This is a genomic window from Azospirillum sp. CT11-132 (assembly GCF_047302835.1).
In the GTDB taxonomy this organism is placed as follows: Bacteria; Pseudomonadota; Alphaproteobacteria; order Azospirillales; family Azospirillaceae; genus Azospirillum.
Genome location: NZ_JBGLZA010000008.1, coordinates 431,675 through 488,228, shown reverse-complemented (window position 1 = coordinate 488,228; position 56,554 = coordinate 431,675). Strand labels below are relative to the sequence as shown.

Below are 56,554 nucleotides of genomic sequence, written 5' to 3'. Positions count from 1 at the left end.
GCCTGTTGGAACCCGCCTCGGCAGAAGGCGGGCATGCTGCAAGAACGGTAACGACACCGACGAAACAGGGGCCGGCGCCCCAAAGGGAACGCCGGCCGGGCAATCACCAAATCACGAAAGAGGGACGGCCGACATGAAACACCTCAAGATCGCCAAAAGCCTCGGCATCGCCGCTACGCTCCTCACGCTCGCCGCGCCGGCCTTCGCCGCCGACACGCTGGAAACCCTGCGCGAACAGGGCTTCGCCCGCATCGGCATCGCCAACGAACCGCCCTATACCGCCGTCAAGCCGGACGGCACCGTGTCGGGCGCCGCCCCCGACGTCGCTCGCGCGGTGATGAAGAAGCTGGGAGTCAACGACGTCGTCGCCTCGATCTCCGAATATGGCGCGATGATTCCCGGCCTGCAGGCCCGCCGCTTCGACGTCGTCACCGCCGGCCTGTTCATGAAGCCGGAGCGCTGCAAGGCCGTCGCCTATTCCGAACCGATCCTCTGCGATGCCGAATCCTTCGCCCTGAAGAAGGGCAACCCGCTGAAGCTGACCTCCTACGAGGACATCGCCAAGAACCCGAATGCCAAGATCGGCGCCCCCGGCGGCGGCACCGAGGAGAAGCTGGCGCTGCAAGCCGGCGTGCCGCGCGACCGCGTGATCGTGGTCCCCGACCCGCAGAGCGGCCTGAAGATGCTGCAGGACGGCCGCATCGACGTCTATTCGCTGCCGGTGCTGTCGATCCATGATCTGGTCGGCAAGGCCAACGACCCGAACATCGAGGTGGTCGCCCCGGTCAAGGGCGCCCCGGTCTATTGCGACGGCGCTGCCTTCCGCAAGCAGGACACCGCGCTGCGCGATGCCTTCGACAAGGTGCTGGCCGAGATGAAGGCGTCGGGCGAGTTCGCCAAGATCATCGAACCCTACGGCTTCTCCGCCGAAGCCGCGAAGCAGACCTCCCGCGAGAAGCTCTGCGCCGCATCCAACTGATCGGGCCGGCCGGCGTCCGGGAAATCTTCACATGGCCGGAGGAGGGTGGCGAGCCCGGCAGGCGCCGCGACGCCGGGCTTCGCCTCCACCGGTTCCGCTCCGCGCCGGCCGGCAGGCGCAACCGCTCCGGCAGATCGCAACCACCGGCAGTACCCTAGTTTAGACGTTAATGCTCTGGTAACGGCCCGACCTGCATTCTTCTGTCGAGCACGACTGCACGCCCACCTGGCTAGGGAGGCGATGATGCCAACGGTACTCGTGATCGACGACGAGGATATGGTCCGCTCGGTTCTCCGCCAGTTTCTGGAGCGCCAATCGATGACGGTCATCGAGGCGGAGGACGGCGAAGAGGGCTTGCGCCTGTTGCGTGCCAATGCGGTCGATCTGGTCATCTGCGACCTGATCATGCCGCGGGCGGACGGCATCGGCACGATCCTGAACATCCGCCGCTCGATGCCGGCCATGAAGATCATCGCCATTTCCGGTGGTGGACGCAGTCACGCCATGGAACTGCTGAAGGTCGCCGAGCAGATGGGGGCCGACCATGTCCTCAGCAAACCCTTCACCCGGGATCAACTGCTGACCGTGGTCTCCGCCTGCCTGCCCGGACACCCCATCGCCCGTTCCGCACGTCCCAGGTGACGGCGGCTCTGAGAGGATATGGTCATGCTTGGACTGTCGTTGGGGGAGAAGCTCCGCAATTGGTTCGTCGAGGAGGAGCCCGCCGCAACCGCCCCCTCGTCGCGGAGCGAAATGGCGAACGACACGGATGTCGAGCGGATGAGAGCGCTGGAGCGGCGGCTGAAGGTCCTGCTGGCCCAGCCGCAACTGCTTTCCGCCGGCCGCATCCATATGCTGAACCTCGACACCTTGCGTGCGAGCCTCGGCCCCGCCTGGGATGAATTGCGCGACCGCGTTCACAACTCTGCCGACCGCATCATCAACCGCCACATCGACGGCAAGGACGTCCAGTTCCGCAGCGGTGACGGCGAATACATCATCGTCTTCGCGACGCTGAGCAGGCAGGCCGCGTCGCTCGTCTGCGCCAAGATCGCCGAAGAACTGTACCGGCTTTTCCTGGGCGATCCCAAACTGGCCGAGATCACCGTTTCCACGGCCGTCGGCGCGGTGGATGGAAAGCTGCTGTTCGAACACGCCTCCGTCGCGGACCTCCTGTCGGCCGTCGAGCAGACGGTGGAGGCGAACGGTCCGGAGGAGCAGGCCGCCGCTTCGACGGCACCGCCCCCGCCGACCGCCGCGGCCGGTGCGGCGGAGCCGCGCAAGCTGAAGCTGTCACAATTGGAGATGGCGCAGATTGGCACCATGTACCGCCCGCTGTGGGATGTCGGCCGGCAGGTGATCTCCACCTACATGTGCACGCCGGTCCGCCGCTTTCCCGACGGGACCTCGGTCGAAGGGATGCTGGCGCTGTCCGGGGTCAGCGAACCGCAGCAGTTGGCCAAGGTCGACATCGACACGCTGGCCGACACGGTGGAAATCCTGGACGAGCTGTTCCGCAACAAGTTCCGGCTGATGGTGTCGGTTCCCGTCTGTTTCGAGACGCTGGCGGCGCGCCGGACCCGGCAGGATTATCTGGCGATCTGCCAATCGGTGCCGGATTATCTGCGCCCCTTTCTGATCTTCGAATTCCTGCGCTTTCCCGCCGGCGTGCCCAGCGGCCGGATGAGCGAGCTGGTCAACGAGGTGCGGCCGTTCTGCCGCTGGACCTTCCTGCGCGTGGAATGCCGGCAGCAGAGCTTTGCAAGCCTGTCGGGAACCGGCCTGACCGGCCTCACCACCATGATCTCGTCCGACCGCGGCACCGAGGCCAGGATCATGGAGGACATGAACAGCTTCGTCGCGGCGGCGGAGCGGGCGAATTTGAAGACCTGCATCGTCGGCATCACCTCGACCAGCCTCGCGGTCGCGGCACGGGCGGCCGGGACCACGCTGATCGCCGGCGACCGGATCGGCCGCGCCGGGGAAATCCCCCAGCATATGCTGCGCTTCGGCTGGCAGGACCTGTTCCTGCGGGAGGCCGTGCGCTGACAGGCGGCCGGCCGCGCTGACCGCCGGCCCGGCCGCAATCATTCCGTGGTGATCTCTCAGGACAGGAGGTTCCACCATGCCAGGTGCCATCGGACGTTCGAACAGGTTCATCAGAACCCTTGCCACCGATGCCGCCGATCTCTGCGACGTTCCGGGGCGGCTTGCCTTCGATGACGATCCGCCGGCTTTCGTCCTCGGCTTCGTCTCGCCGGCGCTGCCATTTGCGAATGTCGCGGAGGACCTGCGCTCGGTTCTTCCCCAGGAAAGCAGGCTGGTGCTGGTGTCGACGGCGGGGGAGCTGTGTTCGGGAGTGCCCGGCGGCCTCTACCATCCCGGCGAACGGCGGGACGGCATCGTTCTTCAGGCCTTCAGCAGCGACCTGTTCGCCGATGTCAGCATCCACAGCGTTCCCCTGCACAGCGAGGACATCCGCACCGGCAGCATACGCCTCTCCCATGAACAGCGCGTCGACGCGATCCGCCGGGAGTTGGAGGCCATCGAGCCAGCATTCCCGCTCGACTGTCACGACACGGTGGCGCTGCTGTTCATCGACGGGCTGTCCGCCAGCGAGAGCTGCCTGATGGAGGCGATCTATGCCTCCGGCCGTTTTCCCGTGCTGTTCGTCGGCGGTTCCGCCGGCGGCACCTTGGATTTCCTGAACACATGGGTTTATGACGGCCGACGGGTGTTGGACAATCACGCGGTCATCGCCTTCCTGCGGATGGCTCCAGGCAAGCGCTACGGGGTCTTCAAATCGCAGAATTTCCGCAAGACCGGGCTGTCCTTCACCATCCTGGACTGTGATCCGATCCGGCGCACGGTGACGAGCGTCATCGATCCCGAAAACCTGGAGGTCACCGGCTTCATCGATGCCCTGTGCCGGAGCCTCCAGTGCCAGCCCGACGAGCTTGAGCGCCTGCTGGTCTCCCACACCTTCGCCGTCGAGCTGGACAGCGGGCTTTTCGTGCGCTCGGTGGCGGGAATCAACCGCGCGAAGGGACGGGTCTCCTTTTTCTGCGACGTCAACGCCGGTGACGAGCTGTTTCTGGTCGAGGCCACCGATTTCATCGGGCAGACGAAAAGCGATTTCGCGGCTTTTCTCCGCGACAAGCCCGGACCGGTCGGAGGCATTCTCAACGACTGTGTCCTGCGGCGGATCAACAACGGTCCGAACCTGACGGGGATGACGGTTTTCGACGATCTTCCGGTGGCAGGCTTTTCAACCTTCGGCGAAATCCTGGGCATCAACGTCAACCAGACGCTTTCCGCGCTTTTCTTCTTCGCCGACGACGGCGAGGGAGATCCGGCGGGACATGGCGGCTTCCGTGACGATTACGTTGCCCGCTTTCCGATCCATTACGGGCACTTCCAGAATTATTTCCATCGCGCCCGCAATACCCGGTTGCGCATGCTGAACCGGCTGCGGCAGAGCCTGATCCGCGATCTGGTCGGTCGCGGCGACGCCCCCGGCACGCTCTATGGACGCGTCAAGCAGATCGGCGCCTATACCGAGCAGATCGCCACCCAAGCCGCCGATCCGCTGGGTTCCGCGGTCGACGATCTGCTGGATGCCGTCCGGCAGGCGACGGAGGAGCGGGAAGCGGTGGCCGAAGTGCTGAGCCTGCGGGAGGCGGAACTGCGCTTCGCCGAAGAGCGCCGCCGCACGGCCGAAACCCGCGCGGAGCTGGAGGGACAACTGCGGGAGGCCCAGAAGCTGGAGGCTTTGGGCTGTCTGGCGGGCGGTCTGGCGCATGAGATCAACAACATGCTGCAACCGATCATCGGCTTGACCGAATTGGTCATGGAGGATGTGCCGCCGGATTGCCAGGCACAGAAGAATCTCGGCAGGGTGATCGAAGCCGCGCAGCGCGCCCAGCGGATCACCCAGCAGGTGCTGACCTTCAGCCATTCCGATCCGGCTGCGACCGGTCCGCTGCAACTGGGATCCGCCTTGCGCAATGTGGCCGACATGGTCGACGTGCTGGTCCCCCGGAACGTCGAACTCGTCTGGCGGATCGCGACCACCCCTCTGATGGTCCGCGCCGACGAGACGCAGATGGCGCAGTTGCTGATAAACCTGATCCGTAACGCGGCCGATGCGATCGGGCCATCGGGGGGAACGATCGAGATCGCGGCAGACGCGGTCCAGCTCGATGGGGCGACGGACGGGGCATGGCCGCACCCGGCCGGCCGCTATGCCGCCCTGACCGTCCGCGACACCGGGTGCGGAATGGATGCGGCGACGCTGGCCCGGATTTTCGATCCCTTCTTCACCACCAAGACCGTGGGACATGGCACAGGGTTGGGTCTCCCCGTGGTGCATGGCATCGTCGCCGGCTGGGGCGGTCACATCCATGCAGACAGCGGCGTGGGGCAGGGGACCACGATACGCGTCCTGTTGCCGGTCATTCCGCCGGAACCGGCCGATCCGTGGTCGTGAACCGGGAACAGCGCCGTCTACAGCGCACTCTTGTGCCGGCCGGCCGCGGCCCCGGCGTCCGGCGCGTCCTCGTCCAGACTGTGCAGGACGGCGCCGGCGGCCAGGGTCCGGGCATCGTCCCCGGGCGGTGATCCGGCGGGGCCGTTCACCGTCGCCTCGCCGGCGAAGCGGACCGTCACCTCGCGATGGGCGAAGCGGATGCCCTCGCGGCGGAACAGGGCGTGGAGTTCCTGGAACACCCGCTTGCGGACGTCCCACTGGTCGCCGGGGCGGGTCATGAACTTGACGCGGAGGATCATCGCCGAATCCTCCATCTGGATGACGCCCTGCGATTTCAGCGGCTGCAGAAACTTCGGCCCCAGTTCCGGATCCTCCAGCAGGGCCTGCCCGAGCTGCTTGATGTGTTTGCGCACCTTTTCGACATCGGTGTCGTAGGTGATGCGCAGCGGCAGCTTCATGATCACCCAGTCGCGCGAATAGTTGGTCAACTGGTGGATTTCGCCGAAGGGCACGGTGTGCAGCGGGCCGCGATGGTGGCGAAGCTGCATCGACCGCACCGAGATCTTCTCCACCGTGCCGCGGATGGCCCCGATCTCGATGTACTCGCCCTTGCGGAAGGCGTCGTCGATCAGGAAGAAGGCGCCGGAGAAGATGTCGCGGATCAGCGTCTGCGCGCCGAAGCCGATGGCGATGCCGGCGATGCCCGCCCCGGCGAACAGCGGCGCGATGTTGACCCCGAGATCCATCAGCACGGTGACCAGCACCGCGCCGACGATCGAAAGCAGGACGAAGTTGCGCACCAGCGGCAGCAGCGTCGCCAGCCGGCTGGCCGAGCCGTGGCCGCCCCCCTCGTCGCCCGGAACGGTGCCGGCCACCGGCCCCTCCTCGGCGATCCGGCGGTCGATCCAGATGCGGATGCTCTGGTGGACGACGTAGCCGATCAGGGAGATCGCCATGATGCTGATGAGGTGCTCGGCCGCATCGCCCCGCATGCGCGGGATGTTCCACACCGACAGGGTCACGGTCACCCCGGCGGCGGCGGCCAGGATACCCGCGACCCGCCGGGCCAGCGCCTCGTAGCTGTCGAGCGCGGCGACCGGCGGGGGAGAGGAGGGCAGGGCGCGCCGCGGGTGGAACAGCCGATGGGTGGCGTAGGTGACGGTGGCATAGACAGCGAAAATAGCCCCGGCGACCGCATAGGCGCCGAGCAGCAGCGGCAGTTCGGTCGGCCAGCCCAGGATCAGGCGGTTGACCAGCGCTGCCCACGCGCAGCCCAAATAGGAAACCACCACGGGAAACCACAGGCGCAGGCCCAGCCGTTCGAGCGGCGCGAGCGTTTCGGCGCCGCGCCCGGCAAGGAGGACGCTGTCAACCGTCCGCCGGTGGACATAGAGTGCGCCGACCGTCGCCAGCACGGTCAGCAGCCCGAATAGCGCAACCAGCACCGCATGGGGATCGGCGGGCATCCCCAGCGCCTCCAGCCAGATGGTGCCGGTCATCAGGGCGACGCCGACGGCACCGCTGGCGGTCAGGTCGCGCCGCAGCCGATCAACGCCGGGAGGCAGCACCAGCCGCCAGAACAGGCTGATGGCCCAGACCAGCAGATATCCAACTCCGACGAGGATGACGGTCTTCTCGGTCATCGGCGTCGGATCCGGGATCAGCGCGGTGGCGAGCCCGAATGCGATCAGGCTGGCGAGGATCATGCCGACCGCCGTCATCAGCGCGCGGGCGACCAGCCCAGGAAAGCGCGCCGCCAAGTCCGAACCACCCGATTTCGGCCCGTCGCGGTGCGGCAGCAGGCGGCGGGCGACCGGCCGCTCATAGAAGACATGCTGCACCGTATGACCCACGGCCAGCAGGGCGATGATCAGGCCGATGACCCGCAGGAAGTGGCCGGGATGACCGGTCGGGCTCTGGGCCGTCAGGGTCGCCACGATGGCCGACGGAATGTCCGGCGTGGCGCGGAGCCGCTGGGCGAGCTTGCCGCGGAACCCGGCCATACGGTCCTGTCCCTCGCTCAGCATCTTCATCATCATGTCGTCGGTCCCGCCCGGCGCGGCGGTGGCGGCCGGCGCGGGAGAGGGGGCCACCGTCGAGATCGCCTGGGCCGAAGCCCCGGCCGCCGGCAGGAGCACCATCAGCAAAAGCAGCGCGCCGATCCTGAGCCGGAAGCGGGGGGCGCTCGTAATAAGCAAAACTGTATGCATGGCGTGGCTTCGCGATCCGTGGCGGGCGACGCCATCAGAATAGCTCAGCTCACGCGGCGGGGAAGCGTATCGCGGTCGGTTGGGGCAAGTTGCACTTCAGAATAGAACCTACCCCGCCTACACACTAAAAACGCATAACTGTTATTATGGAAATCTATCCCTTATGCGACATCGCATGACGGGTGGCTCCGGCGATCAGCACTCCGGCAGATTGACCGCCAGTCCGCCCAGGCTGGTTTCCTTGAATTTGCTGCTCATTTCCTCGCCGGTCTGCCGCATCGCCTGGATGCAGTTGTCCAGCGGCATGAAATGCTGGCCGTCGCCACGCAGCGCCAGGGATGCCGCGGCAACCGCCTTGGTGGCGCCGATGGCGTTGCGTTCGATGCACGGCACCTGCACCAGCCCGGCAACCGGGTCGCAGGTCATGCCGAGGTGATGCTCCAGCGCGATCTCCGCCGCATTTTCCACCTGCTCCGGCGTTCCGCCCAGAACGGCGCAAAGACCGGCGGCGGCCATGGCGGCGGCGGACCCGACCTCGCCCTGGCAACCGGCCTCGGCTCCGGAGATCGAAGCGTTGTGCTTGATCAGGCCGCCGATCGCCGCGGCGGTCAGCAGGAAATCGGCGACCTTGGCCGGTTCGGCGCCGGCGCAATGGTCGAGGTAATAGCGGATCACCGCCGGCACGACGCCGGCCGCCCCGTTGGTCGGCGCCGTCACCACCTTGCCGCCGGCCGCATTCTCCTCGTTGACCGCCATCGCATAGACGCTCAGCCAGTCGTAGGCGACATGCGGCTGGGTGGAATTGACGCCGCGCTCCCGCAGCAACTGCTGGTGGATGGCCTTGGCCCGCCGTTTCACCTTCAGGCTACCGGGCAGTTGGCCGTCCAGGCTCAATCCGCGTTCGATGCAGCCGTTCATCACCACCCAGATGCGGTTCAGGCCGTCGTCCAGCGCCGGCCCGGAGTGATGCACCAGCTCGTTGGCGCGCTTCATGGCGGCAATCGACAGGCCGCTTTCCCTGGCCATGCGCAGCATGGTTGAGGCACGCTCGAAGGGATAGGGCCAGTCGGTGCTCCCCCCGCGGGACGCGGTCGGGGCCGCTTCCCGCTCGGCCGCCGTGACGACGAAGCCGCCGCCGATGGAATAGAAGGTTTCGGACAGCAGAACCGTCCCCTGCCCGTCCAGCGCCTCGAAGACCAGCCCGTTGGCGTGGCCCGGCAGCGCCGGCCCGAAGTCGAACACCACGTCGGCCTCGGGATCGAACGCCAGGGCCGGCAGGCCGGGAGGAGTCAGCGTGCGCCCGTTCCGAAGCTCGGCGATGCGGCGGTCGGCCTCGTCGACGTCCAGACTGTCCGGCCGGTAGCCGAGCAGGCCGAGCACCACCGCCCGGTCGGTCGCGTGGCCCTTGCCGGTGAAGGCGAGCGAGCCGTGCAGCCGGACCCGGACGGCGGACGGCGCCGCCCCGCTCCACTCCCGCAGCATGTCGAGGAACCGCACCGCGGCGGTCATCGGCCCCATCGTGTGCGACGAGGATGGGCCGATGCCGATCTTGAACACATCGAATACGCTGAGGAACATGGCCCGGCCTGTCAGTCAGGGCGTCTATGGGAAAGGCGGCCGGCGAGCGGCCGCCTCCGGTGCAACGGCGGCATCAGCCGTAAATCGGGAAGCGCTCGCACAGTTCCCGGACCACGCCATGCACCCGCTTCTCGACCTCGGCGTTGCCGTCCGGGCCGGCTTCGGCCAGGGCGTCGACGACGGTCAGGATCAGTTCGCCGATGCGGGCGAACTCCGCCTCGCCGAAGCCGCGGGTGGTGCCCGCCGCGGTGCCCAGCCGGATGCCGGAGGTGACCGCCGGCTTTTCCGGGTCGAAGGGGATGGCGTTCTTGTTGCAGGTCAGCCCGGCACGCTCCAGCGCGCGCTCGGCGTCGCGGCCCTTGACGCCCTTCGGCCGCAGGTCGACCAGCACCATGTGGCAGTCGGTGCCGCCGGAGACGATGTCCAGCCCGCCCTTCACCAGCGTGTCGGACAGCACCCTGGCATTGGCCACCACCTGCCCGGCATAAGCCTTGAACTCCGGCGTCAGCGCCTCGCCGAAGGCGACCGCCTTGGCGGCGATGACATGCATCAGCGGACCGCCCTGGTTGCCCGGGAACACCGCCGAATTGAACTTCTTAGCCAGCGCTTCGTCATTGGTCAGGATCATGCCGCCGCGAGGGCCCCTCAGGGTCTTGTGCGTGGTGGTGGTCACCACATGGGCATGGGGCAGCGGGTCCGGATAATGGCCGGTGGCGACCAAACCGGCATAATGGGCCATGTCCACCATCAGATAGGCGCCGATCTCGTCGGCGATGCGGCGGAACTCGGCGAAGTCGATCACCCGCGGATAAGCCGAGGCGCCGGCGACGATCAGCTTCGGCTTGGTCTCCAGCGCCTTGGCCCGCAGCGCTTCGTAATCGATCCGCTGGTCGGTCTCGCGCACCTCATAGCTGACGATGTCGAACCATTTGCCCGACATCGTCACCGGCGAACCATGGGTCAGATGGCCGCCATGGGCCAGCGACATGCCCATCACCCGGTCGCCCGGCTGCAGCAGGGCCAGGAACACGGCCTGGTTGGCCTGGGCGCCCGAATGCGGCTGGACATTGACGAATCCGGCGCCGAACAGCGTCTTGGCGCGGTCGATGGCGATCGTCTCCACCTCGTCCACGAACTGGCAGCCACCGTAATAGCGGCGGCCCGGATAGCCTTCGGCGTACTTGTTGGTGAGGATCGACCCCTGCGCGGCCAGCACGTCCGCCGAGACGATGTTTTCCGAGGCGATCAGCTCGATCTCGTACTTCTGGCGGTTCAGTTCGCGATCGATGGCCGCCGCAATCGCCGTATCGGCAAGATCGGGCTTCGGCAGTGACTGGTGACGGTTCATGTGCGTTTCTCCCGATCAGATGCCGAGCGCGATTTCGCGGCTGACGGCTTGCAGCAGGCCCCAGACATGGTCGGCGAAGGAACGCCAGACCTCGATCCGGAAGCGGTTCTTGTCCTCGCGGATCAGGACGATCTGCGCCTTGTCGAAGATGGTGCGGCAGCCGCTGCCGACCGGCATCGCCTCGATGTCGAAGGCGATGGCCGAGCGCAGTGCGAGCGCCGCCGCCTCCCCTTCCACCAGGATGCCGACCTCGCGATGGCCGATGTCGACCAGGCTGTGCGGCTCCTGCAGGGCGGCGAAGGCCTCGGCGATGGCGTCGCTTTCGGCGACCGGCGCCAGCAGCACCCACTCGTCGGGGCCGAGTTGGAGCGCGCTCCGTCCGCCATTCTCCACCCTCCCGCCGATGCGGGTGGGAAGCGGCGTGCCGAAGGCGGCCCCGGCCGACTGCGCGGATGCCGGATCGATGCGCAGGCTGAAGCGGGCGACGTCCTCGGCCGCGCGGATGGTCAGCCTGCTGGTTCTGTCGCCGGCGATCGTCTTGCCCAGCAACGGGTGATTGGCCAGAAGCAAGGTAGGCCTCCTATGCGCTGAGACGCTTGTTCTCGGGATCGACGAACACCATGCCGGTGATGGTCGCGGAATGGACCTTGTCCGGCATCGGCACATGCACGGTCTGGCCCTGCAGGGACCGGCCGCCCTGGATCACCGCCAGGGCGATGGACCGCCCCAGCTCGGCGCTCCAGTAGGACGAGGTCACATGGCCGACCATCTCCATCGGCACCGGCTGGTTGGGGTCGAGGACGATCTGCGCCCCCTCCTCCAGCACGGTCTTCGGATCGGCGGTCAGCAGACCGACAAGCTGCTTGCGGTCTTTCGCCAGCATGTCCGGCCGCGACAGCGACCGCTTGCCGACGAAGTCCGGCTTGGTCTTGCCGACGGCCCAGGACAGGCCGGCATCGTCCGGCGTCAGCGTGCCGTCCGTGTCCTGCCCGACGATGATATAGCCCTTCTCGGCGCGCAGGACGTGCATCGTCTCGGTGCCGTAGGGGGTGATGCCGAAGCGCTGCCCGGCCTCGAACAGCCTCTCCCACACCGCGCGGCCATAGCGGGCCGGCACATTGATCTCGAAGCCGAGTTCGCCGGTGAAGGAGACGCGGAACAGCCGGGTCGGCACGCCGCAGATCCTGCCGGTCGCCACCGCCATGTGGGGGAAGGCGCCGTCCGACAGGTCGATGCCCTCGACGAACGGTTCGATCAGCTTGCGGGCGTTCGGACCTTGCAGCGCGATCACCGACCATTGCTCGGTGGTCGAGGTCAGCCAGACCTTCAGGTCCGGCCACTCGGTCTGCAGGTAATCCTCCATCATGTTCAGCACGCGCGCCGCACCGCCGGTGGTGGTGGTGACGTGGAAGCGGTCATGGGCCAGACGCCCGATCACGCCGTCGTCGCGGATGAAGCCGTCCTCGCCGAGCAGCAGGCCGTAGCGGCAGCGTCCGGGGGCCAGCTTGGTCCAGGCGTTGGTGTACATGCGGTTCATGAACTCGGCCGCATCGGGACCGACGATCTCGATCTTGCCGAGGGTGGAGGCGTCGAAGATGCCCAGCGACGAGCGCACCGCCTTGCATTCGCGCGCCACCGCCGCATGCATGTCCTCGCCGACCTGCGGGAAGTACCAGGCGCGGCGCCAGAGCGAGACCGGCTCGAACACCGCGCCGTTCTCCTCGGCCCAGCCGTCGATCGGTGTCTTGCGCGTCACCTCGAACAGCGCGCCCTTGTTGTAGCCGGCGAAGGTGCCGAAGCTGGTCGGCGTGTAGGGCGGACGGAAGGTGGTGAGGCCCACGGCCGGGATCGGCCGCTTCAGCGCATCCGACGCGACCGCCAGACCGTTGATGTTGGACGTCTTGCCCTGATCCGTCGCCATGCCGGTGGTGGTGTAGCGCTTGATGTGCTCGATCGACTTGAAGCCTTCGCGCACGGCCAGCCGGATGTCCTTGGCCATCACGTCGTTCTGGAAATCGACGAACGCCTTGGCATGGCCCGGATCGCGGTCGGTCGGCAGCTCGCGGCCGGTCACCCCGGTGAAGGACAGTTCGCCCTCGACATGGTAGGCGGCCGGTTCGGTGCCGAACCCGGCATCCACGGCGGCAGCGGCACCGGCGGCGGCGCCATCCTCGAAGGCGGCCTTCAGCCCGAAGCGGCCCTTGCCGGCACCGGCCAGACGGCACTCCTCCTTGCCACGGCCGGGCAGGAACATCTGGCCGTCCTCGTTCCAGGTCAGCGACCCCTGGGTGTGCGAGAACAGATGGACGCTGGGGGTCCAGCCGCCCGACATCAGCAGGGCGTCGCAGGCGATGGTCTCCGCACCGCCGACCTTGCCGTCGCCGGTGACGGGATTGACCCGCACCGACGAGACGCGCAGCCGGCCCTTGGTGCCAGTGACGGTCCAGCCGATCAGCGTCTTGATGCGCAGCGCATCGGCGGCGGCGGCGAGCTGGGTCGGGACGGTCCCACGCACATCGACGATGGCCGCGACTTCGACCCCCGCCTTGGCCAGATCGAAGGCGGCATGCCAGGCGCTGTCATGGCTGGTGACGACGACGACCCGGTTGCCGACCTTGACGCCGTAGCGGTTCAGGTAGGTGCGCGCGGCCCCGGCCAGCATCACGCCCGGCCGGTCGTTGCCGGCGAACACCAGCGGCTTTTCGATGGCGCCCTGGGCCAGCACGACCTGCTTGGCCCGTACCTTCCACATCCGTTCGCGCGGCGCGCCGTCCGGCACGATGCGCAGATGGTCGGTCAGACGCTGGCAAAGGCCGACGAAGTTCTGGTGGTAATAGCCGATGGCCGTGGTGCGCGGCAGCACGGTGACGTTCGGCATTGCCGCCAGCGCCGCGTTGGCGTCCTCCAGCCAGTCCCAGGCCAGTTGACCGTTGATCTCGGCAGCCGGCTCCGACAGCAGCGAACCGCCAAGCTCCGACTGCTCGTCGCACAGGATGACCGAGGCGCCGCTGCGCCCGGCTTCCAGCGCGGCGGCCAGACCGGCGGCGCCGCCACCGACGACCAGCACGTCGCAATGGGCGAAGCGGCTGGCGTAGGTGTCGGGATCGGGGGCGGTCGGCGCCTTGCCCAGGCCGGCGGCGCTGCGGATGAACGGCTCGTAGACCTTGTCCCAGAAGCTCTTCGGCCACATGAAGGTCTTGTAGTAGAAGCCGGCCGAGAACAGCATGTAGAGCCCGTCGTTCACCGCGCCGATGTCGCGGGTCAGCGATGGCCAGCGGTTCTGGCTTTCGGCCTTCAGCCCTTCGAAGACCTCCAGCACGGTCGCCCGCGTGTTCGGCTCGAACCGGCCGTTGCCGCGGTCGGTCCCGACCAGCGCGTTCGGCTCCTCCGACCCGGCGGTCAGGAAGCCGCGCGGCCGGTGGTACTTGAAGGACCGGCCGACGAGATGGACGCCGTTCGCCAGGAGCGCGGACGCCAGGGTGTCGCCCTCGCAGCCGGGATAGTCGACGCCGTCGAAGGTGAAGCGGACCTGACGGCTGCGGTTGACCCTGCCCTTGCCTGCAATGCGGAAATTGCTCATGGACGTGCTTCCTTGACGCTGGAGGCGGCAAGCGCGATCTCCTCGTCGCTCGGACGCGGAGCCCCCGCCTTGTAGGTCATGGCGAATTTGTCGGTCACGGTGTCGCGCACCGCGTTGAAGAAGCGGCCGCAGCCATGCATGTGGCGCCAGCGTTCGAAATGCCGGCCGCGCGGGTTGGTGCGGATGAACAGGAAGTCGCGCCATTCGTCGTCGGACAGGGCGGACGGGTCCGCCGGTCGCGCGATGTGCGCCTCGCCGGCATAGGTGAACTCCAGCTCCGGGCGCTCGGCTTCGCAATATGGGCAGCGGATGAGCAGCATGGTCGTTTCCTCAATGCGCGACGGCGGCGGCGGCGGCCTCGTCGATCAGCCGGCCGGTCTTGAAGCGTTCCAGCGTGAAGGGCGCGTTGATCGGGTGCGGCTCGTCACGGGCGATGGTGTGGGCGAAGACGTTCGCCGACCCCGGCGTCGCCTTGAAGCCGCCGGTCCCCCAGCCGCAATTGACGTACAGCCCCGGCACCGGCGTCTTGCCGATGATCGGCGAGCGGTCGGGCGTGACGTCGACGATGCCGCCCCATTTGCGCAGCATGCGCATGCGGTTGAAGATCGGGAACACCTCGCAGATCGCGGCGACCGTGTGCTCGATCAGCGGCAGACCGCCGCGCTGGCTGTAGGAGGTGTACTGGTCGGTGCCCGACCCGATCACCAGCTCGCCCTTGTCGGACTGGCTGATATAGGCGTGCACGGTGTTGGACATCACCACGCAGGGGAAGGCCGGCTTCACCGGCTCCGACACCAACGCCTGGAGCGGATAGCTTTCCAGCGGCAGCCGGACGCCGGCGGTGTCCATCACCACAGAGGTGTTGCCGGCGGCCGACACCGCGACCTTCTTGGCCTTGATGAAGCCGCGCGCCGTCTCCACGCCGGTGACTCGGCCGGAAGCGTCGCGGCGGATCGCCGTCACCGGGCAGTTCTGGATGATGTCGACCCCGCGCGCCGACGCTCCCCGCGCATAGCCCCAGGCGACCGCGTCATGGCGGGCGGTGCCGCCGCGCCGCTGCAGCGCCGCGCCCATCACCGGATAGCGGGCGTTCGCCGTGATGTTCAGCGGCGGGCAGTATTCCTTGGCCTGCTCCGGCGTCAGCCACTCGTTGTCGATGCCGTTCAGGCGGTTGGAATGGATGTGGCGCTTGAAGCTCTGGATGTCGTGCACCGTGTGCGCCAGCATCATCACGCCGCGCTGCGAGAACATGACGTTGTAGTTCAGCTCCTGGCTCAGCCCTTCCCACAGCTTCATCGCATGCTCGTAGAGCCGGGCGCTTTCGTCGTACAGGTAGTTGGAGCGGATGATGGTGGTGTTGCGGCCGGTGTTGCCGCCGCCGAGCCAGCCCTTCTCCACCACCGCGACATTGGTGATGCCGTGTTCCTTGGCGAGGTAATAGGCCGCACCCAGACCATGCCCGCCCGCGCCGACGATCACGACGTCATATTCGGATTTCGGCTCCGCGTCGGGCCATTGAGGCTGCCAGTTCTTGTTGCCGGTCAGCGCGTTCGTCAACAGCGAGGAGAATGAGAAGCGGGTCATGGCAGCACCGCGAAGTTCAACGTGCTGACAGTATCGGGAAGCGACCCTTTGTTGGACAGAACGGATGCGTCAGTTTAATGTCACCCGTGCGACGCTGTGTCCGCCGGAGGTCACATGACGAACACCATCGCGGCAGGCGGCATCAGGACGAATGCCTCCAGGGCCGGCCGGTTCCCGGACCGCCCGGCGGCACCGCGCCTGTCCGTCGGTTTCATCCTCGCCCACCGCTTCACGCTGTGCGCCTTCGCGAATTTCGTCGACGTGCTGAGGCTCGCCGCCGACGAGGGCGACCGCAGCCGGCCGATCCTGTGCGAGTGGGCCGTGCTGTCGGACCAGATGCGGCCGGTGGCGTCCAGTTGCGGCATGCTGGTTCAGCCGACCGAACGGCTGGGCGACCCGGCCAAGTTCGACTACATCGTCGTGGTCGGCGGACTGATCGACGAGATTTCCAACCTCAGCCCCGACTACATCCGCTATCTGCGCCAGGCGGCGGCAGCGAAGATCCCGCTGGTCGGCGTCTGCACCGGCGCCTTCATTTTGCAGCGGGCCCGGCTGATGGATGGATACCGCTGCTGCATCAGCTGGTTCCATCACGCCGATTTCCTGGAGCAGTTCGACGGCATCACGCCGGTGTCCGACCAGATCTTCATCGTCGACCGCGACCGGCTGACCTGCTCTGGCGGGACCAGCTCGGCTCATCTCGCAGCATATCTGGTCGAAAAGCATGTCGGCCGCGCCCAGGCGCGCAAAAGCCTGCACATCATGATCATCGACGACGCGCTGCGCGGGGAAAAGCCGCAGCCCGGCATCCCGCTCGACTTCTCCACCAATGACGAGGTGGTGCGAAAGGCGCTGCTGCTGATGCAGCAGAACATCGACGTGCCCTTGTCGGTGGCGGAGATGGCGCGCCGGCTGGGTGCGGCCCGGCGCCAGATGGAACGGCATTTCCAGAATGCGCTGGGCATGACTCCGACCGAGGCCTACCGGATCATGCGGCTGGAGCATGCGGAGTTCCTGCTGCGCAACACCGAACAGTCGGTGACGGAGATCGCCGCCGCCGTCGGATTCTGCGATTCCTCGCACTTCGTCCGCGCCTTCAAGGAACGCCGCGGTATGACCCCGTCCGTCTTCCGCAAGGGCTGAGGCTCTCCCCTCAGGCCAAGCCACTCGGCCGTTTCATGCAATGCCGGTGACGCATCCGTACAATCGGCGGGTGGATCCCTTTGCCATGCTGGGATCGACGCAACGCCCGTGAGCGCAGAACATCCGCCACGACCCCGACGCTCACTGCGGCAAGAACCGCGTTCCGGGTTTGCCGGACAGACAAGGATGGGCCAAATGCTTGACGACAGCGACACCATGCAACTGCACTGGCGTGAAGCCGGCATTCCCGAAGAGCTGTGCCGGGAACTCGCCCTCGCGTCGACGCCGATGCGCCTGCACGCCCATCCGCCGGTGCGGACCGTCGCCGACGCCGAGGAACACTGGCGCAGCGTCCCCGGCGTGCACACCAAGAACCTGCTTTTGAAGGATGCCAAGGGCGTTCTGTGGCTGGTCGTGCTGCCGCACGATCAGTCGGTGAACATGAAGGAACTGGCCCCGGTCATCGGCTCGGCCAAGCTGTCCTTCGCCTCCCCGGTCACGCTGGAGCAGGTGCTGTCGATCGAGCCGGGCGGCGTCAGCCCGCTGGCCCTGGTGGCGGACAAGGAGCGCCGCGTCCGTCTGGTGCTGGAGCGCCGCGTTCTCGCCGGCGACACCGTCAATTTCCACCCGATGACGAACCGCGCGACGCTGTCGATGCATCCCAACGACCTGTCGGCTTTCCTCGCCCGGCTCGGATACGAACCGACGCTCGTCGACCTCGCCTGAGCCCTCCGGCCTCAGCCCGGAAGCTTGGCGGCGGCTCCCGCGTCCCCGCCGCACTCGGCTTCGCATCCCAAGGCGACGACGGCATCGTCGAACTTTTCTTCGAAGCGTTCGATGCGGCCGTCCTTCACATGCAAATGGTGGTGGGTCACCGTCTCGATCCGCTTGCCGGTCTTGCGGTAGGTGGCGCCGACCAGATTCCTCACCCGGACATCGTCGCCTTCGACCGTGAAGTCCAACATGTCGTGACGATCGATGCTCCAATCCCGGGTCAGCCCGTCGAAATAGCGGCGAACGCCCGCCTCTCCCCGGAAGGTCCCGGAAATGGGAGCGAAGACGGGCGACACCCGGTTGGAAACCCATTCAACATCGGGCGAGAGGTAATCGAACACCGCCTGGACCTCGCCGGAGCTATAACGCTCGTAAAGGGTCCGCAGCCACGCCAGATCCGCTTGCGCCATGATGCCCTCCCTGCCCTGCCCTGCGCCCTTTGGCGCCCTGTTCAGGAGACCGGGAGCGGATCCTACGCCACCTTTTCTCCCGGACAAGCACGGCAGTCGGTGTGCCCCGAAGGATGCCCGCGCCCGTCCGTCCGTACACAACTGACGACCTGACGGCGACGACCTGACGGCGACGGCCGGACGGTTGCTCCGGAACCCCGAAATTCCACGCCGGTTTTTCAAAACCTTGTCGTTTTGAGTAGGCCGCCGGCTCTTTGGTATGGGTTTCCGCAAGCTTGATCCATGTCAAATCGTCCACATTTGCAGGGGTGCAGATTTCGGTTTCCAAGTGGATTGCCTTATCGCCCCCGTCACTCTGTGAAGCCACTCCGTGACAGTTCTGTGGAGACGACCATGTCGTCATCGCATGGCTTTTCGAACAACGACGCGCTCTACGCGGAGCTCTTGAAGTTTGCTGTCGCAGCACTTGCAACCGGTTCGCACAGCGATCACGCTCTCCTGCTGCTGCACGAACGCTACCGGGAATCCGAGGACGGGGAAACCGCCCGGCGGAAGTGGCTGCTGCGCTCGCTGATCAGCACCCCCGCCCAAACGCCCCTTGGCGTCGCCGTCAAGCTGACCGTGGCCTGTCGCCTCGACGGACACCTGGATGCGGCCCAGGAAGCGGCGGAAGGTCCCATCGGCAGCCACATCATCGTTTCAGCCCTGATCGACTCGCTGGCGCAGGCCGAACTGCTCCCCCAGCTGCGCCCGGCAAACCCGAGCGAGCCGAGACATTAGGCACATGCGAGAAAGGCGTCCCATGCGGCCCGAATGCCAATCCTGCCCGGTTCGACGCGACGGGCTATGCGCAAGCGCCTCCGACGCGCAACTCCAGGCGCTCGGCACCATCAAGCACCCGCTCTGGCATGTGCCTGCGGGCGGCTGTGTCTTCGCCGAAGGGGACGGCAGCGAGATGGTGTTCATCATTCGCCGCGGCTGGGCAGCGGTGTCCGTCTTCCACGAGAACGGGCGTCGCCAGGTGCTTCGCTTCGCCATGCCCGGAAGCATGGTCGGGTTCGAGACGACCGCCGACGGCTGCATGCCCTGCACGGTGGAGGCGCTGACCGACCTCACCGCCTGTCCGATCCCGCGCCAGTCGCTGATGCGGTTCTGCCAGACCGCACCGGAACTGACGTTGCGGATGTGGTCGCTTCTGGCGGCGGAGACGATTTCGGACTGGCGTCTGCTGGGCGGGCTCGGCACCTGCACCGCGACCGAGCGGGTCGCCCGCCTCCTCGTCGCGCTGTGCCAACGCCAGCGCCGGGAGTCCGGCGCCTGTGTGGATGACGACAGTGTGGATGAGTTCGCGCTCCCGATCAGCCAGACGGTGATCGCCGACGCGACCGGCCTGACCTCGGTTCATGTCTGCCGGACCTTGAAGGAGATGCGGGCCGCCGGACTGCTGTCGTTCACCAAGGGGCGCCTGCGCGTCATGGATTGGCCGCGGTTGGCCGATCTGGCGGAGATGACCGAGACGCCGGCGCCCTCCTCCGCAGTCCTCCCGTCTCCGACACTGCAGCCGGACCGCTGGCGCGAGGGCGTCTGGCGCAACGCCTCCACCCAGATTCAATGACACCCGATCCGACGGCCATCATCCATCGGACGGGCGCGACCAAGCCTCAATGCACCATCAGCACCGGTATGGTGGCGAGCCCCACCACATGCGACGTGGTGCTTCCCAACGTCCACTGCCGCAAGCGGGTGCGGCCGTGCCCGCCCATGACGAGCAGGTCGGCACCGAATTGGGCCGCCATGGCGAGCAGGACGCTGCCGGTCTCCCGCAGGCTCGCCGGCAGATGTTCGGCCTTGGCCTCGACCCCCTGCATCAGCAGATAGTCCTGCAACCGCTCCGTATCGGCCTGAATGTCGTTCCCCAACCCGAACGTTCCGATGAGAACCTCCTGCGCATGGCGCAGCAGGGGAAGCGCCGCCACCATGGCCCTGGTTGCCTGGGGGCTCCCGTTCCACGCGATCATGATTCTCGACCCGATGGGCCGCACGGCCGAGAAGGGAGTCAGGATCACCGGGCGGGCCGTTCCGAACAGGGCGGCGTCGAACATCGACCGCCAGACGCTGTCGGTCACGCCATCATGCTTTGGCTTGGCGAACAGGATGAGGTCCGCGAAGCGGCCTTCCATCGCGATCGTCTTATCGGCCGGTCCTTCGACCTCGCGCCAGACCATCTCCGGATCCCGGCCGGCCGCCGCGGCTTCATCCCGGGAGTGGCCGGCTTGGCGGAGATGCCCTTGCATCCGCTCATGTGCCGCCTCGCAATCCCGCGCGATCTTCGCCTGGACCTCCCGCAGCGCGTTCTCCAGCACCGTGCCGGCAAAGCCCCTTCCAAGCGCCAGGATCAGGTTTTCCGGGCTGGGGCGCGCGTAAAGCACCTCGACACGGGAACCGAAGATGCGGCCGATGAAGGTGGCGGCGTCGAGCGCGGCATCCATGCTGCCGGCCGCGTTGGACAGCGGAACAAGGATCTTGCGGTACATGGTCCATCCCTCCGGCTGACGGGACCGTGGCGTTCCAGACGGTCCCAAGGCCAGGATCGGACCTTCTCATCGGCCCGGCATTAATCCCGGTTAAGGTCCCACGCGCCGCCACCTGCCATTGTGTCCGGACACCAATGATGGAGGGCACCATGCACCCTACCCTGTCCGGCGGGCAGCTCTTCGCCCGGATCGTCGCGGCCGCGGGCATTGCTGCGCTGTGCTCGCCGGCCTTGGCGCAATCGCGCTCCGAAAAGACCATGGAAAAGGCCGACGAACCGATCGGCCAATCCTCCTACTTCGCCAACTGCGCGGTATGCCATGGCCGCTCCGGTCATGGCGACGGTCCCTATGCCGATTACCTCACCAGAAAGCCGGCGAACCTGACCACCATCCGCGAGCGCAACAAGGGCGTCTTCCCGCTCGAATATCTCTACGGGATGATCGACGGGCGCGAGGGGATCGGGGCGCATGGCCCGCGGGAGATGCCGGTCTGGGGGTCGGCGTTCAGGGCCGAATCGGTGCAGGACTTCTGGCCCTGGGGGTCGGAACAGGTCGTTCGCGGAAAGATCCTGGAGCTGGTCTATTACATCCAAACCATACAGGACAAATGACGGATTCGCCTTGTCGGCGCGGGTCCCGCGCCGGCCGGAAGGTGCGGCGATATCAGGCGGGGGCGCAGCGCATGTCTCGACAGGCCGGAAAACGGATCGTCGATCTGGTGCGACGCACGGCGATCGGATCGGCGGTGCTGGCGAGCGTCGGCGCCTGCGCCCTGAACGGGGCCGTCGAATCGCCGAATGCCATCCCGCAGAGCGCCATGCCCACGCTCGCCCCCATGCTGGAGCGGGTTCTGCCGGGGGTGGTCAGCATCGCGGCGAGCGGCCAGTTCTCCGCCGAGGAAATGGCCCTGATCCGCGACCCGGAATTCCGCGCCATGCTCGGCCTGCCGAAGCGCATGCGGCCGGAGGAGGGCCGGTTCCTCGTCCAAGGGTCCGGAATCGTCATCGACGCGCCCACGGGCACCATCCTCACCACCCACCACCTCGTCGATGGCGCTGACGAGATCGCGGTCACGCTGAAGGACGCGCGGAGCCTCCCCGGCCGCATCGTCGGCACCGACGCGGCCGGCGACATCGCGGTGATCCAGGTCGAGGCGCGCGACCTCGTGGCGGTGCCTCTGGGAAATTCCGACGATCTGCGCGTGGGCGATTTCGTGGTGGCGATCGGGAACCCGTTCGGTCTCGCCCAAACCGCGACGCTGGGGATCGTCAGCGGGCTGGGCGCGCGCAATCCGACCGAGCCCGACGGTTCCTTCATCCAGACCGACGCCTCGATCAATCCCGGCAATTCGGGCGGCGCCCTGGTGACTCTCCGGGGCGAGCTGGTCGGGGTCAACGACAGTCTGATCGGATCGGCCGTCGGCAACAGCGGCATCGGCTTCGCCATCCCGATCAGCCGGGCGAACCGCAGCGTCGACCGTCTTCTCCGGCGAAACGTCACCCGGCCTTGATCCGGACAAAGCCGGCTGTCGGCGCTGCAATTCCTCGCTGCCGACCCGACAGGAGTGGCCGTGCCCGCCCGGATTCCCCCGCGCGGCCCGGTCCGTCAGGGATTGACGGTGCGGGCCGCCACATGTTCCTGCAGGAAATGACATAGGACGAGTTTCAGCAGCACGGCCCGTTCATGCTGGCCGTGCGCCTTCGCCTCGGCGATGTCGTCCTCGATCATGCGGCGGATTTCGCCCTGCCCCGCTTCGGTCGCGACGAGATAGCTGCCCAGTTCGGAGGCGACGATCTCCGGCAGATGCTCGTGCGTGGCGATCGCGTCGATCTCCTCCTTCGTCAGTCCGCTCATGCCGACACAGTCTTCGAAGGTGATGACCATGGCCCGTCTCCCCATTTTATCGGTTTTGAAGTTCGTCAATGGCGGTTTGCACTCCATTGCCGGCCTCCCCGAACGGCATCCGTACAACCGTATCGGGAGTATGGCGCCATTCAGCCATGGCTTTCCGATGCCGGCCTTAACCGACGTTAAGGCCGGGCTCTGCCTGTGCTGCTGGGATGGGTGAGACCGTTGCAAAGACGGTAGCCAAGACGGTTGCCAAGAAGGAGAAGAGCCATGCCGATGGCCCAGCTGAAAGCCGGACGATTTGTCGCCCCCGGCCCCTCCGCCCCCAGCCCGTCCGACGCCGCGGCCGTTCCGACGGAACTTCCGGCCCTCCAATCCGGAACGACAATGCCCGGAACGGCGATGCCCGGACCATCGATGCGCAGCCCGGCCTATGGATTTCCCTATCTGCCCTTCAGCGGCGAGATCATCGACCGGCTGGTGCATGCGTGGCAGGGGCGGTTCACCCTGTCGATCTCGCCATCGGCGGTAACGCTGGCCTTTGCCGACTGGGCGATGCATCTGGGCAATGCGCCGGGCAAGCAGGCCGTCCTGGCCGACAAGGCCGTGCGCAAGCTGGTGCGGCTGATGGTCTATGCCGGGGCTGCGGCGATCGACCGCGACACCCCGCCCTGCATCGAACCGCTGCCGGGCGACCGCCGCTTCGCCCATCCCGACTGGCGGCAGTTTCCCTACTCGCTCTATGCCCAGTCCTTCCTTCTGGCGCAGCAGTGGCTGCACAACGCGACCACCGGCGTTCCCGGCCTGTCGCAGGCCAACGCCCGCATCGTGCCGTTCGTCGCCCGTCAGCTTCTCGACGTCGCCGCGCCGTCCAACAACCCCTTCACCAATCCCGAAACCCTGCGCACGGTCGTCACAACCGGCGGAATGAACTTCGCCTTCGGCATGGCGAACTGGATGGAAGACGCCCTGCGCCTGATGACCGGACAGCAGGCGAAGGGCTTCGATGCGTTCCAGGTCGGCCGGGACGTGGCGGTGACGCCGGGCAGCGTCGTCTTCCGGAACGAACTGATCGAACTGATCCAGTACGCGCCATCGACCGCATCGGTCCATGCCGAACCGGTGCTGATCGTGCCGGCCTGGATCATGAAATACTATATCCTCGATCTGTCGCCCGAAAACTCTCTGATCCGGTATCTGGTCGGCCGCGGGTTCACGGTGTTCGCCATCTCCTGGCGCAATCCGGGGCCGGAGATGCGCGACTGCGGCCTCGACGAATACCGCCGGCTGGGGGTGATGGCGGCGCTCGACGCCATCGGCGCGATCTGCGGCACCGAAGACGGCCCGCCGCCGCCCGTGCATGCCTGCGGCTATTGCCTGGGCGGCACGCTGCTGACGATCGCGGCGGCGGCGATGGCCCGCGACGGGGACCGGCGGCTGAAGTCGATCACCCTGCTGGCGGCCCAGACCGACTTCACCGAGGCCGGCGAACTGATGCTCTTCATCAATGAAAGCCAGGTCGCCTATCTGGAGGACATCATGTGGGAGTCGGGATATCTCGACACCACGCAGATGTCCGGCGCCTTCCAGATGCTGCGCTCGAACGACCTGATCTGGTCGCAAATGGTCCAGCAATATCTGCGCGGCCGGCGGCCCGAGGTGACCGACCTGATGGCCTGGAATGCCGATGGAACGCGGCTGCCCTACCGGATGCATTCGGAATACATGCACCAGCTGCTGCTGGGCAACGACCTGTCGGAAGGGCGCTACAAGGTGGAGGGCCGCCCGGTCGCCCTGTCCGACATCCGGGCGCCGATCTTCGCCGTCGGGACGCGGCGCGACCATGTGGCACCCTGGCGGTCGGTCTACAAGATCAACCTGCAGAGCGACACGACCATCACCTTCCTGCTGACCGACGGCGGCCACAATGCCGGCATCGTCGCCGGCCCCGACCGTTCCGACCGCCAGTACCGCATGAGCGAGCGCGGACCCGACGACCGCTATGTCGACCCCGACCTGTGGCTGGAATCGACCCCTGCCGCCACCGGATCGTGGTGGCGCCCCTGGGCCGACTGGCTGGACCGGCAATCGGACGCGGAGCCGGTGGCGGCGCGCGCGATCGGGTCGGCGAAGCGTGGCCTCGGGCCGCTCTGCCCGGCGCCGGGACAGTATGTCCTGGAACGGTGAGGCGGGTTCACCCGGCCGGCAGCCGCTTCTCCAGCTCCATCAGCACGAACAGCCCGGCGCCGACGGCGATCATCGCCACCCAGGCGGTGACGCCGACGGCGGCGGTGCCGAACAGGGCCTGCAGGGGCGGCGCATAGGTGAAGGCCAGCTGCAGCACGGTCATCAGGGCGATGGACAGCCAGACCGGCCGGCTGCCGGCCAGCCCGGACAGCAGCCCCAGCCGGCCCCCCGCATCGCCACGCAGCCCGCGGGCGCTGAGCAGGAAGAAGATCTCCCCCACCACCAGGGCGTTGACGGCGATCGTCCGCGCCATCTCCACCCCGTCGCCCTGCATCCGGTGGTAATGGAAGAAGCCAAAGCTGGCGGCCACCAGCAGCATCAGCACCACCACCATCCGCCACACCAGCCGGCCGACCAGGATCGGTTCGTCGCGCGGGCGCGGCGGACGGGCCATGACGCCGGACTCCGGCGCCTCGAAGGCCAGCGCCAGACCCAGCGTCACGGCGGTCACCATGTTGACCCACAGGATCTGCACCGGTGTGATCGGCAGGATGCTGCCCGACAGCACCGCCAGCAGGATCACCACCGCCTGCGCGCCGTTGGTCGGCAGCATGAACAGGATCGTCTTGCGCAGATTGTCGTAGACGGTCCGCCCCTCCTCCACCGCATGGACGATGGAGGCGAAATTGTCGTCGGCCAGCACCATCGCCGCCACCTCCTTCGCCGCCTCGGTGCCGTTGCGGCCCATGGCGACGCCGATGTCGGCCCGCTTCAGCGCCGGGGCGTCGTTGACGCCGTCGCCGGTCATGGCGACGGTGTCGCCCGCCGCCTGGAGCGCCGCGATCAGCCGCAGCTTGTGTTCCGGCGTGGTGCGGGCGAAGACGCTGTTGGCCTCCGCCGCGGCGGCGAATCCGGCCTCGTCCAGCCGGTCCAGTTCCGGGCCGCTGATGACGCCATCGGGAAGGCCGAACCGCCGGCCGATGGCGGCGGCGGTGGCGGCATGGTCGCCGGTGATCATCTTCACCGTGATCCCGGCCTGCCGGCAGTCGGCGACCGCCACCAGCGCCTCCTCCCGCGGCGGATCGATCAGGCCGCACAGGCCAAGCAGCTCCAGCCCCTCCTCCCGCAAATCCTCGGCGTTCAGTTCGGACAGGTCGATGGAGGTGCGGCGCATCGCCAGCGCCAGCACCCGCTGCCCCTGCCCGGCCAGTTCGGCGGTCAGGGCGATCCAGCGCCGCCGGTCGAGCGGTGCGGTGCCCTCCCTGTGCCTCTCGCGTTCGCAAAGCGCCAGCACCCGTTCCGGCGCGCCCTTCACCACCAGGATGCCATGGCCGGCATGGTCGTGATGCAGGGTCGCCATGTACTGCCGTTCGGATTCGAAGGGCAGAGCGTCGCGACGCGGGGTGCGCCGGGCTTCACTCGCCGGGTCCAGCCCAACCTTCATCGCCAGCGCCAGCAGCGCGCCGTCGGTCGGGTCGCCGGCCAGCTGCCACTCGCCGCCCGGATCGCGGTGCAGGGCAGCGTCATTGCACAGCAGCGCCGCGCGCGCCAGATCGAGCAGCAGCGGCTCCCCGGACGGGTCGGCCACCCGGCCGTCGCGGCCGATCTCCCCCTCCGGGGCATAGCCGCTGCCGCCGACCCGATAGGTCGCGTCGGCGGTGACGACGTCGGTCACCAGCAGCTCGTTGCGCGTCAGGGTGCCGGTCTTGTCGGTGCAGATGGTGCGGACGGAGCCCAGCATCTCCACCGCCGGCAGATGGCGGATGATGGCGTTGCGGCGGGCCATGCGGGTCACGCCCACCGCCATGGTGATGGTCATCACCGCCGGCAGCCCTTCCGGAATCGCGGCGACCGCCAGCCCGACCGCGGTCAGGATCATGTCCTGCCATGGTTCATCCCAGACCAGCCGCCCGCAGGCGACGGTGACCGCCGCCAGCAGAAGGATGCCGCCGGTCAGCCAGCGCCCGAACCGCGCCATCGACACCAGCAGCGGCGTCGCCACCGACGACACGGAGGCCAGCAGATGGCCGATGCGTCCGACCTCCGTCGCGTCGCCGGTCGCCACCACGGTGCCGGTTCCCTGGCCCTGGACCACCATCGTGCCGGCATAGGCCATGCCGCTGCGGTCGCCCAGCGCCGCATCGGCGGCGACGGCGGCGGCGGACTTGACAGTGGGAACCGACTCCCCGGTCAGCGCCGCTTCCTGCACCAGCAGGCCCTTGGTGCGGTCGAGCCGCAGGTCGGCCGGCACGCGGTCGCCGGAAACCAGGAACACGCGGTCGCCCGGCACCAGCGCCTCGGCCGCCAGGGTCACGGCATGGCCGTCGCGCAGCACCACCGCCTGGGGCGACAGCAGGTTGCGGATCGCCTCCAGCGCCTGCTCGGCCTTGTCCTCCTGGATGTAGCCGATCAGCGCGTTGACCAGCACGACGCCGAAGATCACGCCGGCATCCGTCCAATGGCGCAGCAGCAGCGCCACCGTGCCCGAAGCCAGCAGCACATAGATCAGCAGATTGTGGAACTGCGCCAGGAAGCGGAGCCAGGCCGGACGCCGCTTCGGCGGGGTCAGGCGATTGGGGCCGAAACGCCTCAGCCGCGCCGCCGCCTCCATGCTGCTGAGCCCGTCAGCCGGACTGTCGAGCTGCCCGGCGACGGCGGACGCGTCCAGCGCGTGCCACGGGACGTCGGCCGCCGAAGGGGGGCTTCGGCCCGCGTCTGCCAGATGTGCCATGACCCGTCTCCCCTGGATGATCCTGGCGTCGGAGCGTCACGCGGCGAACGCCGTCCCCAATCCGGATGACCATTTACAGAATGGGGCTTCAAGCGGAGCAATATAAGGGGCTGGTCGTCCCCCCGGATGCCGATGTCTCAAAGCAGGCCCAGCACGCCCGCGTTCCGGTACAGCATGTAGGCGGCCACGGCGAACAGCACCCCGGCGAAGACCCGGGTCAGCGTTCCCTTGCGGGCGGACAGCCTCACCGCGGCCTTCATGCCGAGGAACCCGCCGGCCACGCCGCCGGCGATGAACAGACCGGCGACCGTCCAATCCACCAGACCGGACATCGCGTAATTGACCGCCGTCGCCAGACCGAAGGCACCCACCGAGAACAGCGACGACCCGATGGCGTTGATGACCGCCATGCCGCTGCCGAGCAGCAGACCGGGCACGATCAGAAAGCCGCCGCCGATGCCGAAAAAGCCGGAAATCGCACCGGTGAGAAATCCGATGCCGATCAGGCGCGCCGCGATCGTCTTGTTGATGCGCACCTCCGGATCGCCGTCGCCGCCCCGGCCGCGCAGCATGGACACCCCGACCACCACCATCACCAGGGCGAACAGGAACAGCAGACCCCCGCCGTCGACCGCCTTGCCGGCCGTCGAGCCCGCCAGCGCACCGATGACGCCGGCGGCGGCGAAGGTTGCCGCGCACGGCCACTTCACCGTTCCGGCCCGGGCATGCTGCGCCAGATTGAGAAAGGCATTCGCGGCAACCGCCAGCGCACCGGTGCCGATGGCGACATGGGGATTGGGCACGCCCACCACATAAAGCAGCAGCGGCACGGCGAGGACCGAGCCCCCTCCCCCGATCAGGCCCAGCGTGAAGCCGACCAGGGAGCCGGACAGAACCGTGAGAATCTCTGACATTACAAGCATTCCGGTAGGATTTGCGGACCCGCAACCATGGCACCGCCGGCGCGAGGGGCGGTCGGAGGGGCGGTCGGAGGACCTGCCGGCGCGCCCGACAGGGTTTCCAGACCATTAATTTAGGTGTAACTAATATACAGGGCCGGGATGCCGCTGCAAGTGGTTCACGATGCCGTAGCCCGCCCGCAATCCTTCGGGCTATGCTGGCGATTATGTGGAAGCCGCTGATAGTTTCATGTGTCGTGCTGATGTCCGCGGCCACCGCCAGGGCGGAGCCGGAGGCGGAAACCGTACGCGTCGGCGTGCTCGCCTACCGCGGGTCGGAGCGGGCGGCCCGCGACTGGGAACCGACGCTGGCCTATCTGGAGCGCGCGATTCCCGACCGCCGCTTCGTCATGCTGCCGCTCGACCTCGCCGGCATGGTGCTGGCCGTCGCCGACCGTCAGGTCGATTTCGTCATCACCAATCCCGGCAGCTATGTCACGCTGGAAGCGCGCTTCGCGGTGACGCGCATCGCGACGCTGGAGTCCGGGACACCGGATGTTCCCATCGCCGCGGTGGGGTCGACCATCATCCGCCGCGCCGACCGGGCCGGGATCGGCAAGCTGGCCGACCTGAAGGGCAAGCGGCTGGCGGTGGTGTCGACCGACGCCTTCGGGGGCTTCCAGATCGCATGGCGCGAGATGGAGGAGGCCGGCGTCCGCCCCTTCACCGATCTGGCGGATCTGACGACGGTCGGCTTTCCGATGGAAGGGGTGGTGGATGCGGTGCGCCGCGGCAGTGCCGATGCCGGCGTGCTGCGCGCCTGCCTGCTGGAGGAGATGACGGCGCAGGGCCGCATCGCCCCGGACGAATTCGTGGTGGTCGGCGAAAAGCCGCCCGGCGAGCTGCCCTGCCGGGTGTCGTCGCGGCTGTATCCCGACTGGCCCTTCGCCCGGCTGGCGCACACGCCGCGCGATCTGGCCCGGCGCGTCGCCGCGGCGCTGCTGACCATGCCTGAAACCCAGGGGCCGACCTGGACCGCCTCGCTCGACTACACGTCGGTGCATGAGCTGTTCCGCACCCTGCACATCGGACCCTATCCGAAGACGCCGCCGACGCTGGAGGAGGTTCTCAGCGAGAACTGGCACTGGCTGGTGATCGCCGCCGCGGCGGTGCTGTGGTGGGTGGTCCATTCCGCCCGTGTCGAGGTTCTCGTCCGCCGCCGCACCGCCGAACTGGAACGCGAGATCGCCGAGCGGGAGCGCGCGGAAGCGACCGCTCTGCGCCTGCGCGAGGAGCGCGACCAGCTCTCCCGCCTCGGCATCGTCGGAGAGATGGCGAGCAACATCGCCCATGAGCTGAACCAGCCGCTGGCGGCCATCGGCAATTTCGCCGGCGGCATGACCCGCATCCTCGACGCACCAACGCCCGACCTCGGGATGCTGCGCGCCGGGGCGCGATCGGTCGCCGAGCAGGCGGAGCGGGCTGCGGCGATCATCCAGCGCACCCGCGGCTTCGTCAGCCGCCGCGACGCCCAGCGCTCCGCCCTGTCGGTCAACGCCGTGGTGGAGGAAACCCTGTCGCTGTTCGGCGCGCCCCCGGACCCGGCACTGTCCATCGTCACCGAGCCGGCCGACGGGCTTCCCGAGGTCAGGGCCGACAAGGTGGAGCTTCAACAGGTGTTGCTGAACCTGCTGCAGAATGCGGTGGAGGCGACGCGGAGCGGCAATAATGGTGGCGCCGGCGAGATCGTGCTGCGGACCGCGCTGTCCGGCGGCATGGTGTTGATCGAAGTGCGAGATTCCGGTCCGGGTGCGCCGGAGGACGCGCGGCGGCGGATGTTCGAGCCATTCTTCACCACCAAGCCCGGCGGGCTGGGGCTCGGCCTGTCGATCTGCCGCACCATCGTCGAACGGCATGGCGGCCGCATCTGGGCGGTGCCCGGCGTGCCGCGCGGGCTGGCCGTCCGCTTCACCCTGCCGCCGGCCGCCGGCGAAACCGCATCATCATCGTCCGTCCAGGAGACAAACACATGACCGACGCCCCCCTGGTTCTGGTGGTGGACGATGACGAGGCGATGCGCAGTTCGGTCCAGTATCTGCTGGCCTCGGTCGGCATCGCCTGCGAGTGCTTCGCGTCGGCCGAGGCCTTCCTCGCCTCGCCGCACCTGCGCCCGCCGCTGCGGCCGGGCTGCGTCCTGCTGGACGTCCGCATGCCGGGCATGAGCGGGATCGAGCTGCTGCGCCACCTCAAGGAACAGGGGTGCAAGCGTCCGGTCATCATGGTCACCGGCCATGGCGACGTGCCGCTGGCCGTCGCCGCGCTGAAGGGCGGGGCCGAGGACTTCATCGAAAAGCCCTGGAAGGACCAGGCGCTGCTCGACACCGTCAACGCCGCCATCCGAAAATGCCGCGAGGTGCTGGTGCGCAGCGCCGGGCGCGAGGCGGTCGAAGCGCGGATGGCCCAGCTGAGCCGCCGCGAGCGCGAGGTGCTGGCCCTGGTACTCGACGGCCGCCAGAACAAGGAGATCGCGACGGCGCTGTCGATCTCGGTCAAGACGGTCGAGGGCCATCGCCAGATGGTGATGGAGAAGATGGGCGCCCGCTCCGTCGCCGAACTCGCACGATTGGCGCTGACCCCCGGCGACCGGGTTTAATCAGGCAACAATCAAGCGAATCAAGGCTCCGGCCGCGCCTCCGCTCTGAAAGCAAGGGTTTACCCTTGGTCGCCACCGGAATCGACCCGATGGCGGCAACTGTTCGCTGCACGTACCATCTGCGTGACAAAGATACCGGCAGCGAACCGGAAGGAAATGGGACGGAAATGAGCAAGTTGCGGCCAACGGGAGAGGCGACTCCCCGAACCGATCCGCTCGTCCCCGGCGCGGATGCACTGTCCGGCCGGTTGCGGCGGGCGCCCGAGAACTTCCTGACCCCCGAGGAGATCGGGCAGGTCGGCAAGGGAAGGCGCGATTTCCTGCGCGCCAGCTTTCTGGCGGCGGCCGGCGCCACCGCCGCGGCGACGCTGGGCGGCCGTGGTGCCCTCGCCGCCGATACGGCCGGCGATCCCGACATCCTGAAACCCACCCCCTGGGGCAGCAGCCTGGGCCAGCCGGTGGCGGCCAACCCCTACGGCCTGCCGTCGAAGCACGAGCGCGGACTGGTGCGCCGGCAAAGCCCCGGCCTGACCCAGGTCGCCGCTGCCAGCGTGTCCTTCGCGCCGCTGCAGGGGCTGTTCGGCATCATCACGCCCTCCGGCCTGCATTTCGAGCGGCACCACCAGGGCTGGCAGGACATCGACCCGACACGGCACCGGCTGATGATCAACGGCTCCCGGCCGGAATTCGTGAAGACGCCCCGGGTCTACACGATGGACGACATCATGCGGCTGCCGCCGGTGTCGCGCATGCACTTCATCGAATGCGGCGCCAACACCGGCATGGAGTGGGGCAACGTGGCGGTCCCCACCGTGCAGTACACCCACGGCATGCTGTCCTGCAGCGAGTTCACCGGCGTCCCGCTGCGCACGCTGCTGGAGTACTGCGGCGCCGACCTGAAGGCCGCCAAATTCATCCTGGCGGAGGGCGGCGACGGGTCGTCGATGACCCGCACCATCCCGATCGAGCTGGTGATGTCCGGCGAGGTGATGGTCGCCTACGGCCAGAACGGCGAGATGCTGCGGCCGGAGAACGGCTATCCGCTGCGGCTCGTCGTGCCGGGGGTGCAGGGCGTCTCGTGGGTGAAGTGGCTGCGCCGGATCGAGGTCGGCGACCGTCCCTATGCCGCCAAGGACGAGGCGGTGCACTACATCGACCTGATGCCCGACGGCCAGCACCGGCAATACACCTCCATCCAGGAATGCAAGTCGGTCATCACCAGCCCGTCGGGCGGCCAGCAGTTGCTGGACAAGGGATTTTTCACCATCAGCGGGCTCGCATGGTCGGGCCGGGGCGCCATCAAGCGGGTGGATGTGTCGGTCGACGGCGGCATCAACTGGACCGAGACGACCTTGCAGACGCCGGTCCTGTCCAAATGCCTGACCCGCTTCACCCTGCCCTGGAACTGGGACGGCCGGCCGGCGCTGCTGCAGTCGCGCGCCATGGACGAGACCGGCTTCGTCCAGCCCGCCTACGGCCAGCTGCGCGCGGTGCGCGGCACGCGGTCGATCTACCACAACAACGCGATCCAGACCTGGCAGGTCGCCGAAAGCGGGGACGTGAACAATGTCCAGATCCTGTAAAGCGGCCCTCCTGGCGTCCGCGTTCGGCGCGATGCTCGCATGGACGGCGCCGGTGCTGGCGGACGGTCCCTCCACCGTCGGCCGTCCGGCCACCCCGGCCGAGGTCAAGGCCTGGGACATCGACGTCGGCCCCGACTTCAGCGGCCTGCCCAAGGGCTCCGGCACCGTGTCGCGCGGCATGGAGATCTGGGAGGAGAAATGCGCCAGCTGCCACGGCACCTTCGGTGAGAGCAACAGCGTCTTCAACCCGCTGGTCGGCGGCACCACCGCCGAAGACATCAAGACCGGCCATGTCGCGGCGCTGAAACGCACCGATTTCCCGGCGCGGACGACCTTCATGAAGGTCGCCAGCGTGTCCACCCTCTACGACTACATCCGCCGCGCCATGCCGTGGAACGCGCCGAAGTCGCTGAGCGACGACGACGTCTATGCCGTGCTGGCTTATCTGCTGAACCTCGCGGAGATCGTCCCGGACGACTTCACCCTGACCGACGCGACGATCCGCGACGTGCAGCAGAGGATGCCGAACCGCAACGGCATGACCACCGCCCACGCCCTCTGGCCCGGCCCCGACATTCCCGGTATGGCGGCCAAGCCCGACACCGCCAACGCCGTCTGCATGACCAATTGCAAGCCGAAGGCCGAGCTGGCCTCGCAGCTGCCCGAACATGCCCGCGGCGCTCACGGCAACATCGCCGAGCAGAACCGCGTCATCGGGCCGGTCCGCGGCCAGCGCACCGGTCCCGACACGGCGGCGGCGGAGGCCCCCTCCCCCGCCCTGGCGCTGGCGGAGAAGTCCGGCTGCCTGTCCTGCCACGCGGTCGATACCCGGATCGTCGGCCCGAGCTACAGCGAGATCGCCGCCCGCTATCGCGGCAAGAACAACGCCGACGCCCTGGTGTCCAAGGTCAAGGCCGGCGGCGAGGGGTCCTGGGGCGCCGTGCCGATGCCGCCGCAGGACGACCTCAGCATCGACGACGCCAAGACCCTGGTCGCCTGGATCCTGTCCGGCGCGCCGCAGAAGTAACGAGACCGAGGAGGAGCATCTCTCATGACACAGGCAGCGATGGAACGGCGTCAGGTACTGACCTTCCTGGGGGCGCTGGCGGCGGCCGGATTCGTGGTGCCGCGGGTGGCGCTTGCCAACTGGGACAAGACCGCCTTCGACGCCAAGACGATGGACGACGCGCTGAAGGCGCTCGGCGCCGGCGCACCGGCCGACAGCGGCGACGTGCAGATCATCGCCTCCGACATCGCGGAGAACGGGGCGGTGGTTCCGGTTCAGGCGGTCAGCAAGCTGCCCAAGACCGAACGGATCGCCATCCTGGTGGAAAAGAACCCCAACATGCTGGCCGCCGCCTTCGACCTGGGGCCGGACACCATTCCCGAGGTCACCGCCCGCATCAAGATGGGCCAGACCTCCAACGTCATGGTGCTGGTCAAGGCGGACGGCAAATTCTACGCGGCCTCCAAGGAAATCAAGGTGACGCTCGGCGGCTGCGGCGGCTGAACGGATAAGACGGGAGAGAAGACCATGGGCAATCCGATGAAGATCCGCGCCTCCGCCAAGGACGGCGTCACCGAGATCAAGGTGCTGATGAGCCACGAGATGGAGACCGGCCAGCGCAAGGACGCCAGCGGCACGGTCATCCCCGCCTGGTTCATCAACGAGGTCACCGCCAAGCTCGACGGCAAGACGGTGATGCAGGCGCAATGGGGACCGTCGATTTCCAAGAACCCCTACCTCGCCTTCAAGGTCAAGGGCGGCAAGGCGGGCGACAAGGTCTCCGTCACCTGGGTCGACAGCAAGGGCGACACCCGCACCGACGAGGCCACCGTCACCTGAGGCTGCACGTCCGCGTCGACAAAAATAAGGATGGGAGGGGGGAGAGATGGACCGCGTAAGCGTTGGGATTGCGGCGTTCCTTGCGGTGTCGGCGGCGGTCGCCACGGCGGCCTACGCCCAGCAGAAGGATGCGGCGCAGGAGGGCATCGAGGCCTACCGCGAGGCCCTGCAGGACGGCAACCCCGCCGAACTGTTCGAGCTGAGCGGCGAGGAGCTGTGGAAGACGCCGGCCGGCCCGAAGAAGGCCTCGCTGGAGAAATGCGACCTCGGCCTCGGCCCCGGCGTGGTCAAGGGCGCCTATGCCCAGCTTCCGCGCTACTTCGCCGACACCGACCGCGTCCAGGACCTGGAATCGCGCCTGCTGACCTGCATGGAAACGCTGCAGGGCAAGGACCCGAAACCCTATGTCGAGGCCTCCTTCACCGCCCCCCCGAAGGAGGAGATGATCGCGCTCGCCGCCTACATCTCCGGCCAGTCCAAGGACGATCCCATCACCGTAAAGCCCAAGCATCCCAAGGAACAGGCGATGTACGACCTGGGCAAGCGGATGTTCTACTATCAGGGCGGCCCCTACGACTTCGCCTGCGCCACCTGCCACGGCCAGGAGGGCACGCGCATCCGGCTGCAGGATCTGCCCTACATTCCGGGGCAGAAGGGTGCGGCTGCCGGCTGGGGAAGCTGGCCGGCCTACCGCGTCAGCTCCGGCCAGATGTGGTCGATGCAGTGGCGATTGAACGACTGCTTCCGCCAGCAGCGTTTCCCCGAACCGGTCTACACCTCCGACGCGACCATCGCGCTGTCGATGTTCATGGCCGCCAACGCCAGCGGGGAAACCATGAAGACACCCGGAATCAAGCGCTGAGGGAGGCCGCCATGAAACACGCCATGAAACATGCCGCCTTCCTTGCCGTCCTGCTGCTGGCCGGCCCCACCCTTTCCGAGACCAAGGTCGCGCCGTCCTGGGGACCGGGGGCCGACGATGCCGCCTTCACCCGCATGCTGGCCGCCAGCTTCAAGGACAAGGGCATCGCCAAGGTCGATCGCCTGACCCAGGACGAGACGCAGGCCTTCTGCTCCGACCCCGAGGCCGCCGCCAGCCCGGCCGCCGCCGAACGGCGCCGGCAGATCGAGGCCGTCAACATGGCGACGGTCAAATGGCCGTCCGACGGCAAATGGCTGGGCGACTGGAAGGAGGGCGAGAAGATCGCCCAGAGCGGCCGGGGCAACACCTGGACCGACAAGCCGGGCGAGCCGAACGGTGGCAATTGCTACAATTGCCACCAGCTCAGCCCGACCGAGATCTCCTACGGCACCATCGGCCCCAGCCTGCTGCAATACGGCGCGCTGCGCGGCCGGGACGAGGAGACGATGAAGGCGGCCTGGGCCAAGATCTACAACGCCAAATCGGCCAACGCCTGCTCCAACATGCCGCGCGCCGGCCATATGGGCATCCTGGGGGAGACGCAGATCAAGCATCTGATGGCGCTGCTGTTCGACCCGAACTCTCCCGTGAATTCCAAATCGGGGTCCGCCCAATGAACCGCCGCGAGTTCCTCACCGTCCTGGCCGCCGCCAACGCCGCCGGCCTGCTGCTGCCCGGCGCCGGTCTGGCCCGCGCCGAAGCGGCGGCCGACGCGGTCTATGACGCGCCTGCCTTCGGCAACGTCTCGCTCCTGCACATCACCGACTGCCACGCCCAGCTGAAGCCGATCCATTTCCGCGAGCCGAGCGTCAACCTCGGCATCGGCGAGATGGCCGGCCGGGCGCCGCATCTGGTGGGAAGCCGGCTGCTGGAGCATTTCAACCTCAAAGCCGGCAGCCGCGAGGCGCATGCCTTCACCTGCCTCGACTTCGAACGGCTGGCCGGGCTCTACGGCAAGGTCGGCGGCTTCGCCCATCTGGCGACGCTGGTCAAGCGGGTGCGGGCCAACCGGCCGGGCGCTCTGCTGCTCGACGGAGGCGACACCTGGCAAGGGTCGGGCACCGCGCTGTGGACCCAGGGCCAGGACATGGTGGAGGCCGCCAAGCTGCTGGGCGTCGACATCATGACGCTGCATTGGGAATGCACCTACGGCCAGGAGCGCGTGCAGGAGATCGCCGAGAAGGACTTCGTCGGCCACATCGAGATCGTCGCCCAGAACATCAAGACCGCCGATTTCGGCGACGACGTGTTCAAGCCCTACAGCCTGCGCGACGTCAACGGCGTCAAGGTCGCGGTGATCGGGCAGGCCTTCCCCTACACGCCGATCGCCAACCCGCGCTACATGGTGGCCGATTGGACCTTCGGCATCCGCGAGGAGGAGATGCAGGCGACGGTCGATGCCGCCCGCGCCGCCGGTGCCGCGGTGGTCGTCGTGCTGTCGCACAACGGCATGGACGTCGATCTGAAGATGGCGTCGCGCGTCCGCGGCATCGACGCCATCCTCGGCGGCCACACCCATGACGGCATGCCGGCGCCGACCATCGTCGCCAACCCCGGCGGCCGGACGCTGGTCACCAACGCCGGGTCGAACGGCAAGTTCCTGGGAGTGCTCGACTTCCAGGTGACCGGCGGACGGGTCGCCGACTTCCGCTACCGGCTGATGCCGGTCTTCGCCAACCTGCTGCCCGCCGATCCGGAGATGGAGGCGCTGATCACCCGCGTCCGCGCGCCCTACGAGGCCAAGCTGGGCGAAACGCTGGCGGTGACGGAGGGCACGCTGTACCGGCGCGGCAACTTCAACGGCAGCTTCGACCAGCTGATCCTCGACGCGCTGATGGCCGAAAAGGATGCGGAGATCGCCTTCTCCCCCGGTTTCCGCTGGGGCACCACGCTGCTGCCGGGCCAGCCCATCACCATGGAAAACCTGCTGGACCAGACCGCCATCACCTATCCCTACGTCACGCTGACGCAGATGAGCGGCGAGCAGATCAAGACGGTGCTGGAGGATGTCTGCGACAACCTGTTCAATCCCGATCCCTATTACCAGCAGGGCGGCGACATGGTGCGTGTGGGCGGCCTGTCCTACGCCTGCGATCCCGCCGCCCCGGCCGGCCGGCGCATCCAGGACATGACGCTGAACGGCAAGCCGCTGGAGGCGTCGAAGACCTACAAGGTCGCCGGCTGGGCTCCGGTGGCGGAAGAGGCGAAGTCGGCCGGCGGCGAGCCGATCTGGGAGCTTGTCGCCCGCAACCTGCGCGCCCGCAAGACGGTGGCGCCGCCGCAGCTGAACCTGCCGACCCTGAAGGGCGTGAACGGCAACCCCGGCCTCGAGGCCTGACCCAATATTCTGCCCACCAACCGGGGCAAGCTCCAAACCGGAAAGGCTCAGACCATGAGCGTTCGTCGTTTCCTGGCCCCCCTGCTGATGCTGTTCGCCCTGGCCGGCGCCGCCCCGGCGCTGGCCCAGGACAAGGTCGTCTACCACATCGACAATGCCGCCGAGCAGGGCACCAAGGCGCTGCGCAACATCCGCAACCATCTGGACGTGGCACCGAAGACCGAGATCCGCGTGGTCACCCATGCCGAAGGCGTCGATCTGCTGATGGAGGGTGGCAGGGACCAGAAGAACAACATCGACTATGGCCCGCTGATCTCCGATCTTAAGAGCCGCGGCGTCCATTTCGAGGTGTGCGAGATCACCATGAAGCGGCGTAACCTGACCAAGGACCAGTTCGTGATGGAGGCGGAGTTCACGCCGTCCGGCGTCGTCCGAATCACCGAACTGCAGGCGCGCGACCATTACGCCTACATCAAGCCCTGAGAAGGCAACGGCCATGGGTTTCACCGTCGACGCCCTGATGGAAAGCCTGGGCGAGGACAGCTTCATGGCGCTGGGCGGGCTGCTGATCGGCACGCTGTTCGGCGTGGTGGCGCAGCGGTCCCGCTTCTGCCTGCGCGCCTCGACGCTGGAGGTGGCGCATGGCCGGTTGGGTGGACGGCTGGCGGTCTGGCTGCTCGCCTTCTCCACCGCTCTGATGGCGACGCAGGGGCTGATCCTGCTGGGGCTGTTCGACACCGGCAGCGTCCGCCAGCTCAACAACCCCGGCAGCCTGTCGGGCGCGGTGATCGGCGGGCTGATGTTCGGCTGCGGCATGACGCTGACCCGAGCCTGCGCCAGCCGCATGCTGGTGCTGTCGGCGACCGGCAACCTGCGGGCGCTGCTGTCCGGGCTGGTGTTCGCGGTGGTCGCCCAGGCGGCGATGCGCGGCGTCCTGTCGCCGCTGCGCGAGGCGGTCAACGGCTGGTGGGTCATCAGCGGCCAGCAGCGCGACCTGCTGGCGCTGGCCGGCATCGGGCATGGCGGGGCGCTGCTGTTCGGCATGGGCTGGTTCGCGGCGGGCGTGGTGATTGCGCGGCGCAACGCCCTGTCGGGCTGGTCCTGGCTGGGCGCCGCCGGCGTCGGCGCGACGGTCGCCGCCGCCTGGTGGTTCACCTGGCGCGCCGCCAGCGCCGCCTTCGATCCGGTGACCGTCCATTCCCTCAGCTTCACCGCGCCGTCGGCCGATTTCCTGATGCTGGTACTGTCGCCGCCGGGCACCCGCTGGAGCTTCGACACCGGGCTGATCCCCGGCGTGGCGCTGGGCGCCTTCGTCGCCGGTCTGGCCGGGCGCGACCTGAAGCTGGAGGGGTTCAACGACGGCTCCTCCATGCGGCGCTACATCATCGGCGGCTGCATGATGGGCTTCGGCAGCGTGCTGGCCGGCGGCTGCGCGGTCGGGGCCGGCGTGTCGGGCGCCTCCATCTTCACGGCGACGGCGTGGCTGGTGCTGTGGTCGATGTGGATCGGCGCCGTTCTGACCGATCTCGCCATCGACCGCCCGGCACGGGCGCGCGGTGCCGCCATCGCCGCAATTCCTCCGGTCGCCGCACAGTGACGTTCACAGGAGATCCCGCATGCCCCGCCTGCCCCGCCGCCGCCTGCTGACCGCCGGTGCGGCACTCCTGGCCGCTTTGCCGGGACTGGCCGCCGTCCGTGCCTTCGCCGCCGGGGTGGAGTCCTTCGTCAAGGGACCGCCGGTGCCCGACATGCCGCCGGTGCAAATCAGCCCGCATGTCTGGATCATCCAGGCCCCCGACGGCTTCCCGACGCCGCAGAACCAGGGGATGATGGCGAACATCACCTTCGTCATCGGCCGCGACGGGGTGATCGTCGTCGACAGCGGCGCCTCGCTGCAGATCGGCGAGATGGCGATCCGCATGCTGCGGACGCTGACGCCCAAGCCGGTCGTCGGGATTATCAACACCCATTATCACGGCGACCACTGGCTGGGTAACCATGCCTTCGCCGAGGCGTTCGGCGAGGATCTGCCCCGCTACGCCCTGCCCCGCACGCGTGAAGCGATCCTGGGCGTGCAGGGCAGCTTCTGGCAAAGCTCGATGGTCAAATGGACGGCGCAGGCCTCCGCCGGGACGCGGATCGTCGCCCCCAACCGCGACGCCGCCCATGGCGACGAGCTGTCGCTGGGCGACGTCCGGCTGCGTCTGCACCATTACGGCACCGCCCACACGCCCTCCGACCTGTCGGTTTCGGTGGTGGAGGACGGCGTCATGTGCGTCGGCGACGTGATGATGGACCGCCGCATCGCCAACATGGACGACGGCTCGTACCTCGGTACCTTCGAGACGATGGACAGGCTGCGGGCCGACAGCGACACCCGCATCTGGCTGCCCGCCCACGGCGTGCCCGGCCCCGGCGTGCCGGAGTGGCAGCGCAGCCTGTTCGAAGGCATCTTCGAGACCTGCGTCGCCGCCGTGAAGGCCGGCCAGTCGGTCGAGCAGGCGAAGGCCGCCGTGCTGGCCGATCCCCGCGTCGCCTCCCGCGCGGCTGAGACCAAGGGCTGGGACAGCAACATCGGCAAATACATCAGCCTCGCCTATCTGGAGGCGGAGCAGGCCGACTTCTGAGCAGCGGAACTGCCGGTCAAAGCGCGAAGGTCAGCACGATGTTCGCCAGCACCGCCGCGACGACGCCGAAGGGCGCGGCGCGGAACAGCAGCCGGGTGAACAGCGTGTTGCGCGACTTTTCCTCCAGCGCCGAGCCGAGGATCAGGCTGCCGCCCGACGAGAAGGGCGAGATCGAGGTCGCCTGCGAGCCGACGACGATTGCGGTGAACAGCAGCACAGGGCTGACCGACAGGCTGGTGGCCAGCGCCGGCACCAGCGGGAACAGCGTCGGCGTCACCACGCCCAGCGTGCTGGAGAACAGCGACATCACGGCGGCGACGATGCCGAACACCACCGGCAGGAGCAGGGCCGGGATGCTGCTGCCGAGCCAAGCCGCCAGCACCGCGATGGTCCCGGCCTTGATCGCGACCGAGATCAGCATCCCCATGCCGGAAATCATGATCAGCGTCGACCACGGCACCGACGCGATGGCTTTGCGCTCGTCGCCGAGCTTCAGCAGCAGGGCAATGACGGAGAAGACGCCGGCGATCAGGCCGATGTCGATCTTCGAATTGAGATAGGCCACCGTGGCGTTGCCGGGCATCGCCAGATGCAGCACCGGGCCGAGCAGGACCAGCGCCATCATCGTCAGCGTCAAGGTCAGCGTCACGCGCTGGCGCCCGTCGAGCGGCTCCGGCCGGCCGGTGTCGGCGAGCGAGGCGTTCAGGCTGCGGTGGTTGCCGAACAGGAACAGCATCGCCGTGATGACGAAGAACGGGATGATCAGCGTCGCCGCGAAGATGACCCCGCTGTAGAGGAAGGCATCGGCGTCGCTGGTGCCGTTCGCCGTCATCAGGCCGCGGAAGATGATGCCGCTCTGGCTCGACATGAAATTGGCGCCGGCCAGCGCGCCGTAATTGGCGCCCATCGCCCCCAGCACCATGTCCAGCCCGGTCCGCCGGCACATCAGCAGCGTGATCGGCGCCATGAAGGCCAGCACGGTGTAATAGCCGGCGCCCATCGCCGCGATCAGCGTCGCCGTCACCAGGATGGCGTAGGGCAGCACCCACGGCACGTTGCGGCAGCGGTACAGCATATGCTCGGCCAGCTTTTCCAGCGTGCCGTTGACCAGGGCGAAGCTGTAGAACAGGCAGACCGAGAAGATGACGAAGAAGATCTTCAGCGGCCACATGTCGATGACCGCGCCCGGCTTCAGCCCGAGACCGAAGCATCCCAGGATATAGGCGAAGGCGATGGCGAACAGGCCGATGTTGATCTTGGTGACATAGCCCAGAACGACGGCCAGGGCGATGGCCAGCACGATGACGAGGGTCATCGGTTTCCTCCCAAGTTTCTGTATTTCAGGCGAATTGGAAAAGCATTGCCGGATTCCGGACGAGGATTTGCGCCCGTTCCGCCGGATTGGGGATCAGCGCATGCAGCCGGGTCACCTCCGCGGCATAGCCGGTCTCGGCCTCATGCTGGGTGTGGGGCCAGTCGCTGCCCCAGACGAAGCGGTCGGAGCCGCCGCAGGCCTCGCGCAGCAGATCGAGGCTGCGTGCCGCGAGGTCGGGCGTCAGCCCGGCGCGGTAGGGGGCGGAGAACTTGACCCAGACGGCCTGCGTCCGGCGCAGCACATCGAGGAATTCGGCATGGCTGCGGTTCGCCGGATCGACGCCGCCCTGCGGCAGGCCGAAATGGTCGATCACCACGGTGACGCCGGAATCGGCGATGGCCGGCACCACCTCCGCGAGATCGTCGAAACGGCGCTGGATCTCGATTTGCCAGCGGCGGGATGCCAGGCGGCGGAAGAAGTCCTGCCAGGGTGATGCCCCGTAATCCTCCAGCTCGCGCCCGACGAGATTCAGGCGCGCACCGACGAAGCCGAGGGCGCCGAGCCGGTCCAGTTCCTCCTCCGTCACGCCGGGATCGACGACGGCGACCGCGCGCAGCCGTTCGGGATGGGCGCGCAGGGCGGATTCGATCAGGCTGTTGTCGGTGCCGAGGAAGCTGGGCTGGATCAGCACGCCATGGCTGAACCCGGCCCGATCCTGCAGCGCGAACCAGTCCGAAAGCTCCGCCGCATAGTCCGGGCTGTAGCGCCGGCCGGAGGCCATCGGCAGGTCGGGGCGGAAAATATGGGCATGCGTGTCGATGCCCCTGATCGGGGGGAGTGCGGTCATCGGTCGATCCGTACAGGCAATAGGGGGGCGGCCTCCGCCGCGAGGGGAGGGTCCGGAAGAGGCCGAAATGAGGAAGCGCGCCGGAAACCGGGTCCGGCGCTGCGGGTCAGCTCAGGCGGCTGCGGTAGCGGAAGCGTTCGGCGGGGCCCTGGGCGATGCGCCATTCGACCGCGGTGCCGTCCACGGTGTAGGCGGTGCGTTCGATCACCGCGGTGGGCGCCCCCTCGGCAAGACCCAGCCGCGCCGCGACCTTGGCGTTGGCCACCGCAAAACTCACGTCATCGACGGCGCTGGCGATGAAGACGTTGAAGCGCTCGTGATAGAGCGGATAGAGCAGCGGCCCGAACTGGGACTCGTCCAGTTCCACGATGCCGTCGAAGCGGGCGCGCGGCAGCCAGATCTCCTCCGACAGCAGCAGGGCGTCGGACTGGCCGCGCAGGCGGTCGAGGCGGATGCAGTCTGCCGTGCCGAGAATTTTGGCGACGGCGGCCGGGGCAGTGGCGGCCGTGCGCGCGATGATGCGGCTTGACGGGATCGTCGCTTCGCCATCGGCGGACTGGACCGCGAAGAAGCGGAACAGCGACGCGTTGAAGGCGCGCTTGCGCAGATAGGTGCCGGACCCCTGGCGCCGTTCGAGCAGCCCCTCGTCGACCAGAGTCTGGATCGCCTTACGTACCGTGCCGACCGACAGCCCGGTCTCGGCCGTCAGCTGGTTTTCCGACGGCAGCGCAGTATCGGGCCCCCATTCGCCGCGCGCCACCCGGGTGGCCAGCGCGTCGCGCAGCTGCAGATAGGCCGGCAGGCGCCGGTCGGTCATTGACGCGGAATTATGCTGTGGCATCGAGATCCTCCCACAGCCATCCTGTCGCATATGGATGCGCTGGTCAACTAGTTCTATATAGAACTATATGAATGACCGCCAGACATGACGCGGCCCCCCTTGCAGCGGCGTTTCACAACGCCGCCGCAAAGGGGGCCAACCGATACTCGGATGCAGAGGCTGCCGGCCGGAAAAGCCCGTCAGACCTGGGCCATGCCGCCGTCGGCGAACAGCTCGACGCCGTTGATGAAGCTGCTGTCGTCCGACGCCAGGAAGACGGCGGCCTTGGCGATTTCGTCCGGGTCGCCGACACGGCCGAGCGGCACCTGGGCGGCCAGATAGTCCACCAGCCCCTGCTGCTGCGCCGCATCCGGACCGGCCAGTTCGACCAGACCCGGCGTGCGGACCGGACCGGGGCTGAGCGTGTTGATGCGGATGCCACGGTCCTTCAGGTCGAGGATCCAGCTGCGGGCGAAGTTGCGCACCGCCGCCTTGCTGGCGCTGTAGACGCTGAAGGCCGGCGTGCCCATGCTGCCGGCGGTGGAGCCGGCAAGGATCACCGACGCGCCGCGGCCGAGCAGCGGCAGCGCCTTCTGCACGGTGAACAGCACGCCCTTCACATTGCGGTTGAAGGTGTCGTCAAACTGTTCCTCCGTGATGTCGCCCAGCGGCAGCATGCCGCCGCCGCCGGCATTGGCGTACAGCACGTCGAGCCGGCCCGCCTCGCTCTTGATTTGCGCATAGAGCCGGTCAAGATCGGCGAGGTTGGAGGAGTCCGCCTGCACCCCCGTCGCTTTGCCGCCGGCCGCAACGATCGCCGCGACCGCGGCCTCCAGTTCGCCCTTGCGGCGGCCGGTGAGATAGACGGTGGCGCCTTCGGCGGCAAAGCGCTTGGCCGCGGCGAGGCCGATGCCGCTGTTGGCGCCGGTGACGAGGGCGATCTTGCCGTCAAGCTTGCGTGACATCTGAAGTCTCCTTGGGAATGGGTCATCTTCTGGAGACAAAGCTATCGACGGCAGACCCATATCGAAATAGAAACGGTTGAAAACCATCGTTGCAGAATTGGGCGGGATTGGCGATGTCGAAGCTGCCGGATTTCGAAGGGCTGGCGATGTTCGCCAAGGTGGTGGAGGAGCGCTCCTTCGCCGGTGCCGCCCGCGCGATGGGGGTGTCGGTCGCCACCGTGTCGCGCGCGGTCAGCCGGCTGGAGGAACGGTTGGGAGCCCGGCTGTTCAACCGCACCTCGCGCCGGCTGGCCCTGACCGATTTCGGCCATTCCCTGGCCGAGCGCGCGACCCGCCTCTATGACGAGGCGGAAGCGGCGGAGAATGCGGTGCGCGAGATGTCCAGCCGCCCGCGCGGCCTGATCCGTTTCGCGGTCCCGATGTCGTTCGGGCTGCGCTGGGTGGCGCCGCTGCTGCCGGACTTCTTCCGCCTCTATCCGGAGATCTCCATCGACCTGCACCTGAGCGACGCCACCGTCGATCTGGTGGGCGACGGCTTCGACGCCGCGCTGCGCATCGCGGTGCTGCCGGACAGTTCGCTGGTGGCGCGGCGGCTGTGCGGGGTGTCGCCGGTGGTGCTCGCCGCCCCCGGCTATCTCGCCCGCCATGGCGAGCCGCGGCATCCCCGCGAGCTGAACGGCCACCATTGCCTGGGCTATGCCTACCGCCGGCGGCAGGACATCTGGCACTTCACCAACAGCGCCGGCGAGGAGGAAAGCGTCACCCCATCCGGCCCGCTGCGAGTCACCAACGCCGACGCGCTGGTGCCGATGCTGCTGGAGGGGTTGGCCATCGCCGAACTGCCGGAATTCATGGCGGCCGAGCATCTGGCGACGGGACGGCTGACCGCCATCCTGACCGACTGGTCGCTGCCGAAGGGCGGCCTCTACTTCATCACGCCGTCGGCCCGAACACGACCGGCCAAAGTCGGCGTGCTTGCCGATTTCCTGATCGAGCGATTGTCGGAACCGGTCTGGCGGCGGCGCATCGACGGCGCCGGAAAATAGCCCATCAATCCAGATTCAGCAGCGGCCCGAACGCCTCCTCCAGGCTGCTGCGGTGCAGGCCGATCTTCGCCGGGTTGCCGGGCGTCACGTTCACCGCGCGGATCAGGCGGCGGACCACCCGGCCGGCCGTCACGTCGACGTCGATGATGTTGATGCAGCCATAATCCTGCTCGAACGCCGACAGGGCCGACAGGCCGGCGCCGCAGGCCCAGGACAGCAGCATGCGGTTGACGCCGTCATGGGCGACCAGCGCCAGATGGGTCCAGCCCGGTTGCCGCACCAGCGCCTCGACGGCCGACACCACCCGGTCGCGCACGGCGGCGAAGCCGTCGCCACCGGCGAAGCGCCCGTCCTCGGTCGCCGCCTCGAAGCCATAGACGTAAGCCGCCTCACGCTGCTCCTTCGGCACACCCGACAGCCGGCCGGCGCGGATTTCCAGGAAATCGGGATGATCCTCCACCGGCAGACCATGCGGCGCGGCGACCGGTTCGGCCGTCTGCCGCGTGCGGGCAAGCCCGGAACACAGCACGCGGTCGAGCGGCACCCCGGCCAGCAGGGCGCCGGCCGCCTGCGCCTCCGCCCGCCCCCGGTCGGTCAGGGCGGCCAGCTTCGGGTTCAGCGGCTTGCCGGCGGCGTCATAGTAGGCGACATGGCCGTGGCGAAGCAGGTAGAGGCGGCGGCGCGCGACCGTGCCGGACAGCGGTTGAAACAGGCTCATCGGCCGGCGTCCCGTCCTTCGGCGGCCAAACGCTTCGGATTGCTCAGCGCCAGCCTTGCCCGCGTGATGTCCTTCAGCACCGCCCGCAAGGCCGTCTGCCGGTCGGGCGCGTCGAAGCGTCCGGCGTCGATGGCGGCGCAGAGCCTCGGCAGCAAATCCGGAAGGTCGCCGTTCTCGCCCAGCAGACCGCCGACGGCGGCGGCCAGGGCCGGTTCGGCCGCGGTGCCGGCCGCCAATTCCCGCTCCGCCACCCCCAGCGCGTTTGCGATCATCAGCGCGGTGAAGCGCTGGTCGGCCGGCACCACCGGCAGGATCGCCTCGCGGAAGCTGCGGAGCGCGATGGCGACCAGATCGCGGGCGTCGGGATCGTCGTTGATCATGCTCCACCTCCGTTCATGGGGAAGCCGCCGACACGGTCGAGGTGGCGCAGCAGATCCATTTCGATCTCCGGCAACATCCGGCCGGTCAGCGCCAGTTCCAGCGACGGTTCGGTACCGGAGATGTGGCGCTGCGCCTGTTGGATGGCGATGACCGCCCAGCGCATGCAGGCCGCGGCTTCCCAATAGGCGACGGCGTCCGCATCCACCCGCCGCCCGGCGGTCTCCTCGTAGCCGGCATAGAAATCGGCACGGTCGGCGATGCCGCCGGCCTCGCGATCGTTGCGGCCGAAGCGCCAGCAGGCGGCGCAGAACCAGCCCAGATCCTCCATCGGGTCGGACCAGCCGGCGAACTCCCAATCGATGATCGCGGTCAGCCTGTCCCCATCGACCATGTAGTTGCCGGTGCGGTAGTCGCGATGGCACAGCACCAGATCGCCGGCCGGCGGTGCGTTCCGTTCCAGCCAGCGCAGACCATAGGCCAGAACCGGATCGCTGGCGGCATAGCGCCCGGCCCAGCGGCGGAAATCGCCCGCCGCCTGCAGGCCAGCCGTCGGTTCGGGCAGCGCCAGGAACTCCAGCCCTTCCGTTCCCGGCCGCACCCGGTGGATCAGGCCGAGCTGTCGGCCCAGTTCACGGGCCAGCTCGCGCCGCGGCTCCTCGCTCTTGACCATGCGGAAGCCGGCGGCGATGCCGGCCGCGCGCCGCATGATGTAGAAGGGCGCCCCCAGCATCGCCGGATCTGCGCCGACGAACAGCGGTTCCGGCACCGTGGCGCCGGCGGCGAAGACGGCGCGCAGGACCGCGGCCTCCTCCGCCTTGCCCAGGCTGGCCGAAACACCGGAGGCAGACCCGGTGCGCAGCACGCAAGGGTGGCGGCCGGACAACGGCCCGCCGTCGATTTCCAGCGTGACCGCGAGGTTGAGCGAGATGGCGCCACCGCTGAGCCGCCCCTCGTCGATGACGGAGACCGCCCGCGCTTCCGCCTGACCCGCCAGCCAGGACTCCAGCGCCGCTTTCCGGGCGGGCTCCAATCCGCCGGTGGACTCTGGAGCGCCGCTCACCGCCAGCCCCAGAAATCGTCGCCCTCGGCGAGGTAGCTGCGGCTCAGCACCATCTTGTGGACCTCCGACGCGCCGTCGACCAGCTTGGCCTGCCGGGCGTAGCGGTAGATCCACTCCAGCACCGTGTCCTTGGAATATCCGCGTGCCCCGCAAAGCTGGATCGCCGTGTCCGCCGCCTTGAACAGCGTGTCGGCGACCTGGACCTTGGCCATCGACACCTCCTTGCGGGCGAAGCTGCCGCTGTCCAGCGCGTGCGCCGCCTTCATGGTCAGCAGCCGGCCGATCTCGATCTGCATCGCGGTCTCGCCCAGCATCCACTGCACGCCTTCATGCTCGGCCAGCGGAATCCCGAAGCTTTCGCGCTCCTTCACGTAGGCGCCGGCGATCTCCAGGCAGCGCTTGGCGAGGCCGGTCCAGCGCATGCAATGGGTCAGCCGCGCCGGCCCAAGCCGGATCTGCGTGGCCTTCAGCCCGTCGCCGACCTTCATCAGCACGTTTTCGTCCGGAATCTCCAGCCCGTCGAAGATCAGTTCGCAGTGGCCGCCATGTTCCTCCGGTCCCATGATCGGGATGCGGCGCTCGATGCGCCAGCCGGGCTGGTCCTTGTCGAACAGGAAGGCGGTCAGCCCCTTGCGCGGGTCGTCGGACGTGCGCGCCATCAGGATGAAGTGCTGCGCCGCGTCGGCCCCGGTGATGAACCATTTGCGCCCCGTCACCACCCAGCGGTCGCCCTTGCGCTCCGCCCGCGTCTTCATCATCGACGGGTCGGAGCCGCCGCCCGGATGCGGTTCGGTCATGGCGAAGGCGCTGCGCACCCGCCCCTCGACGATGGGGGCGAGCCAGCGCTCCTTCTGGGCCGGGGTGCCGACCATGCTCAAGAGCCGCATGTTGCCGTCGTCGGGGGCGGCGGCGTTGAAGCAGACCGGCCCGAAGATGGAGCGGTTCATCTCCTCGTAGCAGGCGGCGACGCCGACCATCGGCAATCCGTGGCCGCCGACCTCCTTCGGCAGTTGCAGGGTCCACAGCCCGGCCGACTTCACCTTGGCGCGCAGGGCCGCCAATGGAGCGTCGGCGATGTTCTCGTGCTCGTCCCAATTGGCGCGGTCGGCCTCGACGGGAAGGATCTCCTGCTCTACGAAGGCGCGGACGCGGCGGCGATAGTCTTCCAACTCCGGCGGAAGGGTGAAATCCATGGAACCGCTCCTTATCGTTTAAAGCGAGGAGACCAGATGGCCGCCGTCGACGGCCAGCACCGATCCGGTCATGTAGGCGCCGGCATCGGACGCCAGCAGAAGCAGCGGCCCGTCCAGATCGGCCAGCCGGCCGAGCCGGCGCTGCGGGATGCGCTTGACCAGCGCCTTGCCGGCATCGCTGGCGAAGAAGTCGGCGTTCAGTTCGGTTTCGACATAGCCGGGGCAGAGCGCATTGACGCGGATGTTGTAGCGCGCCAGTTCCAGCGCCATCGCCTTGGTCAGATGCACCAGCCCGCCCTTGGCGGCGATGTAGGACGAGACCTGCCCCGCCACCCGCATGCCGAGGATGGAAGCGATGTTGACGATGGCCCCGCCCTGCTTGTCGTCACGCATGCGCTGCGCCACCGCGCGCGCCACGCGGGCGCAGCCGGTCAGGTTGGTGTCGACCACCCGGTCCCACTCCTCCTCGCTCATGTCGAGGAAGGGGCGCGTGGCGGTGACGCCGGCATTGTTGACGAGGATGTCGATGCGGCCCAGCGCCCCCCATGCCTCCCCCACCGCGGCGGTGACGGAGGCCGGGTCGGTCACGTCCATGGCAACGACGACGGCGCTGCCCCCGGCGGCTTCGATGGCGGCGCGGGTTTCGGCCAGCGCGTCGGTCCGCCGCGCGGCCAGCGCCACGCGGGCGCCCGCCTTGGCCAGAACACCGGCGAAATGGCGGCCGAGGCCGCTGGAGGCGCCGGTGACCAGCACAGTCTTGCCGGTCAAATCGATGGTGACGCTCATGCATCCTCCCTTGGTCGGGATCGTTTGGCGAGGCGGCGAGGCACGGCCCCGATCAGCACTCTTGAAAAATCGAGCGAGCGCTCGCTTTATATCCCTGCCGCCGATCTTGTGCAAGAACGATCAGCGTCGCAAATGATAGGACAGCCGGTATGAGCAGCTTGCGGGATTTCCAGGCACGGCACGATCTGTCGATGGAGGCGCTGTGTGCGCGCATCCTGGAACGGCATGCCGCGACCATCCGGGTGAAGAAGCCGGCGGTCGCCATCGCAAACCTCGCGCGCATCGTCGAAACCACCCTGACCCTGGCGAACCGCAAGGGCTTCCACTCCACCAGCCTGCGCGACCTGACCGAACAGTCGGGGCTGAGCATGGGCGCGCTCTACGCCTATTTCGACAGCAAGGACACGCTGCTGATGATGATCCTGGGCCAGGTCGTCGGCGTGGTGGAGGAGGTGCTGGGCCGCCCGCCCGACGGGCTGGCGAACGACCCGGCCGGCCGGCTGCGCTGGCTGCTGCGGACCCACCTGTTCCTGACCGAGACCATGCATCCCTGGTTCGTCTTCGCCTATATGGAGGCGAAGTCCTTCCCCAAGGAGGGCCGCGACCTTGCCGTCACCAGCGAGATGATGACGGAGGGCATGATCGCCGACGCGCTGGCCGACGGCGTCACCCGCGGCCTGTTCGCGGTGCCGGAGGTGACGATGGCCGCCGCGCTCATCAAGCCGATGCTGCAGGATTGGTACGTCAAACGCGCCAAGCACCGCCGCCGCGGCATCACGCCCGACCTCTATGCCGAGCAGTTGATCGCCTTCGTCGAGGCGGCGGTGGGGCTGAGGCGGACTTAAGCGGTCGTCACCTGATCGCGCAGCACCCGCTTGGTCACCTTGCCGTTGGCGTTGCGCGGCAGCGCGTCGCCCAGCAGGGTAACGTAATCGGGCACCTTGTATTCGGCGAGATTGGCGCGGCAGAAGTCGCGCACGTCGTCGGCGGTCAGGCTGCCGGACTTGGAAATCACGAAGACATGGATCTTCTCGCCCAGCACCGGGTCGGGATGGGCGACCACCGCCGCCTCGACCACGTCGGCATGGCGGACCAGCAGGTTTTCGACCTCCACGCTGTAGATCTTATGGCCGCCGCGGTTGATGACGTCGTTCTTGCGGTCGTAGAGCCGCAGATAGCCCCGCTCGTCCAGCGCGCCGATGTCGCCGGAGCGCCAATAGCCGTCGACGAAGCTGTCGCGGGTGGCATCCTCGCGGTTCCAATAGCCGCGGATCGTCATCGGGCCACGGATCCAGACCTCCCCGCTCACCCCCGGCGGGCATTCGCGGCCCTGTTCGTCGATGATGCGCAGGTCGCCGCAGGGCACGCACATGCCGACCGAATCCAGGCAGGCGCGGGTGTGGCCGATGGGGACCACGCTGATGATGGTGGCGCATTCGGTGGAGCCGTAGGCGTTCAGCAGATGCAGGTCGGGCAGACGTTCCGCCATCGCCTCCACCGTCGCTTCCGGCATCGGCGCGCCGCCGAAACCGCCGATCCGCCAGGATGACAGGTCGTACCGGCTGAAATCGGCGCGAAGCAGGCAGAGATTGTACATGGCCGGCACCAGCACGGTGGTGGTCATGCGCTCCCGGCTCGCCAGATCCAGGAAACCGGCGACGTCGAAGGCCGGCATCATCACGGTGCAGCCGGCGACCCGGATCATCGCCATGATGACGGCGACCAGCCCGGTGACATGCGAGGCCGGAACCGCCAGCACCGCCCGCTCGCCCTCGCGATAGCCCCAGCATTCCTCGAAATGCATGGCGGAGTGGATGATGTTCACATGGGCCAGCAGCGCGCCCTTCGGCTTGCCGGTGGTGCCGGAGGTGTAGAGGATGACGGCGGTGTCCTCCTCCCGCTGTGAGGCCGCAGAGTCCGGAAGCGGGGCGTCCGTTTCCAGCAACTCTTCGAAGAGGCGGCAGCCGTCCGCCGCCCCGCCGGCCGAGAAGCGCGAGACGAGCGACGGCACCTCTGCGGCGTCGGGCATGCGGTCGGCGAGCGTCGCGTCATGGATCAGAATCGAGGCGCCGCAGTCGTTCAGGATGCCGGCGATGCCCGGCCGCTGTTCCCGCGCGCTGACCGGCACCGCGACGATGCCGGCGCGCGCCCCCGCCAGCAGGGCGATCAGGAACTCCGCGCGGTTGCTGAGCACCAGCGCCATGCGGTCGCCCGGCCGGGCGCCTTGCGCCAGCAGGGCCGCGGCGGCGCGCGTCACCAGCGCATCCAGTTGCCCGTAGCTGTAGCGCCGCTCCCCATCCACCAGTGCCTCGCCATCCGGCCGGCGGGCGACGGCGGCGCGGAGCATGGCGTCGATGGTGGCTGGACGCTCGCTGTAGCATGGTACGAGGCGCGTGCCGAAAAGCAGTTCGCGCCGTTTGGGAACGCCGATTCCGTCCGGCCAGGCCATGCCCTTCCTCCCTGACGATCTTATTGGAATGTATGGCGGGTTCAGGTGTCGCGGTTGCGGTTCGTCGCATGTCCGCGGGCACCGCCCTTGTCGGTGTCGCAGGAACTATGTCATTCTATGAACTGAGTGTCAAACAGTGGCACCATCAGCGCAGCGAACATTGTGCCCGCCACGCGCGGGACAGACGCTTTGCGCACCCAACCCCAATTCCGCATTTCACCAAAGAGCAGGCGCAAGACGCCGGCCGATCGGGAGGAAGCCGATGTCGACACCCCATTATGTGACCCTTGCCGATGGACAGATGCGCGTCTGGCGCAGCGGCTCGGGACCGGATCTGCTGGTCCTGCCCGGCCTGATCGAAGCGGCGTCCGTGTGCGCCGACAGGCTGGCAAGCGCCCTGCCCGGTTGGACAATCACCGCGCTCGATCTTCCGGGAACCGGCGGGTCCGTCACCTGCTGGGCGGAGGACATCGCCGGGCTGGCCCGCCTGATCGCCGAGGCCGCCGGCCGGCTCGGTCTGCCCGCCTGTCCGCTGCTCGCCTTCGACCTTGCGGCGCCGCTGGCGCGTGCGTTGCCCGAGGCCGGGTGGCGGCAGGACGGGCTGCTTCTGGTCAATGCCGCCACGGCGGAGGGATGGAGCGAGCGCGGGCTGCGTCCCGCCCCGCTGGCGCCCCGCGCCGATGGAACCCATCTGGCGGTGCTTTGGGCGCATCTGCGTGACGCCCATGTGCTGGAACCGCGCGACGCCAGCCATCCGGCCAAAGCCGGCTCCCCCCTGCCCACCCCCGCCGAACTGGACACGATGCTGCGCAGCGCCGCAGGAGCACCGGCGCGCTATGAGGCGCTGTGGTCCATCTGCCTGGACGCCATGCGGAGCAAGTCCGACTCCGCCGGCGGGGCGGTTCGGGTCGACGGTCTGGAAGAGGTCGCCGCTCATCTCGCGCCGATGGCCGCCAGCCGAAAGCCCGCCGGGCCGCCGCCGCCGACGCGACCTTTCGCCGACCCGCTGCGGGTCTGGCACGACTACGCCAACACGCCCGCCGGCCGGGTCCATCTGCGCCGCGCCGGGCGCGGCCGGCCGCTGCTGGCCTTCCAGTCGGCGCCGGGGTCGTCGGCGCCGCTGCTGCCGCTGCTGCATGGGCTGGCGCCGGAACGCGAGGTCATCGCCCCCGACTATCTCGGCAATGGCGACTCCGACAAGCCGGAGCGCACAGTGAACATCGGCGTGCTGGCCGACGACATGCTGGCGCTGGCCGACGCGCTTGGTCTGGAGAGCTTCGACCTGTGGGGAACCCACACCGGTGCCTTGGTGGCGCTGGACCTGACCGTGCGCCATCCCGACCGGGTCGGCCATGCCGTGCTGGAAGCGCCGGTGCTGATCCCCGCCGACTTCAGCGCCGACATCCTCGACCATTATTTCCCGCCGCTGGCCGCCGACCGCTGGGGGCTGCATCTGCTCCAGGCCTGGAACATGCGGCGCGACATGTTCCTGTTCTGGCCGTGGTACCGGCAGGAGCGCGCCGCCGCCCGCGCCATCGGCGTCCCTGCCGCGGCGGTGCTGCATGACTGGACCATGGGCCTGCTGGCGAGCGGCGGCCATTACGACCGCTCCTACCGCGCCGCCTTCCGCTACGACACGCGGGCGGCCCTGGTGCGCCTGACCCGGCCGGCCCTGATCTGCGCCGGTCCGGCCGACATGCTGGTCGAGGGGCTGGCGGAGGCGCGGACACTCGCCCCGGCCGGCACGGAGGTCATGCCGACCCCCGCCACCGTCTGGTATCCCGGCCAAGGTGGCGAGGCGGTGCGGGAGACCATCGGCTGCTACGCCGCCTTCCTGACTGCAGGGTCGGACATGACGAATCCGCACCCGGTGGCGTAGCGTGACACCACGCCGCCCCCGCCTCAGCCGCCGATGGCGGACTGGGCGCGGGCGGCGCGGTGCAGCGGCGGGGCCGACAGGGAATAGAGGTTGGCCGAGATCTCCCGCACGGCCTCGCGCGTCTCGTCCAGGAAATTGGGCTGGCCGTTGCGGATGATGTGGGGGGTCAGGCCGGTCAGGCTGACCGCTGCCACCAGCCGGCCGTCGGGATCGAACAGCGGCATGGCGATGGCGGCCAGCCCCTCGATCACGTCGTCGACCGCCACCGACCAGCCGCGCTCGCGCACCTCCTCCAACTCCTTCGCCAGCTGGCGCGGATCGGTGGTGGTGTGGGGGGTGAGGCGCGTGGTTCCGCGCGCCAGCACGCGGGCGACCTCCGCCTCCGGCAGATAGGCCAGCAGCACGCGCGGCGCCGCCCCGCAATTCATCGGCAGTTGCCCGCCGACGATCCACCAGCGCACCTCCACCGAGCGGTCGCTGTGGAACTGGTCGAGGCAGACCGCCGATCCGTCATGATAGACCGACAGGAACACTGTGCTGCCGGTGGATTTCGCCAGCCGTGACAGGATCGTGGAGGCGATCTGACGCAGGTCGCGGCGTTCCGGCACCGCCCCCGCCAGCTTCAGGATCTCCAGACCCAGGCTGTATTTCTGGCTCTGCGGGTCGAAGGCGGCGAAGCCGTCCTGCACCAGCGTCAGAAGGATGCGCCGCGCCGTTCCCTTGTCGAGCTTCGCGGCGGTCGCGACCTCCGTCAGGGTCAGGGTCGGCCCTTCCTGATAGAAGCTGCGCAGCACGGCCAAGGCCCGCGACACCGCGCGGACGCTCAATCCGTTCTTTTCCGTGCCCTGGTTGTCGTCCTGTTCGGTGTCCATACGCTCAAGCCCCTTATGGATGTCCCGCATCTCGAGTCCAGGCGGAAGCCCTGCTGCCCGGCACAGCCGACGGAGGGTGGTGGAACCGCTCTCATCCCGTCGCGGTAGCAGCGCGCTGGCTAGCATTGAAGGCCTGCGCCGACTTGCGCAACCCCTTTCCACCATCCCTGACGCAGTCCGCCGTCCGTGTCAAACAGTGACACCATTTTTGCCTGTTGACACGATCAGGTGCAAATGGTTTCCTTGCCAAACAAACAGAACAAGCGCGCCCCATCGCCGTCGCGAATGGCAGGCGCCCCATGCTCCGGCCCGCCGTCGTCCCTCGCTTTTCCGGACCGGCCGCCGGCTTCCTGCACGAGGGGAGGACAATGCACACCATCGCCCTGGGGGCGTTCACGGTCACGCGGATCGAGGAAATGCTGACGCCGGGTTTCGACCCAGGCTTCCTGTTTCCGGCCTATGACGAGGCGATCCTGACCCGGAACCCCGAACTGGCTGAACCGAATTTCCTCGATCCGGCATCAAAGCGCCTGATGTCGAGCATGCACAGCTGGCTGATCCGCACCGACCGTCATGTGATCCTGGTCGATACCGGCTGCGGCAACCACAAGGAGCGCCACACGCCGGGCTTCGAGCGCTTCCACATGCTGGACAAGCCCTATCTGCGCAACCTTGCGGCAGCGGGCGTTCAGCCGGAGGACGTGACTCTGGTCATCAACACCCATCTGCACATCGACCATGTCGGCTGGAACACCCAGCTGGTCGACGGGCGCTGGGTCCCGACCTTCCCCAATGCCCGCTATATCTACGGCGCGCAGGAGTTCAAGCACTGGCGCAGCCCAGAGGGCGGGCTGGTCGGCATGCCGGGCAACGGCCCGGTGATGGAGGACAGCGTGCTGCCGGTCTGGGAAGCCGGACAGGTGGAGTTGATCGAGGACGGCGACAGCATTCTTGACGGCCTGTCGGTGGAACTGGCGCCCGGCCACACCGCCGGCCAGATGTTCGTCCGGCTGGAGTCGGACCGCCACGCCGCCTACTTCACCGGCGACTGTCTGCACCAGCCGATGCAGGTTGCGCGCCCCGACTGGAACAGCCGTTTCTGCGAGGATCAGGCGCAGGCGGTGGCGACCCGCCGCCGGCTGCTGGACCATGCCGCCGACCGCGGCGCCCTGGTCTTCCCCGCCCATTTCGGCGCTCCCCACACCGGCTATGTGCGCCGGACGGCCGAGAATTTCCGGTTCGAGCCGCTCGCGGCCTGATCACATTCAGAGGGACATCCCATGAGCATTGCCGCCCTCGACGGCCCGGCCACACTGATCGACACCCTGCGCACGGCGCTTGGGCCCGACGGCCTGCTGGATGACGAGAAGAGCCGCAACTTCTACGCCAACGACGTGTTCTGGCAGCCGGGCATCCCGCCGCTCGCCATCGCCCTGCCGCGCGACCGCGACGCGGTCGCCGCCACCGTGCGCGCCGCCCATGAGGCCGGTGTGGCGGTGGTGCCGCGCGGCGGCGGCATGTCCTACACCAAGGGCTATCTGCCCGAAGGCCCGAACTCGGTCGTCATCGACAGCCGCCGGCTGAACCGCATCCTCGACCTGAACACCGACAGTCTCTATGTGACGGTGGAGACCGGCTGCACCTGGGCCGCGCTGAACGAGGCGCTGGAGGGAACCGGCCTGCGCACCGGCTATTGGGGACCGCTGTCCGGCATCAACGCCACCATCGGCGGCGCCCTGTCGCAGAACAGCGCCTTCTTCGGCTCCGCCCTGCACGGCACCGTGGCCGAGAGCGTGCTGGGCGTCACCGTGGTGCTGGCCGACGGGCGCGTCGTCACCACCGGGTCGGGCGGGCGCGTCGGCACCAAGCCCTTCACGCGCTCCGGAGGTCCCGACCTGACCGGCCTGTTCCTCGGCGACAACGGCGCCATGGGCTTCAAGGTGGCGGCGACTCTGCGGCT

The 56,554-nt window shown here is 68.1% G+C and carries 51 protein-coding genes (1 of these 51 only partly in view); 28 read left to right on the top strand and 23 right to left on the bottom strand.

The window, feature by feature from the left end; genetic code table 11:
- Positions 1-133: 133 nt before the first annotated feature.
- From ehuB to ACCD06_RS30835, 4 genes are all read left to right on the top strand, one after another.
- On the top strand, positions 134-979 hold the full coding sequence (gene ehuB / locus ACCD06_RS30850; RefSeq protein WP_136701899.1) for an ectoine/hydroxyectoine ABC transporter substrate-binding protein EhuB: 846 nt from the start codon (positions 134-136) through the stop codon (positions 977-979).
- Positions 980-1,222: 243 nt separating this feature from the next.
- Positions 1,223-1,621, top strand: coding sequence for a response regulator (locus ACCD06_RS30845; protein ID WP_109156332.1), 399 nt, complete (start codon positions 1,223-1,225; stop codon positions 1,619-1,621).
- 24 nt (positions 1,622-1,645) lie between these two features.
- Positions 1,646-3,028 carry a hypothetical protein gene (locus tag ACCD06_RS30840; protein WP_413345953.1) on the top strand — a complete coding sequence of 461 codons (1,383 nt, stop codon included), beginning with the start codon at positions 1,646-1,648 and terminating at the stop codon, positions 3,026-3,028.
- A gap of 76 nt (positions 3,029-3,104) precedes the next feature.
- Complete coding sequence (locus tag ACCD06_RS30835; protein ID WP_413345951.1) at positions 3,105-5,468, top strand: FIST N-terminal domain-containing protein; 2,364 nt, start codon at positions 3,105-3,107, stop codon at positions 5,466-5,468.
- A 17-nt stretch (positions 5,469-5,485) separates the two neighbouring features.
- Here the strand turns inward: ACCD06_RS30835 and ACCD06_RS30830 are convergent, their stop codons facing one another.
- The 7 genes from ACCD06_RS30830 to ACCD06_RS30800 form a co-directional block, all read right to left on the bottom strand.
- Complete coding sequence (locus tag ACCD06_RS30830) at positions 5,486-7,609, bottom strand: mechanosensitive ion channel domain-containing protein (RefSeq protein ID WP_413346217.1); 2,124 nt, start codon at positions 7,607-7,609, stop codon at positions 5,486-5,488.
- Between the two features lie 264 nt (positions 7,610-7,873).
- On the bottom strand, positions 7,874-9,256 hold the full coding sequence (locus ACCD06_RS30825) for an L-serine ammonia-lyase (protein ID WP_413345949.1): 1,383 nt from the start codon (positions 9,254-9,256) through the stop codon (positions 7,874-7,876).
- 73 nt (positions 9,257-9,329) lie between these two features.
- Complete coding sequence (gene glyA / locus ACCD06_RS30820) at positions 9,330-10,604, bottom strand: serine hydroxymethyltransferase (RefSeq protein ID WP_413345947.1); 1,275 nt, start codon at positions 10,602-10,604, stop codon at positions 9,330-9,332.
- A gap of 15 nt (positions 10,605-10,619) precedes the next feature.
- The gene (locus ACCD06_RS30815) at positions 10,620-11,174 is read right to left on the bottom strand and encodes a sarcosine oxidase subunit gamma (RefSeq protein ID WP_109157584.1); all 555 of its coding nucleotides are present in this window, start codon (positions 11,172-11,174) and stop codon (positions 10,620-10,622) included.
- A gap of 10 nt (positions 11,175-11,184) precedes the next feature.
- Positions 11,185-14,184, bottom strand: coding sequence for a sarcosine oxidase subunit alpha (locus tag ACCD06_RS30810; RefSeq protein ID WP_413345944.1), 3,000 nt, complete (start codon positions 14,182-14,184; stop codon positions 11,185-11,187).
- Positions 14,181-14,504, bottom strand: a complete 324-nt coding sequence (locus ACCD06_RS30805; protein WP_085082214.1) for a sarcosine oxidase subunit delta — start codon at positions 14,502-14,504, stop codon at positions 14,181-14,183. The genes ACCD06_RS30810 and ACCD06_RS30805 overlap by 4 nt, the downstream gene beginning before the upstream one ends.
- Before the next feature lie 10 nt (positions 14,505-14,514).
- A complete protein-coding gene (locus ACCD06_RS30800; protein ID WP_109157582.1) occupies positions 14,515-15,768 on the bottom strand; it encodes a sarcosine oxidase subunit beta family protein in 1,254 nt (417 codons plus the stop codon).
- 114 nt (positions 15,769-15,882) lie between these two features.
- Between ACCD06_RS30800 and ACCD06_RS30795 the strand changes: the two genes are divergently transcribed.
- Together ACCD06_RS30795 and ACCD06_RS30790 are read left to right on the top strand one after the other, a co-directional pair.
- On the top strand, positions 15,883-16,911 hold the full coding sequence (locus ACCD06_RS30795; protein WP_413345942.1) for a GlxA family transcriptional regulator: 1,029 nt from the start codon (positions 15,883-15,885) through the stop codon (positions 16,909-16,911).
- A gap of 195 nt (positions 16,912-17,106) precedes the next feature.
- The gene (locus tag ACCD06_RS30790) at positions 17,107-17,637 is read left to right on the top strand and encodes a YbaK/EbsC family protein (RefSeq protein ID WP_109157580.1); all 531 of its coding nucleotides are present in this window, start codon (positions 17,107-17,109) and stop codon (positions 17,635-17,637) included.
- An 11-nt stretch (positions 17,638-17,648) separates the two neighbouring features.
- Here the strand turns inward: ACCD06_RS30790 and ACCD06_RS30785 are convergent, their stop codons facing one another.
- Entirely contained in the window at positions 17,649-18,095 is a 447-nt protein-coding gene (locus tag ACCD06_RS30785; RefSeq protein ID WP_109157579.1) for a nuclear transport factor 2 family protein, read from the bottom strand.
- Positions 18,096-18,488: 393 nt separating this feature from the next.
- Here ACCD06_RS30785 and ACCD06_RS30780 point away from each other — a divergent pair, with 393 nt between their 5' ends.
- Positions 18,489-18,875 carry a hypothetical protein gene (locus ACCD06_RS30780; protein WP_136701926.1) on the top strand — a complete coding sequence of 129 codons (387 nt, stop codon included), beginning with the start codon at positions 18,489-18,491 and terminating at the stop codon, positions 18,873-18,875.
- Between the two features lie 22 nt (positions 18,876-18,897).
- Positions 18,898-19,710 (top strand): Crp/Fnr family transcriptional regulator, encoded by an 813-nt coding sequence (locus ACCD06_RS30775; protein ID WP_413345939.1) that lies wholly within the window; start codon positions 18,898-18,900, stop codon positions 19,708-19,710.
- Between the two features lie 46 nt (positions 19,711-19,756).
- On the opposite strand, the gene ACCD06_RS30770 is transcribed toward ACCD06_RS30775, so the two are convergent.
- Entirely contained in the window at positions 19,757-20,629 is an 873-nt protein-coding gene (locus ACCD06_RS30770; protein ID WP_109156598.1) for a universal stress protein, read from the bottom strand.
- A 149-nt stretch (positions 20,630-20,778) separates the two neighbouring features.
- Between ACCD06_RS30770 and ACCD06_RS30765 the strand changes: the two genes are divergently transcribed.
- A complete protein-coding gene (locus tag ACCD06_RS30765; RefSeq protein WP_158282061.1) occupies positions 20,779-21,240 on the top strand; it encodes a c-type cytochrome in 462 nt (153 codons plus the stop codon).
- Between the two features lie 71 nt (positions 21,241-21,311).
- Positions 21,312-22,139, top strand: coding sequence for a trypsin-like peptidase domain-containing protein (locus tag ACCD06_RS30760; protein ID WP_158282062.1), 828 nt, complete (start codon positions 21,312-21,314; stop codon positions 22,137-22,139).
- A gap of 95 nt (positions 22,140-22,234) precedes the next feature.
- Here the strand turns inward: ACCD06_RS30760 and ACCD06_RS30755 are convergent, their stop codons facing one another.
- Complete coding sequence (locus ACCD06_RS30755; protein WP_109156600.1) at positions 22,235-22,513, bottom strand: hypothetical protein; 279 nt, start codon at positions 22,511-22,513, stop codon at positions 22,235-22,237.
- 234 nt (positions 22,514-22,747) lie between these two features.
- On the opposite strand from ACCD06_RS30755, the gene ACCD06_RS30750 reads away from it, so the two are divergent.
- A complete protein-coding gene (locus tag ACCD06_RS30750; RefSeq protein WP_413345936.1) occupies positions 22,748-24,664 on the top strand; it encodes a PHA/PHB synthase family protein in 1,917 nt (638 codons plus the stop codon).
- Between the two features lie 7 nt (positions 24,665-24,671).
- On the opposite strand, the gene ACCD06_RS30745 is transcribed toward ACCD06_RS30750, so the two are convergent.
- Together ACCD06_RS30745 and ACCD06_RS30740 are read right to left on the bottom strand one after the other, a co-directional pair.
- On the bottom strand, positions 24,672-27,395 hold the full coding sequence (locus ACCD06_RS30745) for an HAD-IC family P-type ATPase (RefSeq protein ID WP_413345934.1): 2,724 nt from the start codon (positions 27,393-27,395) through the stop codon (positions 24,672-24,674).
- 137 nt (positions 27,396-27,532) lie between these two features.
- Positions 27,533-28,309, bottom strand: a complete 777-nt coding sequence (locus ACCD06_RS30740) for a sulfite exporter TauE/SafE family protein (protein WP_109156603.1) — start codon at positions 28,307-28,309, stop codon at positions 27,533-27,535.
- A gap of 248 nt (positions 28,310-28,557) precedes the next feature.
- Here ACCD06_RS30740 and ACCD06_RS30735 point away from each other — a divergent pair, with 248 nt between their 5' ends.
- The 12 genes from ACCD06_RS30735 to ACCD06_RS30680 all read left to right on the top strand — a co-directional run bounded on the left by ACCD06_RS30735 (position 28,558) and on the right by ACCD06_RS30680 (position 40,263).
- Positions 28,558-30,327 carry a PhnD/SsuA/transferrin family substrate-binding protein gene (locus tag ACCD06_RS30735; RefSeq protein WP_413345932.1) on the top strand — a complete coding sequence of 590 codons (1,770 nt, stop codon included), beginning with the start codon at positions 28,558-28,560 and terminating at the stop codon, positions 30,325-30,327.
- Positions 30,324-30,947, top strand: coding sequence for a response regulator transcription factor (locus ACCD06_RS30730; protein ID WP_413345930.1), 624 nt, complete (start codon positions 30,324-30,326; stop codon positions 30,945-30,947). Before ACCD06_RS30735 ends, ACCD06_RS30730 begins: the two co-directional genes overlap by 4 nt.
- A 167-nt stretch (positions 30,948-31,114) precedes the next feature.
- On the top strand, positions 31,115-32,530 hold the full coding sequence (soxC, locus tag ACCD06_RS30725) for a sulfite dehydrogenase (RefSeq protein WP_413345928.1): 1,416 nt from the start codon (positions 31,115-31,117) through the stop codon (positions 32,528-32,530).
- 31 nt (positions 32,531-32,561) lie between these two features.
- Positions 32,562-33,557 carry a c-type cytochrome gene (locus tag ACCD06_RS30720; RefSeq protein WP_413345926.1) on the top strand — a complete coding sequence of 332 codons (996 nt, stop codon included), beginning with the start codon at positions 32,562-32,564 and terminating at the stop codon, positions 33,555-33,557.
- Between the two features lie 24 nt (positions 33,558-33,581).
- Complete coding sequence (soxY, locus tag ACCD06_RS30715; RefSeq protein ID WP_413345924.1) at positions 33,582-34,040, top strand: thiosulfate oxidation carrier protein SoxY; 459 nt, start codon at positions 33,582-33,584, stop codon at positions 34,038-34,040.
- Between the two features lie 24 nt (positions 34,041-34,064).
- On the top strand, positions 34,065-34,376 hold the full coding sequence (gene soxZ / locus ACCD06_RS30710) for a thiosulfate oxidation carrier complex protein SoxZ (protein WP_085083217.1): 312 nt from the start codon (positions 34,065-34,067) through the stop codon (positions 34,374-34,376).
- Between the two features lie 46 nt (positions 34,377-34,422).
- Positions 34,423-35,238 carry a sulfur oxidation c-type cytochrome SoxA gene (gene soxA / locus ACCD06_RS30705; RefSeq protein ID WP_252140996.1) on the top strand — a complete coding sequence of 272 codons (816 nt, stop codon included), beginning with the start codon at positions 34,423-34,425 and terminating at the stop codon, positions 35,236-35,238.
- Between the two features lie 11 nt (positions 35,239-35,249).
- Positions 35,250-35,915 (top strand): sulfur oxidation c-type cytochrome SoxX, encoded by a 666-nt coding sequence (soxX, locus tag ACCD06_RS30700; RefSeq protein WP_413345921.1) that lies wholly within the window; start codon positions 35,250-35,252, stop codon positions 35,913-35,915.
- Complete coding sequence (gene soxB / locus ACCD06_RS30695) at positions 35,912-37,636, top strand: thiosulfohydrolase SoxB (protein WP_413345919.1); 1,725 nt, start codon at positions 35,912-35,914, stop codon at positions 37,634-37,636. Before soxX ends, soxB begins: the two co-directional genes overlap by 4 nt.
- Positions 37,637-37,690: 54 nt before the next feature.
- Complete coding sequence (locus ACCD06_RS30690) at positions 37,691-38,119, top strand: DsrE family protein (RefSeq protein ID WP_109156611.1); 429 nt, start codon at positions 37,691-37,693, stop codon at positions 38,117-38,119.
- Positions 38,120-38,132: 13 nt separating this feature from the next.
- Positions 38,133-39,233 carry a YeeE/YedE family protein gene (locus tag ACCD06_RS30685; RefSeq protein WP_413345917.1) on the top strand — a complete coding sequence of 367 codons (1,101 nt, stop codon included), beginning with the start codon at positions 38,133-38,135 and terminating at the stop codon, positions 39,231-39,233.
- A 19-nt stretch (positions 39,234-39,252) separates the two neighbouring features.
- The gene (locus ACCD06_RS30680; protein ID WP_413345915.1) at positions 39,253-40,263 is read left to right on the top strand and encodes an MBL fold metallo-hydrolase; all 1,011 of its coding nucleotides are present in this window, start codon (positions 39,253-39,255) and stop codon (positions 40,261-40,263) included.
- Between the two features lie 16 nt (positions 40,264-40,279).
- Here the strand turns inward: ACCD06_RS30680 and ACCD06_RS30675 are convergent, their stop codons facing one another.
- The 4 genes from ACCD06_RS30675 to ACCD06_RS30660 form a co-directional block, all read right to left on the bottom strand.
- Positions 40,280-41,578 (bottom strand): SLC13 family permease, encoded by a 1,299-nt coding sequence (locus ACCD06_RS30675; protein WP_109156614.1) that lies wholly within the window; start codon positions 41,576-41,578, stop codon positions 40,280-40,282.
- A gap of 25 nt (positions 41,579-41,603) precedes the next feature.
- Positions 41,604-42,425, bottom strand: coding sequence for an amidohydrolase family protein (locus ACCD06_RS30670; RefSeq protein WP_413345912.1), 822 nt, complete (start codon positions 42,423-42,425; stop codon positions 41,604-41,606).
- A 106-nt stretch (positions 42,426-42,531) separates the two neighbouring features.
- Positions 42,532-43,266 (bottom strand): GntR family transcriptional regulator, encoded by a 735-nt coding sequence (locus ACCD06_RS30665; RefSeq protein ID WP_413345910.1) that lies wholly within the window; start codon positions 43,264-43,266, stop codon positions 42,532-42,534.
- A gap of 179 nt (positions 43,267-43,445) precedes the next feature.
- A complete protein-coding gene (locus tag ACCD06_RS30660; protein WP_413345908.1) occupies positions 43,446-44,210 on the bottom strand; it encodes an SDR family oxidoreductase in 765 nt (254 codons plus the stop codon).
- Between the two features lie 113 nt (positions 44,211-44,323).
- On the opposite strand from ACCD06_RS30660, the gene ACCD06_RS30655 reads away from it, so the two are divergent.
- On the top strand, positions 44,324-45,256 hold the full coding sequence (locus ACCD06_RS30655; protein ID WP_413345906.1) for a LysR substrate-binding domain-containing protein: 933 nt from the start codon (positions 44,324-44,326) through the stop codon (positions 45,254-45,256).
- A 4-nt stretch (positions 45,257-45,260) separates the two neighbouring features.
- Here ACCD06_RS30655 and ACCD06_RS30650 read toward each other — a convergent pair whose 3' ends face one another.
- Genes ACCD06_RS30650 through ACCD06_RS30630 form a run of 5 tightly spaced genes read right to left on the bottom strand, consistent with a single transcriptional unit; the run spans position 45,261 to position 49,394 of the window.
- Positions 45,261-45,974 carry a histidine phosphatase family protein gene (locus ACCD06_RS30650; RefSeq protein WP_413345904.1) on the bottom strand — a complete coding sequence of 238 codons (714 nt, stop codon included), beginning with the start codon at positions 45,972-45,974 and terminating at the stop codon, positions 45,261-45,263.
- A complete protein-coding gene (locus ACCD06_RS30645) occupies positions 45,971-46,354 on the bottom strand; it encodes a DUF6285 domain-containing protein (RefSeq protein ID WP_413345902.1) in 384 nt (127 codons plus the stop codon). Before ACCD06_RS30645 ends, ACCD06_RS30650 begins: the two co-directional genes overlap by 4 nt.
- Positions 46,351-47,415, bottom strand: a complete 1,065-nt coding sequence (locus ACCD06_RS30640; RefSeq protein WP_413345900.1) for a phosphotransferase family protein — start codon at positions 47,413-47,415, stop codon at positions 46,351-46,353. The genes ACCD06_RS30645 and ACCD06_RS30640 overlap by 4 nt, the downstream gene beginning before the upstream one ends.
- Positions 47,412-48,608, bottom strand: a complete 1,197-nt coding sequence (locus tag ACCD06_RS30635) for an acyl-CoA dehydrogenase family protein (protein ID WP_413345898.1) — start codon at positions 48,606-48,608, stop codon at positions 47,412-47,414. The genes ACCD06_RS30640 and ACCD06_RS30635 overlap by 4 nt, the downstream gene beginning before the upstream one ends.
- An 18-nt stretch (positions 48,609-48,626) precedes the next feature.
- Positions 48,627-49,394 carry an SDR family NAD(P)-dependent oxidoreductase gene (locus ACCD06_RS30630; protein ID WP_413345896.1) on the bottom strand — a complete coding sequence of 256 codons (768 nt, stop codon included), beginning with the start codon at positions 49,392-49,394 and terminating at the stop codon, positions 48,627-48,629.
- Positions 49,395-49,543: 149 nt separating this feature from the next.
- Between ACCD06_RS30630 and ACCD06_RS30625 the strand changes: the two genes are divergently transcribed.
- Positions 49,544-50,239, top strand: a complete 696-nt coding sequence (locus tag ACCD06_RS30625; RefSeq protein WP_413345894.1) for a TetR/AcrR family transcriptional regulator — start codon at positions 49,544-49,546, stop codon at positions 50,237-50,239.
- Here ACCD06_RS30625 and ACCD06_RS30620 read toward each other — a convergent pair.
- On the bottom strand, positions 50,236-51,843 hold the full coding sequence (locus ACCD06_RS30620) for a class I adenylate-forming enzyme family protein (RefSeq protein ID WP_413345892.1): 1,608 nt from the start codon (positions 51,841-51,843) through the stop codon (positions 50,236-50,238). The genes ACCD06_RS30625 and ACCD06_RS30620 overlap by 4 nt on opposite strands.
- 262 nt (positions 51,844-52,105) lie before the next feature.
- Between ACCD06_RS30620 and ACCD06_RS30615 the strand changes: the two genes are divergently transcribed.
- Positions 52,106-53,722 (top strand): alpha/beta fold hydrolase, encoded by a 1,617-nt coding sequence (locus tag ACCD06_RS30615; RefSeq protein ID WP_413345890.1) that lies wholly within the window; start codon positions 52,106-52,108, stop codon positions 53,720-53,722.
- A gap of 23 nt (positions 53,723-53,745) precedes the next feature.
- On the opposite strand, the gene ACCD06_RS30610 is transcribed toward ACCD06_RS30615, so the two are convergent.
- A complete protein-coding gene (locus ACCD06_RS30610; protein ID WP_413345888.1) occupies positions 53,746-54,594 on the bottom strand; it encodes an IclR family transcriptional regulator in 849 nt (282 codons plus the stop codon).
- A 368-nt stretch (positions 54,595-54,962) separates the two neighbouring features.
- On the opposite strand from ACCD06_RS30610, the gene ACCD06_RS30605 reads away from it, so the two are divergent.
- Together ACCD06_RS30605 and ACCD06_RS30600 are read left to right on the top strand one after the other, a co-directional pair.
- Positions 54,963-55,853, top strand: coding sequence for an MBL fold metallo-hydrolase (locus tag ACCD06_RS30605; protein WP_413345886.1), 891 nt, complete (start codon positions 54,963-54,965; stop codon positions 55,851-55,853).
- Positions 55,854-55,874: 21 nt separating this feature from the next.
- Positions 55,875-56,554, top strand: the 5' end (the start) of a protein-coding gene (locus ACCD06_RS30600) for an FAD-binding oxidoreductase (RefSeq protein WP_413345884.1). Its footprint extends 910 nt past the window's final position; the window shows 680 of its 1,590 coding nt (coding positions 1-680); its start codon is at positions 55,875-55,877; its stop codon lies beyond the right edge, outside the window.

Coding starts and splice junctions, on each gene's coding strand:
- ehuB (WP_136701899.1), top strand. CDS start 134: ATGAAACACCTCAAGATCGCCAAAAGCCTCGGCATCGCCGCTACGCTC.
- ACCD06_RS30845 (WP_109156332.1), top strand. CDS start 1,223: ATGCCAACGGTACTCGTGATCGACGACGAGGATATGGTCCGCTCGGTT.
- ACCD06_RS30840 (WP_413345953.1), top strand. CDS start 1,646: ATGCTTGGACTGTCGTTGGGGGAGAAGCTCCGCAATTGGTTCGTCGAG.
- ACCD06_RS30835 (WP_413345951.1), top strand. CDS start 3,105: ATGCCAGGTGCCATCGGACGTTCGAACAGGTTCATCAGAACCCTTGCC.
- ACCD06_RS30830 (WP_413346217.1), bottom strand. CDS start 7,609: ATGGTGCTCCTGCCGGCGGCCGGGGCTTCGGCCCAGGCGATCTCGACG.
- ACCD06_RS30825 (WP_413345949.1), bottom strand. CDS start 9,256: ATGTTCCTCAGCGTATTCGATGTGTTCAAGATCGGCATCGGCCCATCC.
- glyA (WP_413345947.1), bottom strand. CDS start 10,604: ATGAACCGTCACCAGTCACTGCCGAAGCCCGATCTTGCCGATACGGCG.
- ACCD06_RS30810 (WP_413345944.1), bottom strand. CDS start 14,184: ATGAGCAATTTCCGCATTGCAGGCAAGGGCAGGGTCAACCGCAGCCGT.
- ACCD06_RS30805 (WP_085082214.1), bottom strand. CDS start 14,504: ATGCTGCTCATCCGCTGCCCATATTGCGAAGCCGAGCGCCCGGAGCTG.
- ACCD06_RS30800 (WP_109157582.1), bottom strand. CDS start 15,768: ATGACCCGCTTCTCATTCTCCTCGCTGTTGACGAACGCGCTGACCGGC.
- ACCD06_RS30795 (WP_413345942.1), top strand. CDS start 15,883: ATGACGAACACCATCGCGGCAGGCGGCATCAGGACGAATGCCTCCAGG.
- ACCD06_RS30790 (WP_109157580.1), top strand. CDS start 17,107: ATGCTTGACGACAGCGACACCATGCAACTGCACTGGCGTGAAGCCGGC.
- ACCD06_RS30785 (WP_109157579.1), bottom strand. CDS start 18,095: ATGGCGCAAGCGGATCTGGCGTGGCTGCGGACCCTTTACGAGCGTTAT.
- ACCD06_RS30780 (WP_136701926.1), top strand. CDS start 18,489: ATGTCGTCATCGCATGGCTTTTCGAACAACGACGCGCTCTACGCGGAG.
- ACCD06_RS30775 (WP_413345939.1), top strand. CDS start 18,898: ATGCGGCCCGAATGCCAATCCTGCCCGGTTCGACGCGACGGGCTATGC.
- ACCD06_RS30770 (WP_109156598.1), bottom strand. CDS start 20,629: ATGTACCGCAAGATCCTTGTTCCGCTGTCCAACGCGGCCGGCAGCATG.
- ACCD06_RS30765 (WP_158282061.1), top strand. CDS start 20,779: ATGCACCCTACCCTGTCCGGCGGGCAGCTCTTCGCCCGGATCGTCGCG.
- ACCD06_RS30760 (WP_158282062.1), top strand. CDS start 21,312: ATGTCTCGACAGGCCGGAAAACGGATCGTCGATCTGGTGCGACGCACG.
- ACCD06_RS30755 (WP_109156600.1), bottom strand. CDS start 22,513: ATGGTCATCACCTTCGAAGACTGTGTCGGCATGAGCGGACTGACGAAG.
- ACCD06_RS30750 (WP_413345936.1), top strand. CDS start 22,748: ATGCCGATGGCCCAGCTGAAAGCCGGACGATTTGTCGCCCCCGGCCCC.
- ACCD06_RS30745 (WP_413345934.1), bottom strand. CDS start 27,395: ATGGCACATCTGGCAGACGCGGGCCGAAGCCCCCCTTCGGCGGCCGAC.
- ACCD06_RS30740 (WP_109156603.1), bottom strand. CDS start 28,309: ATGTCAGAGATTCTCACGGTTCTGTCCGGCTCCCTGGTCGGCTTCACG.
- ACCD06_RS30735 (WP_413345932.1), top strand. CDS start 28,558: ATGTCCGCGGCCACCGCCAGGGCGGAGCCGGAGGCGGAAACCGTACGC.
- ACCD06_RS30730 (WP_413345930.1), top strand. CDS start 30,324: ATGACCGACGCCCCCCTGGTTCTGGTGGTGGACGATGACGAGGCGATG.
- soxC (WP_413345928.1), top strand. CDS start 31,115: ATGAGCAAGTTGCGGCCAACGGGAGAGGCGACTCCCCGAACCGATCCG.
- ACCD06_RS30720 (WP_413345926.1), top strand. CDS start 32,562: ATGCTCGCATGGACGGCGCCGGTGCTGGCGGACGGTCCCTCCACCGTC.
- soxY (WP_413345924.1), top strand. CDS start 33,582: ATGACACAGGCAGCGATGGAACGGCGTCAGGTACTGACCTTCCTGGGG.
- soxZ (WP_085083217.1), top strand. CDS start 34,065: ATGGGCAATCCGATGAAGATCCGCGCCTCCGCCAAGGACGGCGTCACC.
- soxA (WP_252140996.1), top strand. CDS start 34,423: ATGGACCGCGTAAGCGTTGGGATTGCGGCGTTCCTTGCGGTGTCGGCG.
- soxX (WP_413345921.1), top strand. CDS start 35,250: ATGAAACACGCCATGAAACATGCCGCCTTCCTTGCCGTCCTGCTGCTG.
- soxB (WP_413345919.1), top strand. CDS start 35,912: ATGAACCGCCGCGAGTTCCTCACCGTCCTGGCCGCCGCCAACGCCGCC.
- ACCD06_RS30690 (WP_109156611.1), top strand. CDS start 37,691: ATGAGCGTTCGTCGTTTCCTGGCCCCCCTGCTGATGCTGTTCGCCCTG.
- ACCD06_RS30685 (WP_413345917.1), top strand. CDS start 38,133: ATGGGTTTCACCGTCGACGCCCTGATGGAAAGCCTGGGCGAGGACAGC.
- ACCD06_RS30680 (WP_413345915.1), top strand. CDS start 39,253: ATGCCCCGCCTGCCCCGCCGCCGCCTGCTGACCGCCGGTGCGGCACTC.
- ACCD06_RS30675 (WP_109156614.1), bottom strand. CDS start 41,578: ATGACCCTCGTCATCGTGCTGGCCATCGCCCTGGCCGTCGTTCTGGGC.
- ACCD06_RS30670 (WP_413345912.1), bottom strand. CDS start 42,425: ATGACCGCACTCCCCCCGATCAGGGGCATCGACACGCATGCCCATATT.
- ACCD06_RS30665 (WP_413345910.1), bottom strand. CDS start 43,266: ATGCCACAGCATAATTCCGCGTCAATGACCGACCGGCGCCTGCCGGCC.
- ACCD06_RS30660 (WP_413345908.1), bottom strand. CDS start 44,210: ATGTCACGCAAGCTTGACGGCAAGATCGCCCTCGTCACCGGCGCCAAC.
- ACCD06_RS30655 (WP_413345906.1), top strand. CDS start 44,324: ATGTCGAAGCTGCCGGATTTCGAAGGGCTGGCGATGTTCGCCAAGGTG.
- ACCD06_RS30650 (WP_413345904.1), bottom strand. CDS start 45,974: ATGAGCCTGTTTCAACCGCTGTCCGGCACGGTCGCGCGCCGCCGCCTC.
- ACCD06_RS30645 (WP_413345902.1), bottom strand. CDS start 46,354: ATGATCAACGACGATCCCGACGCCCGCGATCTGGTCGCCATCGCGCTC.
- ACCD06_RS30635 (WP_413345898.1), bottom strand. CDS start 48,608: ATGGATTTCACCCTTCCGCCGGAGTTGGAAGACTATCGCCGCCGCGTC.
- ACCD06_RS30630 (WP_413345896.1), bottom strand. CDS start 49,394: ATGAGCGTCACCATCGATTTGACCGGCAAGACTGTGCTGGTCACCGGC.
- ACCD06_RS30625 (WP_413345894.1), top strand. CDS start 49,544: ATGAGCAGCTTGCGGGATTTCCAGGCACGGCACGATCTGTCGATGGAG.
- ACCD06_RS30620 (WP_413345892.1), bottom strand. CDS start 51,843: ATGGCCTGGCCGGACGGAATCGGCGTTCCCAAACGGCGCGAACTGCTT.
- ACCD06_RS30615 (WP_413345890.1), top strand. CDS start 52,106: ATGTCGACACCCCATTATGTGACCCTTGCCGATGGACAGATGCGCGTC.
- ACCD06_RS30610 (WP_413345888.1), bottom strand. CDS start 54,594: ATGGACACCGAACAGGACGACAACCAGGGCACGGAAAAGAACGGATTG.
- ACCD06_RS30605 (WP_413345886.1), top strand. CDS start 54,963: ATGCACACCATCGCCCTGGGGGCGTTCACGGTCACGCGGATCGAGGAA.